This window comes from Streptomyces doebereineriae (genome assembly GCF_031845645.1).
In the GTDB taxonomy this organism is placed as follows: domain Bacteria; phylum Actinomycetota; class Actinomycetes; order Streptomycetales; family Streptomycetaceae; genus Streptomyces; species Streptomyces canus.
In genome coordinates, this window is record NZ_JAVREZ010000001.1 from 561,044 (window position 1) to 617,483 (window position 56,440).

Sequence of the window (56,440 nt, forward strand, 5' to 3'; positions counted from 1 at the left end):
CCGTTGGCGTACTGGGAGTTGCGTACGTCCGCCATCCAGTGGGACAGGAACGCGCGGGTGTCGACCAGGTAGTTGGCCGTCGGTGCGAACAGGCTGATGTCTCCCGTCCATCCCAGACGTTCGTCGCGGGCCGGCGTGTCGGTGGGGATGGAGAGGAAGTTGCCGCGCTGGCTCCAGGAGATGTTGCTCACCAGTTGGTTGAGCATGCTGTCCGAGGTCTTCAGCGTGCCGGTGGTGGGGAGGTCGGATCCCCATACGACGCCCTTGACGTCCAGGAGAGCGGGGGGTTCGTTCACCCCGGTGATCTCGATGTAGCGGAACCCGTGCTGGGTGAAGGTGGGTTCGTAGGTGACCGTTCCGGTCTCGGCGAACGTGTAGCGGTCGGTGACCTTGGCACTGCGGAAGTTGTCGGTGTAGAGGGTGCCGTTCTTGTTGAGCACTTCCGCGTAGCGGATCTTGACCGTCTGGCCGGCGGAGCCGGTCAGCTTCAGCCGTGACACGCCGACCATGTTCTGACCGAGGTCGTAGACGTACGTCCCGGGGGTGGGCTCGGTCATCTTCCGGGCCTGGAGCATCTGGGTCTGGCGCACCGGCTCGTCGCTCTGCGGGACCAGTAGTGCGGTCCGTGAGTCCAGGCTCGCCGCGGGCTCCCACGTCGCGTCGTCGAAGCCCGCTCGGCTCCAGCCCGATGGCTCCAGACGAGCGTCATACGTCTCACCGTCCTGCAGGTCGGCCTTGGCGTAGGGGCCCTCCGACGCCTTCCACGAACCGTCCGTGGCGATCCACTGGACGGAGCCGTCGGTGTAGGTGATGCGCATCTTCGCCACGAGTGCGGGGGTGTCCCCGTACTCGTGGGTCCAGCCGAGCCCGACCTTGCCGGCCCACCAACCGTCCGCGAGGGATGCGCCGATGGCGTTGTCGCCGCTGTCGAGCAGCTTTGTCACGTCGTAGGTCTGGGACTGGATGCGCTTGTTGTAGTTCGTCCAGCCCGGTGCGAGCACCTGGTCGCCCACCGGCTTGCCGTTGAGCTTCAGCTCGTAGAGGCCGAGTGCCGACGCGTAGACGCGCGCGGAGGCGATCTTCTTGCCGGCCTTGGTCGCGAAGTCCTTGCGCAGCAGTGGCAGCGGCCGGGACGCGGGTGCGTAGAGGGCGTCCGTGGTGCCGGACACGACGAGGGAGGAGTCGACGATCTCACCGCCGGTGAACGGGTTGCGGCCGGACGTGAAGTCGGTGTCCAGCAGCGTGCCACCGTCGGCGCCGGTCACAACGGCGTCGTAGACGGTTCCGCGTTCGCCGCAGCATGCGTGGGTGCGGAAACCTATGTAGCCCTTCGTGAACGTGGAGTCAGTGAAGGTGTTGACCAGCTTGCCGTCGAGGGTCGTCGTGATGGTGGTGCCCGACACGTCGTAGCGGACTGTGTGTCGGCCGGCGAGGAGACTCGCGTCGGTGAAGCCGTAGGGCGCGAGGTCCACGTCCTGAACCACGGTGTAGTTGCCCTTGACCTGCTTGTGCAGCCTCAGCATCGGAGTGGAGCCCGTGACGTTGAACTGCCACATGTATCCGTTGCTCACATCCGGGGCACGCAGGAACATGCCGAAAGCGGCGCTGTCGAGCTTGAACTCGACCGTGGCGGTGTAGTCGGTCCACTTGTCCAGCTCGCTCGGAGCCGCAGGGCGAGTGATCCACTGGGCGCCGTCCCAGTCTTCGGGGTCCAGCAGACCGGTCTCGAAGTACGCGGTCGCGCTCCACGGGCTCGCGACTCCCTTGTCATCCCAGGCCCGAACGCGCCAGTGGTAACGGGTGCCCGCCTCCAGGTCGGGCCCGCCGTACCGCACGCCGACCTGGCGGTCGGACGCCACCTTGCCGGACGACCACACATCGGTCGAGCCCGGCTTGCGTCCCACCTGGATCTCGTAGGCCGTCTGCGATGTCGCCCGCCGGGCCGACGCCAACTGCCAGCCGAGGACCGGGTCGTCACCGCCGATGCCCAGCGGGTTCACCCGGCCGTTGGCAGTCAGAGCCTTCACTTCGAACGGCGCGTCCGAAACCGACGCCGCAGAGGACACGGGCGCCGGCAGGATCACCGCGCCTGCGACCACGGCACACATGACAAGGCCTCTCAGGAGTACGAGCAATAGTGGGCGTTTACGGAGCATGGCATCTCCTGCTGGTCCGTTTGGCGGAGTGCGTGTTCTCGGCTGAGGACACCGCGAAGTCATGTGCGTTGGAGAGGCCGGTCCGCTGTCCCACTCGGCAGGGCCGCCTCGAGTTCGGCAGCGGCGTCGGCGCCGCCGTCATCGAACAGGACCCTGTTGGTTCCAACCGGTTCTCGACGGTCCTGACGGCCGCCGGCTGGATGAGGTCCCAGACGCCGAGGTTTTCTGGCCTGCGAGGAGCTGCACGCCGCAGCAGGCGCTCAGTAGCAGGCTTGTGGTGGTAGCAGGGGAGCCAGGAGGGCGACACGGGCGGTTCTGAGGATGTTGTGCACATGTGCTCCTCGGCGCGGTGTATTGAAACGCTTCAATGGAGGGATGTCGGGAACCTATGGCCCGCTTCGGCGTGTGTCAAGGAGCTGTCGCGGACGTTTCCGAACCGCGCTGAGGGCCGCCGGGGCGGTCGGCTGGAGGGGCTGCCCTAGGCATGGAGCGGGGCACGACGCGGCCGCCGGGTCGGAGAGGCAAGTGGAGCCGGACGGCCGGCGTGGACCTTGGCGCGGGCTGACGACCAGGCATCGGGGCGGGCGATGCGAGCCGTGCGTCGGCCCGGACGATCAGTTCAGCGCGCCGCGCGAACGATCACTCGACGTGCCGGTGCCGGGCCCTCAGCGCGGCGCGCTGGCGCGGACGATGAGCTCGGGCTCCAGCACGACGGTGGCATGACGGTGCTGCTTGCCCGAGGCCACCTCGTCCATCAGTAGCCGGATCGCTTCCCGTCCCATCATCCGGCCCGGCATGTCCACCGCGGTCAGCGGAACCGCCGCGCCGCCGGCCGCTCGGTTGTTCTCGCACCCCACGACGGCGACCTCGTCGGGCACGCGGATTCCTGCCACGGTGTGCAGTTCGTGGATGATGGCATTGGCCAGTTCATCGGTGACGACAACGAGGCCGTCCGGCAGATCGCCGGGCGCTCTCCGTGCGAGATCCTGCCCGACCACATGGCCATGGGGTGTCGTCAGGCCGACACTGTCGATCTCCTCCAGGGTGACGCCGGGGCCCGCCTCCTCGACCGCCGCACGTACGCCCCTGCGTCTGTCGCGCACCGGCTGGTAGTGGTCGTGCGCGACCACATAGGCCAGTCGTGTGCGCCCCGTGTCGATGAGATGGCGGGCTGCCAGATATCCGACGTGCTCGTTGTTGACCAGCACCGAACAGCATGTGCCCGGCTTGGGGGAGTAGTTGAGGAGCACGACCTGGCGCCCGTGCGAACGGATGCGCGCGATGCCGGCAGTGGAGTCCTCCATCGGAGCCAGCAGTACGCCGGTCACGCGGGACTCGTCGAACAGGTCCAGGTAGTCGTCCTGAAGCGCCATGTCGCACGCCGTGTTCGCGAGCAGGAGGTTCTGGCCGACCGCCCGGGCGGCGTCCTGGGCGCCGTGCGCCATGTCGATGAACAGGGAGTTCTCGATGTCGGCGAGCACCATGCCGACGCTGTTGGTCGAGCCCGACACCAGCGACCGTGCCGCGTCGTTGCGCACGAAACCCAGACGGCTGATGGCTTCGCGGACCCGCTCGGCCGTCGCGGGGCTCACCTTCGCCGGATGGTTCAGCACGTTGGAGACGGTGCCCACCGAGACGCCTGCGGCGTCGGCGACGTCCTGCATGCTCGGACTGGCATGCCCCTGCACTGCTCGCGGACGGGCGGTTGCCACAGCGCTCCTCGACCTCCGGTCTCGTTCATCTCGCGACCGCCAGGCACTCGCAGAGACCAGGCTGTCGCGGACAAGCCGCAGAATACATGACCCGTGTTGAAGCGCTCCAATGTGTGCGTCCGGGGCACCTCTCACCAACGCGAGAACGGTCCGATATGTGCTGGTCACACGACACGGCCCGGTCGATGGACCTCCCCGGCGAGGCGCTTAGCACCTGCCGCCCGGCCGGTAGAAGAGCGCTTGCCGGTGCCGGGACGGCTGACCGCTGATGTGGGAAATCGCTGTTATCGATCTTGACGGTCCGAGGACAGCATGCGACCCTCCCGCCCTCGACCTGATTGAAGCGTATCAATCGAATGGGCGACGGTGGGCGAGGCCCAGGGGTTGCAGCAACACCGAACTCGGCTCCAGCCTCGTTTACCGAAGGCGGCGAAGCCCCGCGTCCCCACGCCGTCGCAGCGACCTGAACATCGGTCCCTGTCGCAAGGCCCAGAGCTGGGATCGGTATCTGAAAGTGCCGGGCGGGGTGGCGGCTCATGTGGCTGTGGGTGCAACTTCCGGTTCCGGCTCGGGGTTTGCGGCAGGGGACGTTCCGTCACTGCTCGACATCGAACAGCGGGATGGACGGTGATGGCGGGGCGGGCTGTGCGAAGGCGGTTGAGGTTGGCTCGCCACTGCCTGCAGCCACGTACGGCTCGAAGAGGCCTGGCTGTCACTCGGAGTGGCCGCGTCGCAGCCGCAGGCCTTTCCCCGGGCGTGTCCGTCACTTCCCGGTGCGGTTGGTGAGGGGCAGTTGAGAGGCGGCCGGTGGTGTGAACAGTGCCTGGACGGTTTCGGTGGCCAGGTCTCGTAGCCAGGTGTGGGCGCGGTCGTTGTCGTAGCGCTGGTGCCACAGCAGGTACAGGGGTACGTCGGGCAGCGGGAGTGGCGGCGGCAGTGTGGCCAGGCCGAGTTGTTCCCGGGCCGTGCGGGTGACCGCGTCGGGCAGGGTGACGATCAGGTCGGTGTCGAGGGCGAGTTGCAGTGCGAAGGCGGCGGTGGGTCCGACGGCGACGACGCGTCGATGGAGGCCGCGTGTGGTCAGGGCGTCATCGATCGGGTCGCGCAGGCTTCCGCGCCGCGAAACGGTGAGGTGTTCGGCGGCCGCGTAACGCTCAAGGGTCAGCGGGCCTGCGGTGAGCGGGTGACCTGGCCTGGTGGCGACGATCAGCCGGTCCTTGCCGACGAGGCGGTGGCGGATGTCGGGGAGCGTCGGAGCGCTGGAGCTTGATTCGAGGTCGACCTCACCCCGGCGCAACTCGGCGTCGTCCGACCCTGGTTCGGCGGACAGGCGTAGCCGAACGCCAGGGGCCTGATGGTGGACGGCCGTGGTCAAGGCGGTGCCGCATGCGGCGGTCAGGGCGTCGTGCCAGCGCACGGTGAATACCCGGTCCAGAGCCGCCAGGTCGAGTTCCTGCTGCGCGGACAGAAGGTGGTGGGCCTGCTGCACGAGGGCGTGGACCTCGGCGCGCATGGCCAGCGCGCGGGTGGTGGGGACCATGCTGCGGCCGGTGCGGACCAGGATCTGGTCACCGGTGACCTTGCGGATGCGGCCCAGGGAGCGGCTCATCGCGGGTGCGGTGACGTGGAGGCGTGCTGCCGCGCCGGCGACGCTGCCCTCTTCCAGAAGGGCATCCAGGGCGGTGAGCAGGTTCAGATCCAGTTGCATGCGAGTAACTCTACAAGTGACAAGCGTGCACTTGTTGTTAATGACCGGGCGGCCTACTTTCGAAGTGCGGGGCGAGCCAACTGCCCCGCTTCGACCGATCCCAGGGAGCCCACCATGAGCACAGCCATGCCTTTCGACGCCGGTACGACCCTCCTGTCCGAGGTGACAGCCGCGGTGAGGACCGCAGGCGTCACGCTGCGCGACCGCTTCACCTCGCACGCCCGGGGCGTGAGTCTGGACGAGGTCGTGGGCGAGATCCACGCCAACGACGACGCGGTGCTGGAGGTGCTGCGGGAACCGCTGCTGCGGGCCCGGCCGGGGTCGCAGTGGGCCGAGGACGAGCTGGCCGGCGGCGCGCTTCCGCCCGGGGAGTGGTGGGTCGTCGACCCCGCCGAGGGCAACATCAACCACGTCCACGGCATGGAGGACTGGGCCGTCACCGCCACCCTGGTCCGCGACAACCAGCCGGTTCTCACTGTCGTCCACCTGCCGCTGACCGGCGACACCTACACCGCGGTCGCCGGCGGCGGTGCCCGCCTCAACGACCGGCCCCTGAAGGTGTCCGCCAAGACCGACCTGGGCGCGGCGCTCATCGGCACCGGCCAGGCCAAGCCCGGCGAGGACGAGCGCACCTTCCGGCGGATCGGTGACTCCGTCACCGCGATGCTCATCAACGGCCTGGTCGTGCGGGTGTCCGTGCCCGCCACGATGCAGCTCATCCACGTCGCGGCCGGACGCATGGACGCGTTCTGGCAGTTCTCCGACGTCCGCTCCGGCCTGGTGGCCGGCGCCCTGCTGGTCTCCGAGGCCGGAGGCACCGTCACCGACCTGACGGGCGCCCCCTGGAACACCGGCAGCCGCGACTTCCTGGCCGCCGCCCCCGGCCTCCACGGCGCCGCCCTCAAGGTCCTCTCGTCGACCGCCTGACCGCAAGTCCCTCCTCCTCACCCCGAAACCGCAAGGAGCATCACCGCATGACCAGCATCGGCATCCTGGGCGCCGGCCGCGTCGGCGCCAACCTCGCCGGCAAGCTCTCCGCAGCCGGACACCATGTCACCCTCGGTGGCCGGAGTCCCGAAGACACCGCCGCCCGCACCGCCGGGCTCGCCCCGCGGATCGCCTTCGCCGACCAGCGCACCACTGCCCGCACCGCGGACATCGTGATCAACGCGACGCCCGGCGACAGCTCCCTGGACCGCCTCACCGAACTGCGCACCGACCTCGCCGGCAAGATCCTCGTCGACGTCTCCAACGCCACCCGCGACGACGATGACGGTCTGCCCGGCGACCTGTGCTATCCCGGCAGCAGCCTCGCCGAGAAGCTCCAGGCAGCGCTCCCCGACACCCATGTGGTCAAGACCCTCAACACCATGCTTTTCACGGTCATGACCGCTCCCGAGGCCCTGGCCACCCCACCGACCGCCTATCTCTCGGGCGACGACGAACACGCGAAGAGGACCGTCACCGGCCTGCTCGGCGACCTGGGCTGGCAGCCCGAACGGATCGAGGACCTAGGCGACATCACCACGGCCCGCGCCACCGAGGCCATGATCCTGGTCGTGCCCCACATTCTTCGCCGACACGGCTTCAAGCCCTTCGCCGTCTCCCTCGCCCGCTGACCCACCAAGACCGGGTTCAGACCAAAACCAGGTCGAGTGTGATGTGCGGGGCGAGCGCGTGCAGGAAGTCGGGGGCATCGAAGATCTCGCCGGCGGAGACGACGCCGACGGCCTTGGTACGGCCGGTAAGGACGCGCTCGAGGGCCTCGCTGACGAGAGGCGCCGTGACGGCGTAGATGTCCTGGCCGCGGGCCGTGGCCCGGCGTTCGGCTCCGCCGGAGCGGACGACGACGTCGACGAGGAAGGTCTGGTTCGAGCGCCCGCTCTCGTCGGTGGCCGTCGGGGCCGGCGTGTGGGGGGCGGTGACGTCTCGGGCCGCCTCGGCGGTCATGTAGGTGGTCACGTCGGGGATGGAGAGGTGCTGGGGGACGGTGACGACGTCCGCCATCGTGAACTCCCCGATCACCGGCCTGCGGCCCATCGGTTCCGGGAAGGTCCATTCCAGGACGGGCGCGGCGTCGGTGCGGTGTTCCCACTGTCCGCCGCTGTAGCGCAGGCGGTGGGCGCCGCGTCTCTCGCGGGAGACCGCGCCCGAGAGCCGGGTACCGGCGGTGGGGTGCCAGTTGCTGAGCGCGTAGGCGATGTGCGCCTCGTCGGCCTCGGTCCAGTCGCCCATCGCAGCGGTGGCCAGGAGGTCGCCGAGGCCGCCGAAGAAGGCCATGGCCGGGACGATCACCGCTCCCGCGTCCCGGGCCCGTTCGCGGTAATGGGCGAAGGTGTCGAGGTTGGCCTCGAGTTCGGCGGCCACGTCCAGGTAGGGGATCTTCGCGCGGAGCGCGGCCTCGATCACGGGGCCGACGGTCGAGGCGAAGGGGCCGGCGCAGTTGATGACCGCCGCCGTTCCCGCCAGGGCCCGGTCCAGCGAGGCCGGGTCGTCGACCGACGCCACCCGGGCCTCCAGCCCGTGCTCGTGGGCAAGTTCCTCCAAGGTCTGCACATTGCGCCCGGACAGCACCGGGACAAACCCACGCGCGGCCAGCTCCGCGACCACGAACCGCCCGGTGTGACCGTATGCGCCGAACACCGTCACCAGCTGACCTGACGCCATGAGACTGCTCCCCGTGTACTCGAACGCCCGCTGCGAGGTCGATCCGCTGCGGCCTGACACCCACATCCTGTCCCTCCGGCAGCGCCCCGCACGAGTGTCGGAAACGACATGCCGCGTACAGTTTCGGACATGACCGCTGTTGCACTGGCCATCACCGACGGCATGCTCCACTACGAACTGTCCGTGGCCGTCGAGGTCTTCGGAACCGACCTGACCCACATCGTGGACCCGTGGTACGACTTCTCCCTCTGCGGGAGCGGTCCGGTGCACGTGGGCCGCTTCCGCCTGGAACCCGACCACGGATTCGAGCACCTCGCGCACGCGGACACAGTGATCGTCCCTGGCTGGGCCGACACCGACCGCGACCCGCCCGCCGAGCTGGTCGAGGCGGTGCGTGCGGCCCACGCGGCCGGTGCTCGCGTGGCCTCACTGTGCACGGGCGCCTTCGTCCTGGGCGCGGCAGGACTGCTCGACGGCAGGCGCGCCACCACACACTGGGCCCACACGCGGGAACTGGCCCGGCGCCACCCGGTGGCCACCGTCGATCCGGACGTCCTCTACGTCGACAACGGCGACGTCCTCACCTCCGCGGGCAAGGCCGCCGCCATGGACCTGTGCCTGCACCTGGTCCGCCTCGACCACGGCTCGGCCAACGCCAACAAGATCGCCCGACGCCTGGTCATCCCACCCCACCGCGACGGCGGCCAGGCCCAGTTCATCGCCACCCCCCTCCCCGCCCCAGGCAACCACCCCCTGGGCGAGCTCTTCCCCTGGGCGCTGGAGCGGCTGGACCAGCCGCTGACCGTGGAGGACCTGGCCCGCCAGGCCCGCATGAGCTCACGCCACCTCGGCCGCCACTTCAAGCACCTCACCGGCACCACGCCACTGCAATGGCTCCACACCCAGCGCATTCGCCACGCCCAGGAACTGCTGGAGACCACCGACGCCACCGTGGACACCATCGCAACGGCCACCGGCATGGGCACCGCAACCACCCTGCGCCGCCACTTCCACCGCAGCGTCGGCGTCCCACCCGACACCTACCGCCGCACCTTCCGGCCCTGACCAGCGTGGTCTACAACGATGAACTGGCGGTGTCAGCCAGCGGAGCGGAAGTTACTTGTCGACCAGCGACATGTGGTGCTCGTTGTAGCGGTCTCCCTGCACCCCGACCCGGCCGGCCAGTTCGTTGAGGTCCGCCAGTTCGTCGGCGGAGAGCGGCAGCTCGGTGGCGCCGATGTTCTCCTCGATACGCGCGATGCGCCGCGTTCCGGGAATCGGGACGATCGACGGATGCCGCGCGAGCAGCCAGGCGAGCGCGACCTGCCCCGGTGTGGCGTCCTTGGCCCGCGCGAGCGCTGAGATGTGCTCGACGAGAGCCTGGTTCGCCGCTCGGTTCTCGGCTGTGAACCGCGGAATCGTCGAGCGGACGTCGCCGTCCGCGAAAGACGTCGACGCGTCCACTGCTCCGGTCAGGAACCCCTTGCCGAGCGGGCTGAAGGGTACGAAGCCGATCCCGAGCGCCGCGCACGTCGGCAGGACCTGCGGCTCGGGATCCCGGGTCCACAGCGAGTACTCGCTCTGCACCGCCGTCACCGGGTGGACCGAGTGAGCACGGCGGATGGTCTCCGCACTGGCCTCCGAGAGCCCGAAGGAGCGAACCTTGCCCTCCTGCACGAGCTCGGCCACCGTGCCGGCGACGTCTTCGATCGGTACCTCGGGATCCACGCGGTGCTGGTAGAACAGGTCGATCCTCTCGACCCCGAGCCGTTCGAGGGAGGCCGTGGCGACGGCACGGATCCGCTCGGGCCGGCTGTCGAGTCCGACTGAGGCACCGTTCTCGATGCGGAATCCGAACTTCGTGGCGATCACCACTTGGTCACGGACCGGACCGAGGGCCTCGCCGACGAGCTCCTCGTTGACGTAGGGGCCGTACACCTCAGCGGTGTCGAAGAACGTGACGCCGCGGTCGACGGCGCCGCGGAGCACGGCGATCATGTCGGTCCGATCACCGGGGTTGGGGCCGTAGCTCTGGGACATTCCCATGGCGCCGAGGCCGATGGCGGATACCCGGAGGTCCTGCCCGAGCGTTCGCGTGTGCATTTTTCCTCCTTGTTGATGTGAATACCGGTCGACGCTGGCCTTACCGCGCCGTTCCCGGGAACAGGCGCTGGGCGTTGGCCGTCGTCAGGGACCGCCATGTGGTTCCCTCCACCGGTGACTCGGCCGCGTCGATCGCCGCGATGTGGGCGTCGGCCAGTGGGGGAGGCGTCCAGCAGTAGTCGCTGCCGAACAGCACGCGGTCCGGATCGACGAGCTTCAGCAGCGCTGGGACCTGGCGTGGGAAGGCTGTGCCCGCCATGTCGTAATACAGGCCTCGTAGTTGCTGCACCGCGTCCTTGGCGGGTGTGTCCTCCGAGGGCAGGAAGAGTCTCATGAACTCGTTGATGCGGTCGGCCAGGACGGGTACCGCGCCACCGCAGTGCGGAACGATCACCTGGATGCGGGGATACCGCGTCACGACGCCCGCCATCACCAGGTCCGTGACGGTGCGGGCCGTGTCGAAGATGTACTCGACCATCGGCCGCGGTCGACCGAGTGCGGACTGTTCCCAGCCCACCGGCGAGGTGGGGTGCAGGAAGACCACGGCCCGGCGGCGGTCGAGTTCCGCGAAGACCGGTTCGAGGCGCTGGTCGCCCAGGTACACACCGTGCGTGTGGGTCAGCAGGGCCACGCCGTCGGCGTCGAGTTCGTCGTAGGCGAAGGCGATCTCCTCCAACGAGGCGTCCACGTCCGGAAGGGGGAGGGACACGAAGTTGCCGAAGCGGCCGGGGTGGTCTCGGGTCAGTTCGGCGGTGTACTCGTTGACGCGCCGCGCGAGGAGTCGGGCCGCCTTGTCGTCGCCGAAGTGCACGCCGGGGGAGGACATGGACAGCATCGCGGTCTCGATGCCGTTGCGATCCATCAGGTCCAGGTGCGCTTTCACGGACCACGACGGCCAGCCGCCCATGCCATCGGGGTGGGCGTGGCCCGCCGCTGCCGCCTGCTGGACGTAGAAGTCGGGCAGGAGGTGGGCGTGGACGTCGATGAGGCCGGAGGACATGACGGGGATCCGTTCTGGTGGGGCTCGGGGGGACTGGATGGCGAACTCGGCTTACTCCACCTGCTCACGTCCGGCCAGCCGCACCTCTTCGTTGTCCAGGGTGGCCTGGAGCCGGCGCAGCACGGTGTCGTCGATCTCTCGCTCGTCGCGCAGGCGTACGACGGTTGCGCGTCTGTGGGCGATCAGGGCGAGGCGGAGGTCGGTGTAGTGGCGGTTGTGGAGCAGGGCGGGATCGCCGTCGGTGCCCGTGCCTTTGGCCCGTACGGTCGCCAGGTGGGCCTCGTACTCCTGGCGCAGCCACTCCGTGACCTTCGGGGTGGTGCCCTGTTCGGCAGCGAGTCGGGGCAGTGCCTCGATGGCTTCCTCGGTCGCCTTGGTCTCGGCGAGCACCTCTTCCTCGTCGACGGAGGTGTCGCGCGGCAGCCGGGCCCAGCGCACGACTCCGGGCAGCAGCAGTCCCTGCACCACGAGGGTCACCACGATGACGCCGGAGGTGACGAAGACGATGAAGGCACGGTCGGGGAAGGGGGCGCCGGAGTCGAGGGTCTCCGGTACCGAGAGCGCCACGGCGAGCGACACCGCGCCCCGGAAGCCGGCCAACCCGCTGACGACACGCGCCCGGTGACTCATTCTCCGCAGCCGCTGCTCGGGACGCCGGTCGACGGCGCGGATCAGGTAGGCGGAGGAGAAGAGGAACACGAACCGGACCGCGACCAGCACCACGCTGACCACGCCGATCGCGATCAGGGCGTCTCGGAGGTCGGGCCGGCTCAGGTGCCGGAGCGCGTATTGGAGTTCCACTCCGACCAGGACGAACAGCGCGCCGTTGATGATGAACGTGGCCAGCGGCCAGAAGGCCAGTGCCTGGCGCCGGTGCTCGGCCCGGATGAGGCTCGGTGCCACCTGAGCCATGATCAACCCGCTCACGACGACCGCCAGGACACCGGAGGCGTGAATCAGCTCCGCGAGCAGATACGCCGTGAACGGCGCCAGGATCATGACGAGATTGCCGAGCAGGGGATCGTCCAGGCGGCGGCGCAGGTTCATGTTGATCCAGGCGACCGCCACGCCGACCGCGGCCCCACCGCCGTATGCCAGCAGGAACAGTGCTCCGACGTGCGGCAGGGTGAGGTGTTCCTCGCCGACGGTGATGCCGACCGCCAGGCCGTAGATGACCAGCGCGGTGCCGTCGTTGACGAGGCTCTCCGCTCGGAGCACGGTGATCTGACGCCGCGGCAGGGAGCCGGCCAGGGCGCTGACCGCTGTGGCGTCGGTGGGAGCGACGGCCGCGCCCAGCGCCCACGCCGGTCCCCATGGCAGTCCGAGCACGTGGCCGGCTACCGCCACAGCCCCCGCGGTGAGGATCACCAGGACCGTGCTGAGCAGGACGATGCCGCGCAGGTTCGTACGGATCTCCCGCATGGACGTGGTCAGGCTCTCCCAGTACAACAGCACGGGAAGGAAGAGCAACAGCACTACTTCGGGCGGGAGTTGGGCCTGGCGGACGGCCGGGACGAGACCGAGCAGCGCGCCCACGACGAGCAGCACGATGGGCGGCGCGACGTGGAAGCGCCGGCCCAGGACGTTGCCCAGCAGTACGGCCGCGCCCAGGGCGACGACGAGTTCGAGACCGAGCATGGCGCTTACTCCTGGGAGGGGACGGATGCCGATGGGGGAGCAGCTGCTGCCACCGGGATCGTCGTGTTCATCGGGGGAGCAGCCGCAGGGTTGTCGAGCGTGCGGCGACCATGGGGTTGATGTACGCGTCGCCGAAGCGGCCGTACTTGGTGCGGTACGCGGTGTCGATGCGGTCGTTGGTCTCGGAGTCCGTCACCTCGACGAAGGTGACGTCCTTGTCCACGCCGCCGGAGCGGATGTGCCCTTCGTGGGTGGTGCGCGCCGTGCGCCACCAGCCGCCGCTCGTACCTCGGAAGGAGCGGACGTACAGCTCCTCACCGTCGAGGACGACCCAGATCGGCACCGGCCTTCGCAGGGTGCCGTTACCGCGGCGCGGCGCCATCTCCAACTCGTCGGCCTTTGCGATGAGGTTGAGCTCGCCGCTCGTCCATGTCGGCATCGGTGATTCTCCAATCTCTCTGGATCCGGTGAGGGCGGATGAATCTCGCGGCGGTGGTTGGGGACGCGGAGAGCGGAGCGGGTCGCTCTTGCGAGGCGTACGGGCCCGCCCGGTGCCAAGTCCCGCCCAGGGCGTCAGCGCCGGGTCGCCCGGGATCGTCCAGGTCGCGTCGGGTGTGAAGTGGGAGAGGGCCCGCTCCAGGCCGCGGGTGCCGACGGCCTTGAAGCATGCCTCGACGGTGGCGATCGCCTCGCTGGTCATGACGGTCGGGTCTGCACTGCTCGGTGGTTGCGACGGTCCAAGGGCCGCTGCTGCTCGGTGGCTTCAGGTCACGGACGCAGCAGCGTCTTGATGGCGCGGCGCTCGTCCATGGCCTTGTAGGCTTCGGCGACCTCGTCCAGCGTCAGGGTGAGGTCGAAGACCCTGCCCGGGTTGATACGGCCGCTGAGGACGCGGTCGATCAGGTCGGGAAGGTAGGCGCGCACGGGGGCGGGGCCACCGCGCAGGCCGACGTGGGAGAAGAAGAGCTCTTGGCCGTCGATCTGCGAACCGTGCGGGAAGCCGACGAAGCCGACGTTGCCGCCCGGGCGGGCGGACTGCAGGGCCTGGTGCAGCGACTCCTGGGTGCCGACGCACTCGAGGACGGAGTCGGCGCCGATGCCGTTCGTCAGTTCCTTGACGCGGGCGACGCCTTCCTCGCCCCGCTCGGTGACGATGTCGGTGGCGCCGAACTCCAGGGCCAGCTTCTGCCGGGAATCGTGTCGGCTCATGGCGATGATGCGCTCGGCGCCCAGTTCCTTCGCGGCGATGACGCCGGACAGGCCCACCGCGCCGTCACCGACGACCACGGCCGTCGAACCGGGCTTGACCTCGGCTGCCTCGGCGGCGTACCAGCCGGTGCCCATGACGTCGGACAGAGCCAGCAGGTCCGGGATCAGCGCCTCGGCCGGCTGCTCCGGAACGGCGACCAGGGTGCCGTCGGCGAGGGGGACGCGAACGTACTCGGCCTGGGCGCCGTTCACCCACTGCGCGTGCTGGCAGGAGGTGTGGTAGCCGGCCTGGCAGATCGGACAGGTGTTGTCGGAGGCGACGAAGGAACCGATGACGAACTGGCCCGGCCTGACGCTCGAGACGTCGCCGCCTACCTCCTCGACGATGCCGACGTACTCGTGGCCGATCGGCTGCGCCTCGGCGACCGGCAGGACACCGCGGTAACTCCACAGATCGGAGCCGCACACACAGGTGGCGACGGTACGGATCACCGCGTCCGTCGATGCCGTGATCTTCGGTTCCGGGGCGTTCTCCACCCGGATGTCCCCCGGCGCGTGAAGGATGGTCGCTCTCATGTGCCTTCCCAACTCTTGGCGTCTGTCGTGGTGTCAGGGACGCGTACCGGTCCTGAAGCGCGGACCGAGTGGATCATGAACCGGTCGGGTCCGGCGCCGTGCCAGTGCTCCTCACCCGGGGGCGTCTGGATGACGTCGCCGGGTTGAGCCTCGATGAGGTCGCCGCCACGCGTGTGACGCTGCCGCGGGGGCGGGCGGAGGTGCATCAGCCGGACTGGTCGGCCTTGTCCACGATCTCCTTGAGCTGGGTCATCGCGGTCATGGCATTGGGCCATCCGGCGTAGAAGGCCAGATGGGTGATGGCCTCGATCAGCTCGTCCTTGGTCACGCCGTTCTCCAGCGCCTTGCCGAGGTGGAAGGTGAGCTGGTCGCCCCGGTACAGGGCGGCGAGAGCGGTGACCGTGACCAGGCTGCGATCGCGAGGGGACAGGCCCGGCCGCTCCCAGATGTCGCCGAACAGGACCGTGTCGGTCACCTCCGCGAGCTTCGGGGCGAATTCCTGGATCGCCGGCGGCGCGAACTTCTTCCGTTCGGACATGGGGTGATGCTCCTAGCGTGTGTTTCAGCCTCCGCCTGCCGCAGGGAAATACCAACTTCGGTGACGTGCGGAAAGCAATTACTACCTGGGGGTCGCGCATCGACCCTGCCATCCTCGTGCGAGCCCGCAAAGGGGAGAATTCCATCCTGGGAATGGCTTATCCAGGGGAGGAATCCATACCCCCCTCGGGCGGACCGAGCGGTGCGCGCCTCGGATCAGAACGTCAGGATCAGCCGACCCCGCACACCGCCCGCGGCGAGGAGCCGGTGCGCTTCGGCGGCCTGTTCCGCCGGGAACGTCTTCGCAATCCGGAGGGTGATGCGGCCTTCCTCCGCTTGCTGCCGGAGCTGGTCGAGCTTGGCGTGCTCCATGGCGTAGCTGAACACGACGATCGGCTCGTAGGCGACGTCTCGCTCGCCGGGGCCGTCGTAGCCGCGCAGTGTCACCACCCGGCCGCCGTCGCGGACCGCCCGAGCGCAGAGGGCGCCGAGCGACGCGGCGTCGACGAGTCCGTCGACGCCCTCCGGGACCTCCGCGCGTATCCGGTCCGGGTACTCGGCGCCGCGACGGAGTACGACGTCGGCACCGAGTTCCTTGATCAGGGTCTCGTCCTGGTCCGAGGCGTCGGCCACCACGTGCAGCCCGTCCGCCTTGGCCAGCTGGACGGCGTAGCCGCCGACCGCGCCGGCCGCTCCGGTGATCGCGAGGGTCTGGCCGGGTTCCAGGCCGAGCGTGTCCAGGGCCAGGCGCGCGGTGAGGCCGTTCATCGGCAGCGACGCGGCCTGTGCGTCGGTCGCGCCGTGGGGGGCGCGGACGACCGAGTTCACCGGGACCACGACCCGCTCGGCGTAGGCGCCGTGCACGCCGTCGGGGAGCACGATCGCCATCACGCGGTCGCCGAGGCTCAGATCCGTGCCCGTACCCGGGCCGATCTGATCCACGACCCCTGCGGCTTCCATGCCGGGAACGAACGGTGGCTGGGCGTCCGGCGACCGGGCGGGTCCGCTGCGCTGGAGGGCGTCGACCGCGTTGACGGTAGCGGCGTGCACCCGGATGCGCACCTCGCCCGGACCGGCCTCGGGCGTGGGCAGCTCCAGGATCTGAAGCACCTCCGGCCCGCCGAATTCCGTGAAACCTACAGCCTTCATCGAATTACCTCATTGCTCGGCATGCGGTCGTTGAGGTGTCCGACATTTCCGCCCCGCGCGCGCCGGGAAAAGGGGAAGGATCTTGGCCGGGATGCAGTTATTGGGGGGACGAATCCCTCCCTCCATGACACGGGCACCGGTGAGAGACGCGATGCTTCTGTTGGCCGCGCTGTGGTATGCCGTTGAGAGTAAGAGGGCAGTCTGAGGCAGGCTCATCCCGAGCGCGGATGGCCGCGGGGAGGGATTTCTCCCCCTGCGGACGCCCGCGGGCGGGGGCTCAGGTGACGGTGTCGGACGCCGCCCGTTTCTGGTCCGCGGCCCAGGAGGCCAGGAGGCGCAGTCCGTCGTGGGACGGGGATCCGGGTTCGGCGTTCCACACGATGATGTGCTGGTCCGGGTCCGTGCCGCAGGTGAGCGTGTTCCAGTCGAGGGTCAGCTCGCCCACCACCGGGTGACGAAGCTTCTTGGTGCCCTTTCCCCGCGCCGCGACGTCGTGTTCGGTCCACCATTGCCGGAACTGTGCGTCGCGGGCGGAGAGTTCCTCGACCAGTGCGGTGAGGCGCTGGTCGTCGGGATAGCGTGCGCTCTCCATACGCAGCTGGGCGATGGCCAGCCGGGTGACCTCCTCCCAGTCCGCGTACAACTCGCGCATCCAGGGTTCGATGAACAGCAGCCGGACGAACACGCGCTCCTGTTCCGGATAGTGTCCGAAATCGGTCCACAAGGCGGCGGCGAGCTGGTTCCAGCCCAGGATGTCGGTGCGTCGGCCGATGACGAAGGCGGGGGAGGCGGTGAGGTCGTCCAGCATGCGCTGCAGCTGTGTGTCCACCTGCTGGCGCTCGTGCGACGCGGACGGGCGCCCCCGATCTTTCGCCGCGAGGTCGAAGAGGTAGGTGCGCTGGTCGTCGTTCAGGCGGAGCACCTGTGCGATCTCGTCGAGCAGCGGGGCCGATGCCTGCAGGCGGCCCTGCTCGATGCGCGTGTAGTACTCGGTGCTGATCGCGGCGAGCAGGGCCACTTCCTCACGACGTAGACCGCTCACGCGCCGCCGTTGCCCTCCGCGAAGTCCGACCTGGGAGGGGCTGAGCTCGGCACGGCGGGCCTTGAGGAACTCACCCAGCTCGTTCAGATGGGGATTGCGGTTCATGATGTGCAGCCTTGCACAGAAGCCCGGCGCTGTGAGGAGGAGAGATCAGTTGTCAGCTCAGTGCCTTGACCAGTTCCTGAGCCAGGGGGACGGCCGAGCCCGGGTTCTGGCCGGTGTACAGGGTGCGGTCAACCTCCACGTGCGGGGCGAACGGTTCGGTCTCGCGGTAGTCCGCGCCGAGTTCGCCCACGAGGCGGTCCTGCAACAGCCACTTCGCGCGATCAGCGAGACCGTTGAGCTTCTCCTCGGCGTTGGAGAGGCCGGTCAGGCGGTAGCCGGCGAACGGGGACGTCCCGTCCGGGCCGATGGTGGCCAGCAGCGCCGCGGGGCCGTGGCACACCAGCGACACCAACTTGCCCGAGGTGAGCCAATCGGTGAGCAGCTTGCCGGAGGCGGCGTTGTCCGGCAGGTCCTCCATCGGGCCCCAGCCGCCGGGGTAGAAAACGGCCACGTAGTCGTCGATGGTCACGTCCTCGATGCGCATCGGGTTGGCCAGCTCGGTCGCCTCGCGCAGGGCGGTCCGCATGCGCTGGGCGCCTTCCTCGCCGCCGTTGAACTCCGCGGTGAGGCTGAGCGCATCGGCGGTGGGCGGCACGCCGCCGGGGGTCGCGGCCGCGATCTCGTATCCGGCCTCCTTGAAGACCTGGTACGGGCCGATTGCTTCCTCGGCCCAGAAGCCGGCCGGCTGCCGGGTTCCGTCGGCCAGCGTCCAGTGGTCGGACGCGGTGATCACGAAGAGGATCTTCGCCATGAGTGACTCCTAACGGGTAGGGGGGCTCAGCCCTTGAGGGCTTCCTGGAGGACATGGCTGTCGGCGGCCTGCCGCATGCTCACGGCCTTGCCGTCGCGGACGGTCCACAGGTGGATGAACCGGACGTCGGCCTTGATCCCGGTCTTCGTCTCGGCGTGGTAGTGCCCGAACACGAAGACGTGGCCTTCGTCGTCCGCGTAGAACTCCTCGGGCACCGCGCCGAACGACTCGTAGTTCGGCATCGTCCTGCCGAAGAAGTCCTGCGCCGCGCTGGCCCAACCGTGGTACACGCCGCTGTTCGGGAAGCCGGGGGTGATGTCCCACACGAGGTCGGAGGCCATGACCTCGCTGGTGACCTCCGGGGACATTCCGGACTCGTACAGCCGGCGGATGAGGGCGAGGCTCGGGGAGTCGGACATGGTTGCTCCTTGCGGGGGGTGGTGGCTCGAATACGGAAAGAAGGCCTGGTGATCAGGCGGCGAGAGCGGCCCGTCCGGCGCGGAAGACCGCTGCCTGGCGCGCGACGCGCGCACCCAGGTGCTCGGCGGTGGCGATGTCCGACTTGTGGACCGCTTCCGGACCGGCGTCGGTCGGGCTCTGGTCGCCGGCACCCATGAAGAACCCCAGCCGGTTGATGTCGTCCTCGCTGCCCGTGGTGGAATCCCAGCCCGGCATCAGACCCAGGCTGATCCAGTGCATGCCGTGCTGGGCGGCCAAGGTGGCGAAGTAGCCCAGGGTGGACGACTTGTCGCCGCTCTTGGCCCCGGAATTGGTGAAGCCTGCGGCAAGCTTGTCCCCCCAGGCATGGGAGAACCAGCGCTTGCTGCTGGCCTCGGCGAACTCGTGGAAGGCCGCGGAGGCGGTACCCATGTACGTGGCGGCACCGAAGATGATCGCGTCCGCGGCGTCCAACTGCGCCCACTGCTCGTCGGTGATGGTGTCCACGGGGATCGAGACCACCTCGGCGCCGGTTCCCGCCGCGCCACGCGCCACGGCTTCGGCGACGACAGCTGTGTGGCCGTAGCCCGAATGAAAGGCAATGGCGATATTGGTGCGGTTCGGATGGGGCATGGCGATCGGTCTCCTCGAAAATCTGTGGACCCCTAGAGGATGGTGAAGAACTCCGCCATCTTGGGGATCGCCTGATCCACGTACTCAGGCACGTCGTACAGTGCGATATGAGTCGCGCCGTCGACGACGAACAACTCCTTCGGTCCCTTGGAAAGCTCGTAGGCCTGGTCGCTGAACACCTTGGTGTCCGCCTTGCTCCCTGCGATGAGGAGCAACGGCTGTGTGAGCAGTTCCGGGATCTGGTCGAACGCCGAGAAGGCGAACATCTTGTCCATGCTGGTCAGCAGGAAACGGCCCTTCGAATTGGGGTGCTGACCTCGTGGCGTCCGGTAGTAGTCGTAGCCTTCGCGCAGGAGGTCCGGCGTGCTTTCGTTGATCTCCTCCAGCGTTTCCGGGACGAACGGGGCGTAGAGAGGCTGTGCTCCCGCTGCTTCCGCCGTGCGCTGCTGGGCGACCATTTCCAGCGTGCCGATCTGCTCGGCTACCGGGGACAGATGCCCCAGGAAGCCCCTGGAACCCTCACCCATCGGAGCCGCGCTGACGGTAGCCACTGCCTTGAAGCGACGTTCGGTCTGGGCCACGCTGATCGCGTAGCCGCCGCCGGCGCAAATGCCGAAGACCCCCATGCGGTCGGAGTCGACGAACGGAAGAGCGGTGAGGAAGTCGGCTGCACAGCGAGCGTCTTCCACCCGGGTCGTGGGGTCTTCCAGGAGGCGGGGTTCGCCACCGCTCGCTCCTTGGTAGGAGGAGTCGTAGACGACGGTGACGAATCCTTGCTCAGCGAGCCTCTTGGCGTAGTGGCCGATGGTCTGTTCCTTTACGCCGCCGGCCGGATGAATTCCGACGAGTGCCGGATATTTCTTGTCTTCGCTGAAGTTTTCTGGCAGATGGAGGTGTCCCGCAATCTCTACTTCCTTGTTTCTGAAGGAAACAGTTTCGACCATGGCGTGCCCCTTTCGTGGCCTCGGTTCGCAAATGCGTGGTTCGGTAAGGGGATCTGGACGATTTCGCCTCGGGTGTGCCGATGCTCCAGCTCCGCGAAGGCGTCGGCGACGCGGTCGAGTGAGTATGTGGCTGCGATGGGCGGCTGACGGCTTGTTCGCCTGCCGCGTGGTCGACCCTGCCATCCTCGTGCGAGCCTGCACAGGGGAGAATTCCACTGTGGGAATGGCTTATCCAGGGGAGCAATCCTTACCCCCTTGGCGCAGGCCAAATTCCTCAAGGTGCGGAGGGCCGAGTTGAGTCACCGATCCGTCCATGCGGACGCTGTACGCGGACTGGTCGCCCGAGGCTGGTCCGGTCGGCGAACGCCCCATGCCGGACAAGGACTTCGGGCAATGGTCGGGAAGCCGTCAGATGCCGTCGCGCAGGCTGGGCATGAAAAGGTTCCAGCACCGCGTCGCCGGCGAACTCGCCCCACCTCGCCTCACGGCCTCGCTCACTCGAGAAAAGCAAAGGCGACTGTCCAGACCCTGGGAGAAAACTCTCCCCCTCACTGTTCCGTTGAGCGCTGCGACACTAGCTGCTATGTACAGCAAGGCGCGTTTGCCTGAACTGGGAGAATTCCTCAAGGTGTGCCGGGCGCAACTCAGCCCGCGCACCGTGGGTCTGCCCGAGTCCCGGGCGCCCCGGCGAGTGCCGGGGCTTCGCAGGGAGGAGGTCGCCCAGCTCGCGGGGATCAGCACCGACCGCTACACGCGGTTGGAACAGGGGCGCGCGCCCGTGCCGACCTCGGTGCTCGCCACCCTCGTTCGGGTCCTGCATCTCGACGATGACCAGCGTGACCACCTGTTCGCCCTGGCAGCGAAGGATGAGTGCGCGCCGCGCCGCCTGCCGGCGCAGAAGGTCCAGCCGCAACTCAGACGTCTCCTGGACGAACTGACCGGGACCCCCGCGCTCGTCCTGGGTCGGCACATGGACATCCTGGCCTGGAATGCCCTGACCGCCGCTCTGCTCACAGACTTCGAGCAAATACCTGAGAAGAAGCGCAACTACGCCCGGCTGCTCTTCACCGACCCCCGCTTCCGGGAGCTCTACCCCGACTGGAGGACGATCGCCCGGAGCTGCGTCGCCCAACTGCGCGTGGAGGCCGCACAGAGCCTTGGCGACCCCGAGTTGACCGCACTGGTCGGCGAGCTGTCGGTGATCGACGCCGACTTTCGGCAGTGGTGGGCAGGCCGCCAGGTGCCCTTCCTGCAAGTCGGCTCAAAGAGGCTGAGCCATCCGGTCGCCGGTGACCTCACTCTCGACTGGGACAGCCTGACCTCGACAGCCGACCCGGCACAGCAGCTGGTGATCATGACGGCTGAGCCCGGGACCCCGTCCCATGACGGACTGCGCTTCCTTGCGTCGTGGACTGCTGCCCCGTATCGGCGGGCGGGGGATACGACAGCGTGACCGAAACGGCCGAGATCTGGCGACGCTCCCGCGAGGAGGGACGCGCCGGTCAGGATGCCGGACGGGTCCACCGGCGCGTGGCGGAAAGCCGGCCTATGTGCCCGTGCTTGCCATGGATCGCGGGGTCGGGTGTCACGACGGACTGCTTGAGCTCGGTTCTGCCGTGTGACCGGTCGTCCGTCGCCGGCGGACCCGCGACCAACCCGGGTTCGGCCTACGGCGCATGGACCCCGTCGGTGTCGATGTGGGCCTGCTGGCACGCGGCGTCGGCGCCGGCTCCCTCGCTCGGAGCTTCACGCATCAGGCCGCGGCCCGGCTGCCGCACCTGTCGCCGCGAGCCAGTCTCTGGAACTCTGATGACGCAGGAGCCTCCACTCGCCGGTCGTATCGCTGATCGCCCGCGACTGGGTCAGCGTGTTCCAAGACACCGCAGGATCTGACAGCGCCCCATCAAGCCAGGTCGCACTCCGCCGGAGGTTCACTTCTTGGGCGCGTTCCACAGCTCGCTCAGTTCCGCCCAGTCCGGAGCCGGGCTCCGCAACGCGGTGGGCCCGTCGGTGGTCGACGTGTGCAGTCCGGCGAGGATCAGATCCAGGTACCGCAGGTGGAGCGTGGTGGCGCGTTCGTCGGTGACGGGGATCCGCGCGGTGAGGTGTTCCAGCAGCAAGGGCACGTCGGCGGAGGTGAAGTCGGTGCGCAGCACGCCTGCGCGGTGGGCGCCGTCCACCAGGTCGTCGAGGGCGGCCCGAAGCAGACCGGCTGCGGCCACGATGTCGTCGGTGGCCGGCAGTCGGCCGCCCACCAGCGGGAGCAGCGGGCCGCCCGCACCCTGGGCCGAGAGCGCGTCCCGCAGGAAGCGGGCGAAGGCCGCCCATGGATCGGGTTCCTCGGCGAGGGCGGTGCGGGCCTGGGTGACGAGCTGTTCCATCCCCACGATCCGCATCCGCTGAGCCAGCAGTTCCTTGCTGGGGTAACGGCGGTAGAGGCTCCCCATGCCGATGCCTGCCCGGCGGGCGATCTCCGAGACGGGGGCGTCCCAGCCGAGCTCGGCGAAGACTTCGCGCGCAGCCCGCATGAGGCGGGCGTCGTTGCGGTCCGCCTCCCGCCGGCGGCCGCGCGGTCCACCGGTCTGTGTGTCACCCATGGACAGGTATTTTCCTCTACCGGCGAGCCAGGCCGTACCCACCGTCGACGGTGAGCACCTCGCCGGTGACGAAGGCGGCTTCCTCGCCGAGGAGCATCACGATCGCCCGGGCCACGTCCTCCGGTTCCGCGACCCGCCCCAGGGGCGTGTTCTCCGCCAGCCGCCGCTGGAACTCCTGCGGGACGCGCGCGCTGCTCTCCGTGCGGACGTAACCCGGTGCCACGACATTGACGTTGACGCCGAGCGGACCGGCCTCATGGGCGACGAAGCGGGCGAAGGTGTTCAGAGCGGCCTTGGCGGTGCCATGGGCGGCCATGCCCGGGGCGGGCGGACCATCGGCCACGGCGCTGGAGACATACACGATCCGGCCCTGCCCTTGGGCGCCCATGAGCTCCAGTGCCCGCTGGGTGAGCGTGTAGACGGATGTGAGTTCGTCCGTCACCTTCGTCCTGAAGTCGTCCCAGGCGAGGGTCTGCACAGAAGTGGGGGTGAAGCGAGCGCCGGCGTTGCAGACAAGGACGTCCAAGCGCCCGCCGACTGCGGAGTGCTCCAGCAGTTCGGCCGCCTGGATGGGGTCGTACACGTCGGCCTGCACGGCGAAGGCTTCGCCGCCGTCGGCCTCGATGAGCTTGACCACCTGGTCGGCCGCTTCGCGGTGAGAGAAGTAGTTGACGGCTACGCGGTAGCCGCGAGCTGCCAATGCACGCGACGTGGCAGCACCGATTCCCCGGCTGCCGCCGGTCACCAGGGCCGTGGGCTTGGTCGTGGCGTTCATGTGTCCTTCCATGTCGGGTGATCGGTCGCCGCCCAAGCTATCGGAGCGGAGCGCTCCGCTCAAAAAATTACCCGCGAAGGGGAATCGGCCCTTCCAGCACCGTGTTGTCGTCTGACATGAGCGAAGCAGTAGTAGCGCGTGCCTACGGTGGTCCCGAGGTGCTGTCGGTGATCGATGTCGCCGTAGCGGAGCCCGGGCCGGGTCAGGTGCGCATCGAGGTTCGCGCCGCCGGCGTCAACCCCTTCGACCACAAGACGTACAGCGGCGCCTTCGGAACCGATCCGGCGAACCTGCCGATGCGGCTCGGCGCCGAAGCGGCCGGTGTGGTGACCGCTGTCGGTGCCGACGCGACCGGCCCCGCGGGCCCGATCCGGATCGGCGACGAGGTGATCGCGTACCGAGCGTCCGGCGCGTATGCCGCCGAACTCATCGTCCCGGCATCCTCGGTGGTGCCCAAGCCCGCCGCTCTCTCCTGGGAGCAGGCGGGAGGACTGATGGTCACGGGCGTCACCGCTGTGCACGTCCTCGAAGCGATCGGCCTGCATGAGAACGACTCGGTGCTGATCCACGGTGCCGCGGGTGGCGTCGGCCTGATGGCCGTGCAGCTGGCCGTCGAGCGGGGCGCGACGGTACTGGGAACGGCGAGCCCGGCCAAGCACGACGTACTGCGCGACCTGGGGGCGATTCCGATCGCGTACGGGCCGGGTCTGGCGGACCGGGTGCGTGCGGCAGCGCCGCAGGGCGTCCACGCGGCGGCCGACCTGGTGGGCACCGACGAGGCGGTGGACGTCTCGGTGGAGTTGGTGGCGGACCGGTCCCGCATCGCGAGCGTTGCGGGGTTCGAACGAGGGGCCCGAGCCGGCATCAAGCTCCTGGGCGGCGGGCCCGGCGCGGACCCGGGCACAGAAGTCCGCGCCGCCGCGCGCCTGCAGCTCACCGAAGCCGCGGGGGCCGGGCGACTGCGGGTCCTGGTCGCCGCCAGCCATCCGTTGCGCGAGGTCGCGGCGGCGCACCGGCAGATCATGACCGGACATACGACGGGGAAGATCGTCCTCGTCCCGTGACCCGTCCCCCCGGCTGCACCGGCGGCGGCGCTGTGAGAAGAGACGGGGGAGTGTCCGAGGGGGAAGCGAAGGGGGGCAGAGAAGCTCTGCCCCCTTGCTCGCGGTGGTGGGGGCCCCTGGGATCTTCGGCACGCACCTGCTTCAGGAGGCGGGGCAGTCCTTCGAGCGAGTGGTCGCCGCTGTCGCCGCGGGGCGAGCCCCCGGGCAGCCGGCGAGACCGCGATGGAGGAGTCGGCGTGCGCCGGGCCGTGCCCCGACGCACATGCGTGGCCTGTCGACCGACGGGCTCAGGCGTTGCGCACCGCCTTGCTCACATGGCCGAGCAACGTCCGCAGCTGCGCGCTCTCTTCCGGCCCCAGCCCCTCGGTGATGTGGCGCTCGATGTCGGCGATCACCGCGTCGGCCGCGCGCAGCGCTTCCCGTCCGGCGTCGGTGAGGTGCAGTTCCTGCACGTGCCGGTGGCGCGGGTGCTCGCGCCTCTCCAACTGCCCGCGGCCCTCCAGGCGTGCCACGAGAGAGGCGACGGCCTGGGGAGTGACGTTGAGGCGGCGGGCCAACTCGGCGCCGGCCAGCCCTGGTTCGCTGTGCACCGACATCAGCAGGGTGTAGTGGGCGGCGGCCATGCCCAGCGGGCGTAGCCGCTGTTCCTTGAGTGTCAGCACCGCCAGGTCCGCGCGGCGCAATGCCCAGGTCACCCGGTCAAGCGCGCCGAGCCCCACAGGCTCCTCGTCATCACGTATCACCTGCCAAGTGTACGACACTTCATAACCATCAAGCGTTTGACACTAGGCTAACGCTTGAGGCATGCTCGATGTATGACTCGCACGATTGCTCTCATCACCGGCGCCTCCTCCGGCATTGGCGCCGAATACGCCCGTCTGCTGGCGGACGACCACGACCTCGTCCTGGTGGCGCGCCGCGCGGACCGGCTCGGCGACTTCGCAGAGGAGCTCCGCGCCCGGGGTGCAGCCGTGGAGGTGCTGCCCGCTGATCTCGGCACCCACGAGGGCATCGCCGCTGTCGCCGGTCGCCTCGCCGCAGGGGACGTGCGCCTGCTGGTCAGCAACGCGGGCGCCGGCGGCTACGCCCCGCTCGTCGATGTCGACCCCGCCGACGTCGACCGCCTGCTCACCCTCAACGCCGTGGCCCCCGTTCAGCTGGTCCGCGCCGCGCTTCCCGGAATGCTCGCCGCCGGAGAAGGCGCGATCATCACGGTGGCCTCACTGCTGGCCTTCAGCGGGGGCCTCACTGATTCACGCGCACCCCGACGCACTCTCTACGCGGCAGCGAAGGCGGCCACGGTCGCCTTCACCCGGACCCTTGCAAGTGAGCTGGCAGACACCCCCATCCGTACGCAAGTGCTGCTGCCCGGCGTCGTGGCCACGGAGTGGAACCAAGGCGTCGGCCGCGACATCCCCTGGGCGATGACCCCGCAGGATGTCGCCTCGGCCAGCCTTGCCGGGCTGCGCCTGGGGGAGACCGTGTGTGCCCCTGGTCTCGAGGACCAGGCCGCAGCCCTTGACGCCCTCCTGGCCGCGGAGGCCGCTCTGCTCACCGGCGGCAATCAGCCCGCCCCCGCGGCTCGCTACCGCAACCCGCAGGCGTAGCAGCGGGCGCCACCTCGGCGCTGCCCCCGACCCGGCCGCGGGTCGCCCTCCGACGGCCGCGCTACGCCCGTCCGCCGAGGGCGGTTCCGGATGTGCGGCTGCCGGGTGCCCAACTGCCAAACCTCCGTCACGTCGGCCCACGCCGACTGCAGTCCAGCGGCCACCAGTGCCGAAGACCATGTCCGCCACCTGCCCTCACTCAAGGTGCGCCTCACGCGGGCGGACGTAAGAAAGACAGGGGAAGACCCATGACCGACACCATCCCGACGACCACACGTGACGGCGTCATCGGATACGACGCGACCGAGATCGTCACCATCGACCAGGCCACCGGAGCCGAGTTCGCGCGATACCCCGTGGCCGGCAAGGAAGAGGCTCTCGCAGCCGTCTCCGCCGCACGCTCGGTCTCGGGGGCCTGGTGGGACCTCGGCTTCGAGGGCCGCGCGGAGCGACTGCGCGCGTGGCGGCGGCAGATAGCTTCGAGCGGTGAGGAGGGCGCCGCACTCATTCACGCCGAGAACGGCAAGCCCCTCGACGACGCCCGCGTGGAGGTGCTCGGCACGCTCGAGCATGTGCAGTACGCCGCTGACAACGCCGCGCGTGTCCTGGAGCGCCGGGAGGTTCCGGGCAGCCCCACCACGCCCAACCAGCGTGCGTGGGTCGAATACCAGCCCTACGGCGTGGTCGGCGTCATCGGCCCGTGGAACTTCCCCCTGCTCACTCCCGCGGCCATCCTCGTCGACGCGCTCGCAGCCGGGAACGCCGTCGTCCTCAAGCCCAGCCAGATCACGCCCGGCGTCGCTGAATGGCTCGTCCGAACCTGGCAGCGTGCGGTTCCGGAGCTGCCGGCCGTCCTGCAGAGCCTGAACGGATACGGGGCCACAGGTCAGGCGCTCATCGAGGCCGGCCTCGACAAGCTCGCGTTCACGGGCAGCGTCGCCACGGGTAAGACGGTGGCCGCCCAATGCGCTCAGACCTTGACCCCCGTTCTGCTGGAACTCGGCGGCAAGGACGGCGTCATCGTCGCCGAGGACGCCGACCTGGACGAAGCCGCCGCTCACGTCGTGTGGGGCGCCATGCAGAACACCGGGCACGGTTGCATCAGTCTCGAAGTGGCCTACGTCGTCGAGTCGGTGCACGACGAGTTCGTCCGGAAGATCAGCGAGCTTGCCGGGCAGGTACGCGTCGGCAGCGACGAGGATGCGGAGATCGGACCGGTTCCGCTGCCGAGCCAGACCTCGATCATCCGCGAACACATTAAGGACGCTCTGGAGCGCGGCGCGACAGCCACCGTCGGCGGCCTCGACGCGGTGGGTGACCGCTATGTCGCGCCCACCGTCCTGGTCGGAGTGGCCCCCGACGCCCTCGCGGCGACGGAGGAGACGTTCGGGCCGACGCTGGCGGTCATCAAGGTCGCCGACGCCGATGAGGCCGTCGCTCACATCAACGCCGGCCGGTACGGACTGGGCAGCGCCGTCTTCAGCCGCGACCGCGGTGAAGCCATCGCCCGTCGCCTCCGCGTGGGAATGACCAGCATCAACGATGCACTGGTGTTCTCCATGAACCCCGCGGTGCCTTTCGGCGGTCGCGGCGACAGCGGCTACGGGCGCAAGCAGGGGGAGGAGGGGCTGCGGGAATTCGCCTACGCGCACTCCTTCACTGCCAAGACCGGCCCCGCGCGGTTCTCCGCCTCGACCTTCGGCAGGCCACAGGGGGCCATGGCGGGAGCCCTCGCCGGCGCCCGTGACAGGATCCTGGCCGAGAGCGGCGAGAAGTCGGACTGATTCACCTCACGGGCTGCGACGGACGTTCCGGGCCGAGCGCAGTCCGCCGTGGGTTCCCTCACGAGGCAGGCCGTCGACCGGCCTGGCACCCGGGTCCGAGACGCCGCACGGTCTTGGAACCCGGGTGTGGGTCTGCTCACCCGCGGGCCAGGCCCCACTCGCCCGCGCGCACCCCGGCCTGGAAGCGGGAGTCCGCGCCCAGGGCGACGAGCAGTTCGGCGACCCTGCGGCGGTAGGTGCGCAGCGACATGCCCAGTTCGCGTGAGGCTGTCACGTCGGTCATTCCGGTGCCAAGTGCGTGCAGCACCTCGCGGGCTTGCGCGTCGATCCGGGGCCGGTCGGTATCGAAGAAGGACGCCAGGTCGGTGGCCGTCTCCCACGCGGCTTCGAACAGCGCGTACGCCCCGCTGACCAGGGCGGGTTCGGCACTCATCGTGTACGTACGATGCCGGGGACGGTGAGTGGACGAGGCCGAGGACGCGGGATCGGTCAGGAACATGGTTCGCCGGTCGATGAAGACCGTTCCCTGAAGCAACGGGGTGGTGGTGATCCGCACCTGCATGCCGTGGGCGGCCATCTCGCGCAGCACCTCCCGGTCGTGCTCGTCGGCGAGCGCGGCGGGACTGAACAGTTTGCGGGCCTGACGTGTTCCGTCGCGGCGTATCCGCAGACGCGCGGATTCGCGGGCACCGGGCCAGGTGTCGAGGTCGCGGGCGGCGCTGACCCATTCCGCGTCGTGCAACTCCACCAAGGGCGTGATCCGCGCGTGGAGTTCAAGATCACTCCTGAGGGCCATGTGCTGTGGCATGCGCTCATTGTGCCTGTGGCAGCAAGGTGCCACAGGCTCGTCGGCAGGTTGCACGCCGTACAGGCTGGGCCCATGAGCAATGAATTCCGCATCGGCGGCGACCTTGCCGTCAACCGGCTCGGCTTCGGTGCCATGCGACTGCCGTCCAAGGAGGGCATGGGTGGTCCGGCCCGTGACCCCGAGACCGGCCGAGCCGTACTGCGCCGCGCCGTCGAACTGGGTGTCAACCACATCGACACCGCCGACTTCTACGTCAGCGCCGGTGGTGCGGTGCGCGCGAACACCCTGATCCGCGAGGCCCTCCATCCCTACGCGTCCGACCTGGTCATCGCCACCAAGGTGGGTCCCGTCCGCCGCCCCGACGGCTTCCGCCAGGCCGCCACCCCGGCCGACCTGCGCGGCTTGGTGGAAGCCAACCTCGAGGGTCTGGGCGTGGACCGCCTCGATCTGGTCTACCTGCGCATCGGTCGGATGGAACCCCCGCACGGAGAGTCGCTCGCCGAGCGCTTCGAGGCCCTCGCCGCGCTGCGGGAGGAGGGCCTGATCCGTCACCTCGGCATCAGCAACGTCGACCTCGACCATCTCGAGGAGGCCCGCGGGATCGCCCCCGTCGTGGCGGTGCAGAACCAGTTCCACGCCGCCAAGCGAGACGACGTGGAGCTGCTTTCCGCCTGCGAGGAGGCCGGCATCGCGTTCGTGCCCTTCTTCCCGCTCGGTGGCGGGCGGGAACTCGACGACGAGCGGCTGGCCAAGGTCGCGGCCCGGCACGGCGTCGCCGTGTCGCAGATCGGCCTGGCCTGGCTGCTGGCGTCCTCGCCGGTGACCCTGGCCATTCCTGGCACGGGCTCTGTGTCGCACCTGGAGGACAACATGGCCGTCGCCGGGATCACCCTCAGTGAAGAAGACCTCGCCGGCCTCTCCTGACGTCCGCGGGCTGTCGAAGCGCCTCGCGGTCCGTCATCTCGCCGGCCGCCCCGAGGGTCCCGAACACTGACCGGCGCAGTACCGGTGGCCGCGGACAGCTTCTTGTCGGATGCCTGCCGCGACCACGGCGGAGCCGACGAACTCGGAAAGCACCGCAGGTAGGCGCGTAGTACCGCGGTACCACTCGTACGGCGCAGATCAGCCTCCCGGTACCACCGGATCGGGGTGATTCGGCACCTAGCGTTGCCGGTGCGGCGTCGAAGTGACGGACGCCGGAGCCAGACAGAAAGTACGCGGATGATCGACGCACGGCAGTTGACCAAGAAATACGGCGAGAAGACAGCCGTCGACGGACTGGACTTCGTCGTGAAGCCGGGCACGGTGACGGGTTTTCTGGGGCCCAACGGCGCGGGCAAGTCCACGACCATGCGCATGATCGTCGGCCTTGATGCCCCGACGAGCGGCTCCGTCACCGTGAACGGCAGCCACTATGCCCGCCACCGGGCGCCACTCCAGGAGGTCGGCGCGCTCCTGGAGGCGAAGTCGATCCACCCCGGCCGCTCGGCGTACAACCACCTCAGGGCCCTCGCGCTGACCCATGGCATTCCGGGCCGCCGGGTCGACGAGGTCATCGACCTCGCCGGACTGGGCAGCGTGGCGAAGAAGCGGGCCGGTGCCTTCTCCCTCGGCATGGGCCAGCGGCTGGGCATCGCCGCGGCGCTGCTGGGCGATCCGCAGACGGTGATGCTGGACGAGCCGGTCAACGGGCTGGACCCGGAGGGGGTGCTCTGGATCCGCAACCTGCTCAAGGGGCTCGCCGACGAGGGGCGGACGGTGTTCGTGTCGTCGCACCTGATGAGCGAGATGGCCTTGGTGGCGGACCACCTGATCGTCGTGGGGCGGGGCCGGCTGCTGGCCGACACCACCGTCGCGGACCTGATCCGCGAGGCGGGCGGGGACACGGTGAAGGTGGTGACGCAGGACCCGGCGCGGCTTCGGGACGTCCTGGCCGGGCCGGGGGTCGACGTCACCGGCCGGATCGGCTCCGAGGAACTGCAGGTGACCGGGCTGTCGGCCCGCGAGATCGGGTTGAAGGCGGCCGAGCACGGGATCGCCCTGTTCGAGTTGAGCGCGCGGACCGTGTCGCTGGAGGAGGCGTTCATGGAGCTGACCAGGGATGCCGTGGAGTACCACGGCTCCACGACCGGCATCGAGACCCTCGGAAGGTCCGCATGAGCACCCTCACCGCAACCGCCGAGGAACCCCGGACCACCCCTGCCCGCCCGGCCTACCGGGTGACCGGACGGCGCGTGCTGGCCTCCGAGTGGGCCAAGCTGTGGTCCCTGCGCTCGACCTGGATCACCCTGGGCCTGGGCCTGCTGTTCGTGGTGGCCTTCGGCGTGATCGCCGCGAGCCGCTACAAGTCGGGGATCGACTCCGGCAACCTGGACCGGGACTTCGCCGATTCGACGACCGTGAGCCTGTCCCTGTTCGGTACGAACTTCGCCCAGCTGGCCCTGGGCGTGCTCGGCGTGCTGGTCACGGCGGGGGAGTACTCGACCGGCATGATCCGCTCGACGCTGGCGGCGGTGCCCCGCCGACTGCCCGTGCTGTGGTCCAAGGCGGCCGTGTTCGGGCTGGTCGCGCTGGTGGTGGGGACGCTGGGCGCGTTCGTCACCTTCCTGATCGGGAGCGGCATCGTCTCGGGTACGCCCGCGGCCGTGAGCCTCTCGCACGCGGGTGTCCTGCGGAGTCTGCTGGGCGCGGGGCTCTACCTCGGCCTGGTCGGGGTGATCGGCGCCGCCCTGGGCGCACTGCTGCGGTCGGTGGCCGGCGGGATCTCGGTCCTGGTGGCCGCCCTGATGCTGATCCCCGGACTGATCTCCCTGCTGCCGAGCTCCTGGCAGGACGACATCAGCCCCTACCTGCCGTCCAATGCGGGGCAGGCGATGTTCGCTCTGACCCACGACTCCACGACCCTGTCGCCGGGCGCCGGACTGCTGGTGTTCCTGTGCTGGACGGCGCTGGCGCTGGGCGGCGCGGCGTACCGGCTCGTGCGCAGCGACGTCTGACGCCCGCACCATGGACAGGTGACGTCTGTGACCACCGATGACATCAGCGGAATGGGACCGCTGGTCGCCCGATTGTCCCGGGGCGGCCAGCGGCTGCGGCATGCCGACCGGACACATCCCTGGGTGCTGGACACCGCAGTCGTAGTGCTGGTCTTTCTGATGTTCTGCCTGCCCGACCTGATCCACGGCGGTGCCGACGACGGCGACGGTCCGCGCCGGTTCCGGCTCGCCTTCACCCAGCTGCCCGTAGCGGGAATGCTGGCCCTGCAGGTCGGCCTGGTACTGCCCCTGCTGTGGCGGCGGCGCAACCCCGTGGTGGCCTTCGGTGTCATCGCCGCGGTGTTCGTCCTCCAATGGTCCCTGGGCGCGGCACTGCGTGCGGATGTCGCCCTCTTCGTCGCCCTGTACAGCCTGGCCCTGCACGGGCGACTGCGGCAGCTGCCGTGGGCCTGTGCGGCCACGGCGGGCGCCATGGCTCTGGTCGCGGTCCGCGCGTCCTCGGCCGTGTCCGTCGGGGACGCGTTGTTCTTCCTGCTGAGCACGGCGACCGCGGCCGTCGCGCTCGGCCTCATGGTACGAATCCGCCGGGCCCAGCTCGCCGGACTGCGGGAGCGGGCAGCCCGGCTGGAAATCGAGCGAGACCAGCGCAGCAGGCTGGCCACGGCCACCGAACGCACCCGTGTCGCCCGCGAGATGCACGACATCGTCGGCCACAACCTGTCCGTCATCATCACGCTCGCCGACGCCGGCGCCTACGCCACGGACATCGCACCCGCACGAGGCAAGGAGGCCCTGCAGCTCATCGGCGACACCGGCCGACAGGCCCTCGGTGAGCTGCGACGCGTGCTCGGCGTGCTGCGCGAGGCCGCCGATGGTCCGCCGGACAGGCCCGAACTCAGCCCGCAGCCCGGCATCGCGGACATCGAAGCGTTGTGCGCCAAGGTGCGCGCAGCAGGACTGGAGGTCCTCTACCGGACCTCCGGCGACGTGGACGCTCTGGACAGCGGGGTGCAGCTGACGGTGTACCGCATCGTCCAGGAAGCCCTCACCAACACCCTGAAGCACGCCGACCCCGGCGCCCGGGTACACCTGGCGATCCTCGTCGAGGACAGCCGGCTGACCATCCGGGTCCTGGACACCGGCCCGGCCACATCATCCGGACCGCCGAACGAGGAAGGACATGGCCTGGTGGGCATGCGGGAGAGAGCGGCCTTGTACGGCGGCACCGTCAGCGCCGGACCGGCGGGCGGCGGAGGATGGAGCGTCGAGGCCGTCCTCGACCTCACGCCGGGAAGCGGTGGTGACCGATGACCACCGTGCTCATCGTGGACGACCAGCCGCTGCAACGTTACGGCTTCCACCTGCTCCTCGACTCCGTCCCCGAGACCGACGTCGTCGGCGAGGCCGCCCACGGCGCCGAGGCCGTCCGCAAGGCCGCCGAACTGCGCCCCGACGTCGTCCTCATGGACGTCCGCATGCCCGGCATGGACGGCATCGAGGCCACCCGCCGCATCGTCGCCGCCGGTGACCGCTCACGCGTCCTCGTGCTCACCACCTTCGACCTCGACGAATACGTCCACGCCGCCCTCCGCGCCGGTGCCAGCGGCTTCCTCCTCAAGGACGCCCGCCCCGAAGAACTCCTCGCGGGCATCCGCGCCGTCGCCATCGGCGACGCCGTCATCGCGCCCGCTCTCACCCGCCGCCTTCTTGACGAGTTCGCCCAGTACGTCCCCTCCCACAGAACCCACCCCTCCGAGGACCCGAGGCTCACCTCCCTGACCGACCGTGAGCGCGAGATCCTCGTGGCCGTCGGCAAGGGCTGGACCAACGGGGAGATCGCCGCGCGGTTCGTTCTGTCCGAATCCACGGTCAAGACGCATGTCGGCCGTGTCCTGACCAAGATCGGAGCCCGCGACCGCATCCAGGCCGTGATCTTCGCCTACGACCACGGCCTCGCCCGGCCCACCGTGGACTGACCCCAGTCACAGCACTCCTTCCTCCTGAGCAGGGCGTGACCGGCCGGGTGTCTAGACTCACGTGAGATGTGGTGAACTCACAGGAGGAGTCAGGATGCCGCGCAATCGCCAACAGATCCCCCGCGAGGAGCGCACGGGTGATCTGCTAGCCGCGGCCACCGAGCTCTTTCTGGCGAAGGGCTACGTCAAGACCACGATGGCGGACATCAGTTCCGCCGCCGGCGTGGCCCGGGGCAACGTCTATTGGTACTTCGACTCCAAGGACCACATCTTCGCCGCCGTCATGAACCGCATGCTCAGTCGAGAGATCCGCATCCTCAACGAGGAGCAGGCCGGTGCCGACCCACTGAGCCGCCTGGTGCGCGGGCTGTCCGACATGCGCTATTCCCGGCCGCTGCACCAGGCCATGCACGACCGGCTTCCTCATTCGGAGGAAGTCCGCGAGGCCCACAACACCTTCCTGAACTGGATCGTGGGACTGGTCGACGAGCTCATGGCCGAGCGCGGCCTCGATCACGCTCCCGGCATCGATGCCGCGCTCGTCCGCGATGTCGCGATCGCCGTGTTCGAAGGGGCGAACGTGCCCAACGACCAGAACAGACCGGCCCACGAGATGATCCGTTTTCTGATGGAGTCCGTCCTGGCCAGGTGTGCGGGGCCCCAGGGGCGGAAGCGCTGAGAGCGGTACCTCAGACGAGGTGAGTCCCGACTCCCGCTGACACCGCCCGCCCCGCACCGGCCGCTTTCCCGTCCGGAGGCGGGAGCGTCGCCCCGCGCAGCTTGTCGAGTACGGCGACGGGATCCGCGGGACTCTGCCGACCCCGCCAGCCGACGTGGCCGTCCGGGCGGACGAGTACGAGCGGCCGCTCGTACAGCTCGGCGGCGGCCGGGTCGGTGAGGCGCAGCACCGTCAACGGCACACCACACCGGCGGGCGGCCCGCACCAGCGGCGTCGGGTCCGCGAAACCCGAGACCACGAGCGTGAACCCGCGCCCGAAGCGGTCGAGCACCGAGCTGCCGTCGGGCAGCCAGACGTGCGGTGCGCGGCAGCCGGGCCACGTCGACGGCACGTACTCGTCCGGCTCGTCGGGCGGCTCCGGACTGCCGTCCGGCACGCAGATCGGGGAGCTGCTGTAGCGGTAGCCGAGCTGTACGCCCGTGCAGCGGAACTCCTTGCCCCTCGACCGGCGGATCTCCTCGCCCATCTCATGTCGGCGCCGTTCGCCTTCCGCGTCCATGCGGTCGAGCACTGGATCGGGGACGAGCCGCGCGTCGGCCCTCCAGTTGCTGGAGGCTTCCGTGACGTTGCGGACGGCGATCGGCCGCCGCTCCTGTTCGTAGCTGTCCAGGAGCGCCGGGCCTCCCCATCCCTGGAGTGTTGCGGCGAGCTTCCAGCCGAGGTCCACGGCGTCACCGATCCCGGTGTTGGCGCCGAAGCCCCCCTTGGGCCACAGCAGATGCGCCGCGTCGCCCGCGAGGAACACCCGCCTGTCACGGTAGGTGCGGGCCACGACGCAGTGTCCGCTCCAGGGCTGCGCTGCGAGGATCTCCACGTCGATCGGCGCACCGGCGGCCTCGCGTATCCAGGCGACCGCGTCGTCGGGGTCGGGCTCCTCGTCCAGGTAGACCGAGAGCCGCCACTCGTCCACGCCGTTGACGACCGTGATGTACGGCCTGCGCGCCGACGACAGGGTGTGGATCTGCACCGCGGGGCCGCCCAGCCGCTCCCGCAGCAAGTCCAGTAGCTGCGGCGCACGGAAGTGCACAGCGAAGTTGTGCCCCTGGGCGAACATGCCCTCGAACTCGATGCCGAGTGCCCGGCGTATGCCGCTGCGGCCGCCGTCACAGGCCACCAGATACGTGCCGGCGAGCGTCTCGGTGGCACCGCTCGCCACGTCGCGCACCACGGCCAGGACACCATCGGAGTCCTGCTCCATCGTCTCCAGGCGGGTGCCGTACCTGATCTCGACTCCTGGCAGTTCACCGGCCGTTCGGGCGAGCAACGGCACGAAGGAGAACTTGGACAGGAACGCGGGACCCTCCGGCGTCAGGGGGGTATACACACCTGCAGACCGGTTGGTGACCCCGTAGTCGAAATCAGTCAGGACGCGCCCCGTGGCGGAGGTGGCGAACACCGTGCGGTGCGGGTAGTCGGGGGCGGGTGCCGACTCGGTGCGTGCCTCTTTCGCGCAACCCCAGCGGCGCAGGTGTTCCATGGTGCGGGAAAAGATCGCCTCGCCTGCTGGAAAGGGCACGCGGCCGTCACCCTGGTCGATCACGGTGACCGGTACGCCCCGCCACCCCAACTCGGTCGCGAGGGCGAGGCCCACAGGCCCCGCTCCCACGACCAGGACGCGCCGAGATCCGGCTCTCTCGTGCTGGTCAGACATAGAAGATCTGCCTTCCTGAGCAAGGGTCGGACCGCTCATGGCCGACCTCTTGAACCGGGGTCAGAATTACACGCGCACGCCGTTGCATGGAAGAGCTGGCAAAACACAAGACTTTTGACGGGTCATGTGCGGTGCTACGCTCGTCTCGGGTTCAAGAGGCGGGGATGGTCATGGCGACTCCCGCTGATCAAGACGATGCCGGGAGCCACTGCCTGGCCCTGGTTGTCGGACACCACCGAGACATCACCACCCACCCGTTGCGCCGTACCGGCGGCAACTGGCACATCGCGCGCCGCGCCTGAAGCCGCTGCACCTCACCGTTCGACGGGCAAGGAGGCCCTCACGATGACGACGACTCCCCAGACCGAGGCCGGGACAGGGGCCGCCGGGACGCAAGCCGTCGCGCTGCAGCTCTCCGAGCTCGTGCTCAAGACCGCGCGCTACGACGACATGGCCGTCTTCTACGCCCACGTCCTCGGGCACGGCCCGTTCTACGAGCGGACGCCCGACCCGGACGCCCCGCCGCGCCCCGTCGGCATGCCCGAGCGGGCGGTCGACGTCCGACTGGGCTTCTTCCGCATCACGGACGCCCCGCACAGCCAGGTGTTCGCCCTGTTCGGCGTCGAAAGCCTGAGCGAGACGGAGTCCTCCGGACCCGGTCTGCACCACTTCCAGTTCGGCGTCAGCACCCTGGGCGACCTCATCTCCCAGCACGAACACATGGCCTCGATCGGAGTGCGCCCGCACCGTGCGGCGAACCACGGACAGGCCACCAGCTTCTATTACCGCGACCCGGACCGGAACATCGTCGAGTTCTCCTGCCCCAACTTCGCCACGTTCGAGGAGGAGATGGCCTTCATGTCCGGGCCCGTCTTCGCCGCGAATCCCTCCGGGCTGGAACTGGACCCCGACCGCTTCGCCGCCCACTACCGTGCCGGTGACCCCGAGGGCGAGCTGCTACGCCTCGACAACCGGGCGGTGGCCCTGTGACCAGGCTCGTCAGCACGGTCAAGGGCATCGGCAGGCTGGAGGACGACGGCGGGAGCATCGCCTTCCTCGACGTCGACACGACCGACCTCGGTACGGCTCTGCAGGGCAGCCTCGACCTCGGCGCCCTGGCCATGGCCCCCGTCCGCGACCGTATGCCTACGAAGCAGATCCAGCTCCTCGCTCCCGTCCCCCGGCCCTCGAAGATCTGGGCAGTGGGCTACGCGTACGCCGACCACCGCACCGAGGTGGACTACAACGGTGTGGCGGAGGAGCCGGTCGTCTTCCTGAAGGCGCCGTCCTCGGTCATCGGCACGGGCGAGCGGATCCGCTTCCCGAAGGCAGCCCCGGACGAGGTCGACTGCGAAGGCGAGCTCGCGGTCGTCATCGGCCGACGCGCTACCGACGTGTCCGAGGCGGAGGCATACGCGTTCGTCGCCGGCTTCACGATCGTCAACGACGTCAGCGCCCGTGACGTGCAGAAGGGCCGCATCCCCGGCCGGGCGGCCGATGTCACCGCAGCCAAGAGCTTCGACACCTTCACCCCCATGGGGCCCGCCCTGGTCACGCTCGACGAATTCACCGACCCCGACGACCTGCGCCTGCGCACCTGGGTCGATGGCGAGCTGCGCCAGGACGCGCGCACCTCGCAGCTCATCCACCCTGTTCCAGCGCTGGTCTCCTATCTGTCCCGGCAGACGACCCTTGAACCCGGCGACGTGATCAGCACCGGAACTCCTTCCGGTGTCGGCCACAAGCAGGGACTCTTCCTGCGGTCCGGCACCGAGGTGCGCATCGAGATCGAAGGGATCGGCGCCCTTGTCAACATCTGCGCTTGATGGACCGGGCGCTTCGGGGGCGGCATTTCAGCCGGAGAACGGCGCCCTCACCACACAATTCCGGCAGGCTAAGGAGGACATGACGACATGAGTACACAAGCCAAGGACACCTTCGGCGGCGGAGACCCCTGGAAATACATCCAGCCGTGGGACGAGGAGCGTTTCGGCCCGGAGATCCACGACGTCAACCAGCGGGTGAAATGGGAGATGGCCATGGCCATCGCCGGTGGCCTGCCGTACATCTGGCAGGAGCTGGCCCGGCCTATCTCTGAAATCGTCTACGGTCTCCTCGAACTCCGTGCCGGAGACCGGGTTCTGCTCATCGGTGAGGGCATCGCGCCCGCCGGATGGGTCGAGGACATGCAGGCCATTGCGGGGCCGGACGGCGTCATCGACACCGTGGAGATCATCAAGGACGGACGGAACGCCGTCCTGGGCAAGATCCCCGGCCGGAACGGCCAGATCGGCTGCTGGCGTTGGTCGTACACGGACGGCGTGGAGGACGAGGCATACGACTGCGTAGCCGTGTTGCAGGCGACACAGCACTGTGACGACTGGCACGAGACGGCTGCGGACCTGCTGCGGGTGATGAAGCCCGGCCGGCGCATCGTGCTGGCCGAAGCGGTCCTGAAGGGAGAGACGTTCTTCTCCCGTATCAACTCCGACGTCCACCTTCGGCAGTGGTTCGACAAACTCTTCGCGCACGTCCCCGTGGACGACATTCCCTACTACTCCGGAGAGCAGATCCGCGAGGCGTTCGGGGACAAGGTCGACAACCCTCAGTTGATGGAATGGAAGGGCATCGAGATGTACTGGGGCCGAAAGAGGTGACCACCCAAGGACAAGTACCCGAAGACAAGGAGGCCCCCGTGAGTGTCGTAGAAGACGTCATGGTTCTGGGCTCCGACCATCCGTTGCGCAGTATCGTCCGCGACGAGCACCTGCTGCTCTCGCCGCCGCATCCCCCGAAGGTGCCCGTCAAGCTGTGGGGGGAGCACCCGCCACTGACCGTGGTGCACTACCCGCAGCAGTACGAGCCGGAGGCATTCGCCCCGCCGCGCGGCGTCTACGAGAACGACGAGATCCGCGTCGAGTGGCAGAAACTCGACGGTCGGCAGCCGTTCTACCACCGCAACTGCGACGTCGACGAGATCTCCTACCAGATCGGTGGCGAGCGGACCCTGATGTCCGAACTCGGCGTGATCGAGTTCCAGTCCGGCGAGTTCTCCCGTATCCCGCGCGGCGTCGCCCACGACAACTACGGCCGTGAGGACAGCCACCTGCTGTTCTACATCCCCGCACCGGTCACCGAACTGGCACCGGCCCAGCGGGAGTCGGGGGCCATGATCCCGCCGTTCCCCGGCTGGCAGCCCGGCGAGGCAAACGAGGCGATCACTCAGTGCATGGCCGCGGCCGGCCACGACATCACCGTCTTCGCGGTCGACGAACAACTCCTGCTCGAGCAGGTGCACCAAGAGGACCGGCGGATGGCGGTACTGCGGGCCGATCCCGCCCAGGACGTCACCTGGCTGTACACCACCGATCGCATCCGCCTCGGTATGGTCACCACCATTCCTGGCGGGCAACGCCGCTACCGGCGCACCCTCGACGCCGACGAGATCCAGTACCAGGCCCATGGTCACCGCACGCTGATCACCCAGCGGGGCATCGTCGACCTCGGGCCGGGCGACTTCGTGCGCATCCCGCTCGGCATCTCCCACACCAGCGTCGTGACCGAGCCCGGTGACTACGTCAGTCTCCTCTCGCACCAGGAACTGCCCCAGGTCGCCGAGACCGCGCGCACGGCGGATGCCTACACCCCCGAACAACTCCCGAGCCTCACCGTGGAGGTCCGCTGATGGCCACGATGCTTGCCCTGCGAGCGCACCAGGGAGCCGAAGCACTCGTCCTGGAGGACGTGCCCGTCCCCGAGCCGGGCCCGCTCGACGTGGTCGTGAAGGTCGCCTCCGCCGGCCTGGCGCCGGGCATCATGCGTCTGCTGCGGATGGGGGCGCTCAAGCATCTGCCCACCACACTCGGCCACGAGGCCGCAGGCGTCATCTCCGCCGTCGGCCGCGACGTCACGGGCCACGCGGTCGGCGACCGGGTGCGGGTGCACCCCCTGCTGAACTGCCGTGAGTGCGACTACTGCCGTACCGACCGGGACATGATGTGCGCCCAGCAGGCCATGATCGGCCACGCCGCCTTCGGCGATGCCCCGATGCCCCTGTACGAGGAGTACCACGACGGGGGACTCGCGGAGTACGTCCGTGTCCCGCACTGGCTGATCGACTCCCTGCCGGACTCCGTCGGCTTCGACGTCGCGGCCAAGGTCCAGGACCTCGCCAACGCCGTGCGCGCACTCAAGTGCGCCGACCTTCCGGAACGGGCCACCCTCGTGGTCACCGCCGCGACCGGCACCATGGGAACCGCGACGGTCAAACTGGCGGAGCACTTCGGAGTCGCCCGTCTGATCCTCGTCGGCCGCGACACCGAGCGTCTCCACCGCGTCGCCGGGCTCGCCGGCGGCATACCGGCGAGTGTCGTCGCACTGGGCGAACTCCCTGAGAACTGGTCGACCGAGGGCACTCTCACCCGTCGGCTGCGCGAGCTGGCACCCGAGGGAGCCCATGCCGTCATCGACTTCATCCCGGAGGGCCCCGCCCTCGGCCAGACCATGGCCGGCATGGCCACCGGCGGCACACTCGTGCACATGGGCGGCAACTCCACCCCGCTGGCGCTGCCCCCCATCGCCCTGATGATGCACTGCTGGCGCCTCGTCACCACGCGCGCCTACACCCGCCAGGACGCAACGGATGTCCTGCGTCTGCTCGAGACGGGCGCCCTCACGGCCGACGAGCTCATCACCCATCGGTTCCCGCTCACCGAAGCGCTCAAGGCCGTGGACGCGATACAGCAACGCGTCGACGACCCCATGTGGATGACCGTGATCAACCCCTGACCCGACGCACAAGAACAGCGAGAGGAAGCCGGAAGTGTCCGAATCAGAATCCGTACACAGCCAGGGGCCGCCCCTGATCGCCGTGATCGGGGCGGCCGGGCTGTGCGGTACGTACGTGCTGGAGGCCGTGCTGCGAGCTCCATTCCGGGTCCGGGCCGTGGTGCACGGCCCGGCAGGGCGGGAACGAGTGGCTGCCCTGGGCGTGGACGACATCGTCGAGGCCGACCTGGAGAAGCCGGACACCGTCCGTCAGGCGCTGGAGAACGCCGACTTCGTGTTCATGATTCCGCCGGCGTTCCACCCGGCGGAAGACGTGCTCGCGATCAGGGCACTCGAGGCGGCTGAGCAGGCGGGCGCGCGCCGGTTCGTGTACCTGTCGGTCCTCCATCCGCACACCCCCGGGCTGCGCCACCACCTGCGCAAGGCGAACGCCGAGGCCGCCGTGCGGGCCTCGCGGCTGAACTGGGCGATCCTCCAGCCCTCGATGTTCGCGCAGATCGTCCTGTCGACGTGGGGGAGGGCTCCGGCCGGCCCCGTCGAGGTGCCGTTCAACGTCGACAACGAGTTCTCGTTCATCGACTTGCGTGACCTCGGGGAAGCCGGCGTCAAGGTGCTCTCCGAGCAAGGCCACGATTCGGCGACCTACGAACTCGCAGGGCCCGCCCTGACGTTGGCCGAGGCGGTGCGCTTCGCCGGGCGGGCACGAGGAGTGGATCTGGAGGCTAGGACGGTGGACTGGGCGGACGCACCGCTCCCGCCGGGAGTGGCCGACTCCGCGTCCCGGGCCTCGGACATGCGCGCCATGTGGCAGGACTACGACCGGCACGGCCTGCGCGGCAACAGCAACGTCCTGCGGATGCTGCTCGGCCGTGCACCCGCGTCCTTCGAGGAAGCAGCCACCGCGTTCGCCGCGCGAGGCTGAGCGCTTCAGCGGCCGCGCCCCCGTGCCTACGTGTTCAACTGCGCGGCGAGCTGACAGGCCGTAGACCATGGAGGACGGTGTCGACGATCTGTTCGGGCAGTCCATCCGGGAGGTCGGAGTCGTGGCGTACGAACGTGCGGATGAGCAGGGGGCCGACGAACATGTCGATGGTCAGTTCCAGGTCGATGTCCGTACGGAGTTCCCCGTTCAGCTGGCCTCGCCGGAGGATCTCCACTCCGAGGTCGCGCCGGGGAGCGATCACGCCGGAGTGGTAGGCGGCCCATATCTTCGGGCTGCTTCTCATCTGGGCGTGTGCGGTGTGCAGGACCGCCGACGAGCGGCCGGCCAGGCTGCGTTGGCGCAGTGACTCCAGCAGAACGACGAGGTCGTCCCGCATCGACGTACCGGGGAGTTCTCGCTCGGCGGGCTCGGCGGCGCGGATGACGTCGACGAAGAGGTCCTCCTTGTCGCTCCAACGGCGGTAGATGGCCGCCTTGCCGACGCCGGCGGTGCGGGCGATGCTCTCGACGGAGAGATCGGCCAGTGGGACGCCGTCCTCGAGAAGCATCAGCACCGCTTCCAGGATGGCCTGTTCCACGGCCTTGCTGCGGGGACGACCGCGGGCGGAACCGTACGACGGCGGACGGCTCTCGGCACGGCTCATGGCTTTGCGTCCTCTCGCCCCCGGAAGTGGCGGCCGCTGGACAGTCAGGGTTGGTTCAGCGATCGCGTGTCGATGGCGAGGGCGTCGGGGTTCAATTCCTCGACCAAACGGTAGAGCAGACGGTGAATGGCGTCCTTGTCATCAGGGGAGAGCGGCGAGGTCGTCTCCCGTTCGATCCGCCTCGCGATCGTCGTGGCACGAGCGGCCGCCGCGCCTCCCTCGGCGGTCGCGAACAGTCGCATGCTGCGGCGGCTGGTCGGATGGGGCTCCCGTCGCAGCAGCCCTCGCTCGACGAGCTGGCTCACCGCGGCTCCCATGGACTGAGCCGTGATGCCGGAGCGGCGCGCGATCTCCGCGGCGGACACCCCTGGCGTCCAGAGGACCTGCTGCAGAGCGTTGTGCTGCGCCAAGGTGAGGTCCTCCGCGCGCAGTGCCCGCTCCAGTCGTCCGGCGATGATCTGGGAGAACTGCCAGGCGAGGTATCCGGTGGTGGGAAACGCGGCGTCGGTCACGGCCGCAGTCTACGAGAGCGAGGTGCGCTGCTCGCGAGCGTGTCACCGGTCCATGGTGCTGGGACTCCGCCGCGTGGCGCGCAGGCTGACGGTCAGTCGACGGCTGCCCGACGGGGTCCGCGGGCATCAAGCACGAAGAGCACCACGGCGGCGACGAGGATCCACGCCACCAGGACGACGACGCCCGCGGTGAGACCGTCGTTGTTGAAGTGGGACAGGCCTTGGACGGCTCGTACGCCGACTCCCACCGGGAGGATCTCCGAGAGAGGATGCAGCCAGCCCGGCAGGTAGGCGGTGGGCAGCGTGCCACCGCTCGTGCTGTTGCCGAAGGTCAGCAGGACCACGGCGGCCAGTGACATCCCGGCGCGGCCGAAGAGACGCATGAACATCATGGTCGCGCTGCCGATGGCCGCGGCCATCAGTGTGATGACCCCCGCGATGCCCAGGAAGGGACCCGGCAGTGCCGAGAAGCCCAGGCTGCCGGCCATCGCCGCCACGAGGACGCCTGCGAGGATGCTGAAGGAGGCCAGGCTGACCAACCTCCACCGGTACTCCAGTCGCGGAGCCATCTGATAGGTCATCATGCCGAACAGGAATCCGGCCAGCACGACACCGAACCCGGCGTAGAACACCGACATACCGCGGGTGTCGCCCGCCGAGGCCGGCACGATGTCCTGCACTGCCAGACGGTCTCCGCTCGCCTTGGCGACCCCGGAGAAGGCACCGGTGACCGTCGAGGTCACCGAAGGGCCGTTGGCTCCGGCATACAGCAGCTCGGCGGACTTCCCGGGGCCGGTGACATAGGCGGCGTACACCTTTCGGTCCTGCAGTGCGTGGCGGGCCGCGTCCGCGTCGGGGTAGCGCTTGACCTCGAACCCGCCGGGCAGTCCGAGTTCCAGCCCTCCGGTGATCTGTTCGAGCCGTTGGGTCGTCCCGACCACGGCGACCGGTAGGTCGTGGGGCCGCGGTGCGTGGAATGCGGCCAGGAACACGCTGACGAAGATCGAGCCGATGGCCAGCACGATCGCGACGGGGAGCAGAACTCCTTTCATCCCCGTGGCGCCCTGCGGCGCCGGAGCGGTGTCCATCGCGTGGTGATGGGGCGCTTGGTGCGGCTCGGCGGAAGTGGTCGGTGGCGTGGACATGGGAGGGGCCCTCTCCAGCTCTGCTTGTAAGGTAGCTTCTAAGGTACCTTCTATTTGTACCATAGAAGTATCAGGCACCTTACTTTTGGAGTTGCTGATGGGGCGTCCTGCCGCACATCCCTCGACGCGCATGGGATACCTGGCGTGGCAGGTGGTGCACGTGATGGGAACGCGCCTTGAGAGAGCGTTGCGCTCGCTCAACCTCACTGCCGCCCAGCACAACGCGTTGCAGCATGTCGTCTGGACCCCGGGCATCTCCGCGGCGGAGATCGCGCGTCGGACCGGCTTCACTCCCCAGTCCATGGGCGCCGCTGTCAACGCACTGGTCGACCGCGGCCTTCTGGCTCGCCGTGAACACCCTTCGAGCCGCAGAACCGTACAGCTGACGATCACCGACAGCGGGGCGAAGCTCGCCGAGCGGGCGCGGGGTCTCGTGGAACGTCTCGACGATGAAGCGCTTGCGGTCCTTGCTCCCGCCGAGCGGGCAGTCGTACATACCCTGCTGCTCCGGATGCTTGCCGAGCTCAATCCCGATGCGTTGTCGACGATGGACCTGCGCGGCACGAGCTGAGCTTTCCTGATGCGGAGGGGCAGTCCGGCTCCCGCAGTAGGCGCGTACGAATGCCCCTGCGTCAGCCCGTTGGAGGCCCGTCCACTTTCTTGACTGCGAGTCATGAGGTCGAGTCGCGCGTGCATGGCTTCCTTACTGGTCTTGACTGGAAAGTGCCCTAGAACTAGCTTGGCTCACGTTCAAGAGACGGAACTGGCGGTGGCCCCACGTCACCCAGAAGCGCTCTGTAGCGGCATGAGCCATGGGCGTCGGCGAATTGCCCAGAGCTGACTGACGCCATCCCGTAGTGGCCGCGGCTCGAAGGGCCATCGGACCACTCCCGAACGACGCGCACCCTCGCGGAGCGCAACAGCCATTGGCAGGACCCCGGCAATCAACCGCGCGCCCTCGAGGGAGAGTGGACATGCCCGACGACCGTCCCGTCCAAGCCGTGACTCCGCCCGCCGAGCCTCGCCCCAAGCCTCCTACCGAGGCCACCCGGCGAAGATTCATCGCCGCGACCGCCGCTGCTTCAGGAGCCGCCGTGGTCGGCGGTCTGGTCGCGGGCTCGCCCGCGCGGGCAGCCGAGGCCGCGCCCGGCCGTCATGTCTCCACGGCGGTCGCCGGCGTCCAGGGAGCCGACCCCCGGCACCCGACGCCAGTTCCGCCGCCCCGGCCCGCAGGCGGCCGCTCGAAGGACCACCGGAACACTTCGGAGGAAAAGATGCGCATTGTGGCCGTGGAAGAGGCGTTCTCCGTTCCCGGAGCCATCCGGCAGGAGGCAGCGATCCGTCAGCACATGGCGGCGCCGGAGGCGATCAAGCAGGAGTGGTTCCGGCGCCTGGACGATCTGACCGAGCTGCGGCTGGCGGACATGGACGCCAACGGCGTCGACGTCCAGGTCCTCTCGTATTCCACGCCGGGCGTGGAAGTGATAGAGGATCCCGCGGAGGCGGTGGCTGCCGCGCGGCGGATCAACGACTATCTCGCCAAGGCGATCGCCGCCCATCCCAGTCGCTTCGCGGGCTTTGCCACCCTTCCGTTGCAGGACCCCAAGGCCGCGGTCGTGGAGCTGCGTCGGGCGGTGACGGAGCTCGGTTTCAAGGGCGTCCTCCACAACGACCATGTGCGGGGGCACTACCTCGACGAGCCGCAGTTCAGGCCGGTATGGGCCGAACTGGAGCGCCTCGGTGTCACGTTGTATCTGCATCCGGCCGTCGTTCCGGCCGACAACTGGCATGTCTTCGACGGGTATCCCGTGCTGGTCGGGCCGTCCTGGGGGTGGACCGCGACGACGGGTGCCCATGCGCTCCGGCTGATCTACGGCGGAGTGTTCGACGAGTTCCCGCGCGCGTCGCTGATGTTGGGCCACATGGGCGAGCTGCTGCCGTTCCAGATGGCCCGGCTCGACAGCCGCTACGACCAGGTGCACGCCGAGCACAGGGTGCAACACCTGCCCTCGTACTACCTGCGGAACAACGTGTACGTCACCACCAGCGGAGTCATGTCGCATGCCGCGCTGCTGGGAGCCGTCCATGCCGTGGGCGTCGACCGGGTGCTGTTCTCCATCGACTACCCGTTCGAGTCCAGTGCGGAGGCGGTGGGATTCCTGCGCTCCGCACCGTACGCGCCGGCCGATCTCGCGAGCATCGCGCACGGCAACGCCGAGCGCGTTCTGGGACTGTGACGAGCCACGATGCCGAAAGGGTGCGATGCGCGGAGCACGGGGGCATCGACGTACTGAACGTGGTGTGACGTTCTGGGAATCCCATCACCCGTCTCCACCGGCTCGACGACGTGCGCGAAGCAGGTCGTAGACATGCCCCGAAGATCCTACGGCGCACGCCACCACGCGGCTTGACGGTGGCGTGCGCCGCCGCCGTTCACAGACCCTGACCGATGTCCCGCGCGGTCGCGAGCAGAGGCTCCGACAGCTCAGCGAGCCTTGCGCGGGTGCAGCGGACGGACGGAGCCGCCACGACCACGGCAGCTACGGCGGCGTCTGCGCGGTCGCGCACACACGCGCCGACGGCGTGCACTCCGCGCTCGCTCTCCTGGAGATTGAGGGCGTAGCCGTGGCGGCGCACGGACACCAGCTCGTTCATCAGGCTCTCGAAGTCCTTGGGGGCCTTGGCCTGGTCCTCGGGAAGTCCGTTGGGGTAGAGGGCCCGGAGCCGGTCGGCCGGCAGTGCCGCGAGCAAGGCCTTGCCGCCCGAGGTCACGTGGGCGGGCAGGAGAGTGCCCGTGCGGAAGCTGACGCGCAGCGCCTGGGGCCCCTCCACGCCGTCGAGAAAGCGGCTGCCGTTGCCCTCGAGCACCATCAGGTGGGTCGTCTCCCGGACGGCCTCCGCCAGTCGTTGCAGGTGCGGGTGGGCGATGGTGATCAGGTCCGGGGGAGGGGCGGCCTGGCTTCCCCGGATTGCCTGCAGAGCCTGCCCCGGCCGGTACACCTTGTGGCGGTCCTGCACGGCGAAGCCCTCGAAGACGAGCATCGCGAGGATCCGGTGCGCGGTCGAGCGCGCGACGCCGAGCCGGTCGGCGACGTCCATCACCCGCAGCTCGTCGAGCTCGTGCAGCAGCCGGACGACGCGCAGGGCGTTGCCGGCGGCGCTCACCGGATACGAGGGGCCGACGGCACGAGCCGCAGAATTCTCCATAGCGGAATCCTATCCCTCGGTGATTCCGGTGAGAGGAAACATCGGCGTAGCGTCAGGAAACAGCGCCGAAAGACGCGCGCTTCTTCCGGCGGTCGCCGAACACACGACGTGGAGGTTTCCGTGACCGACACCACCAGCGAACAGACCGAGCGCAAGCTGCTCGACGAGCTGTACGCGGACTTCGAGGACGCGGGCCTGATCCCGCTGTGGACCCAGGTGGACGGCCTCATGCCGATGTCGCCGCAGCCCACAGCGGTTCCGCACCTGTGGCGGTGGGCGGAGCTGCTGCCCATCGCACAGCGCTCCGGAGAGCTCGTGCCGGTGGGGCGTGGCGGCGAGCGCCGTGCCATGGCCCTGTCCAACCCCGGCTTCCCCGGCCTCCCTTACGCCACTCCGACCCTGTGGACCGCGATCCAGTACCTGGGCCCGCGCGAGGTCGCCCCCTCTCACCGGCACAGCCAGGGAGCCTTCCGATTCGTCGTCGAAGGCGAGGGCGTGTGGACCAACGTCGACGGGGACGCGGTGGCGATGCGGCGGGGTGACCTGCTGCTCACACCGAGCTGGGCCTTCCACGAGCACCAGAACGTCACCGACCAGCCGATGGCCTGGCTCGACGGTCTCGACATCCCCCTCGTCTCCAAGCTGGACGCCGGCTTCTTCGAGTTCGGCCCCGACGAGCTCTCCACCCGCGAAACCCCCGAGCGCTCGCGCGGCGAGCGACTGTGGGGCCACCCCGGGCTGCGTCCGATCGGCCGGCCCGACCAGCCCAACTCCCCGCTGAACGCGTACCGCTGGGAGCACACCGACGCCGCCCTGACCGCCCAGCTGGAGTTGGAGCAGGAGGGCGTACCCGGCGTGCTCGAACCCGGGCACGCCGGAGTCCGCTTCTCCAACCCCACCACCGGCAGGGACGCCCTGGTCACGATGCGCACCGAGATGCGCCGACTGCGGGCCGGCACCCGGACCGCCCCGGTGCGCACCGTCGGCTCCGCGATCTGGCAGGTGTTCGAGGGCGAGGCGGTCGCCCACGTCGGTGACAAGGTCTTCGAGATCGCCAAGGGCGACCTGTTCGTCGTCCCGTCCTGGTGCGAGGTCTCGCTGTCCGCCCGCACCCAGGTCGATCTGTTCCGTTTCAGCGACGAGCCCGTCTACGAGGCCCTCGGCCTCGCCCGTACCTCCCGAGGAGAACTCAAGTGAAGCTCGCCACCATTCGGGTCAACGGCACGACTCGCGCCGTCCGTATCGACGACGACAAGGCGGTGGATCTGGGCGAGAGCGACCTGGTGACCTTCCTGCGCCACAGCGACTGGGCGGCGCGTGCCGCGGACGCCGACGGTGAGACGTACGAAGGCGCCCTGGACTACGCCCCTGTCGTCGTCGCGCCGGAGAAGGTCGTGTGCGTCGGTCTCAACTACCGCACCCACATCCTGGAGATGGGCCGCGAACTCCCCTCGCACCCCACGCTGTTCTCCAAGTTCGCGCGAGCGCTGGTCGGTGCGTACGACGAGGTGACCCTGCCCGCCGCGTCCACACAGATGGACTGGGAAGCCGAACTCGGCGTCGTCATCGGGGCCGAGGTCCGGCACGCCGACACGGAGCAGGCGCGGGCCGCGATCGCCGGGTACACCGTGCTCAACGATGTCACCGCCCGCGACTGGCAGTACCGCACCACCCAGTGGGACCAGGGCAAGACCTTCGAGGCCACCACCCCCATCGGACCCTGGCTGGTGACCGCCGACGACCCCGCGGTTTCCGCCCAGGGCCTGAGCCTGAGCTGTGAGGTCGACGGCGACACGGTCCAGAAAGCCGACACCGGTGACCTCGTCTTCGACCCGGTCGCACTGGTCGCGTACCTGTCCGAGATCGTCACGCTGGTGCCCGGTGACGTGATCGCCACCGGCACTCCGGGCGGGGTCGGCCACGCCCGCAAGCCCGCCCGCTATCTGCGGGACGGATCACTCCTCGTCACCCGGATCGAGGGGATCGGCGAGACCCGCAACACCTGCCGCCTGGAGACACGGTGAGCGCACATCCGGCCGCGATGCTGGAGCGTGCGGCCAAGGGCACGGCGGCCTTCGAAGCCGCCGTGCACCGGCTGACCGACCCGGGATTCACCAGGGCCTCGTACCTGCCGGGCTGGAGCCGGGCCCACGTCGTCGCCCACGTCGCCCGCAACGCCGACGCTCTCGTCAACCTGCTGACTTGGGCGCGGACAGGTGTCGAGACGCCCATGTACGCAAGTGGCGACCAGCGTGCGCGTGAGATAGAGGAGGGCGCCCGGCGGCCGGCCGAAGAGCTGCGTGCGGAGCTGCTCGCGGCCGACAGCCGCCTCGCCGAGGAACTCGCCGCACTGCCCGACGAGTGCTGGGCGGCGACCGTCCGCACCGCGCGAGGGCGAGAGGTGCCCGCCTCTCAGGTCCCCTGGATGCGGGCGCGCGAGGTATGGATCCACGCCGTCGACCTGGACATCGACACCAGCTTCGACGACGTACCGCACGACATGTGCGCGGCCCTCGTCGACGACGTGGCCGCCTCCTTCCGGGCGCGACCGGACTGTCCCTCCCTCCGGCTGCGGTCCGAGGACGGTGCCCACACCTGGCTCCTGGGCGACTCGGCCGGCGTCGAGCCGGTCGTGGTGAGCGGTGACCTGCCCAGCCTGGCCGCCTATGCGACCGGACGCCCCGTTCCCGGCCCCCTGTACCCGACCGGCGGGGCATCCCTGCCGACACTGCCCGCGTGGCTGTGAGCGCGAAGGAATAGCCATGAAAGTTGCCTGCATCGGCGCAGGTCCCGGAGGACTCTTCTTCGCCACCCTGCTCAAGCGCAGCCGACCCGACGCCGAGGTCGTGGTCTTCGAACGCAACCGGCCCGACGACACGTTCGGCTTCGGAGTGGTCTTCTCGGACGCCACCCTCGACGCCATCGACGCCGCCGACCCCGTCCTCAGCGAGGCACTGGAGAAGCACGGCCGGCACTGGAACGACATCGAGGTCCGGGTGCACGGCGCCCGGGAGCGCGTCGGCGGCATGGGCATGGCGGCCGTCGTACGCAAGACACTGCTGAGCCTGCTGCAGGAACGGGCCCGTGCCGAGGGCGTTCAGATGCGCTTCCGGCACGAGGTCCGCGACCCCGCCGAACTGGACGACTTCGACCTGGTCGTGGTGTGCGACGGCGCCAACAGCCGCTTCCGCACCCTGTTCGCCGACGACTTCGGACCGACCGCCGAGATGGCCAGCGCGAAGTTCATCTGGTTCGGCACCACCTACATGTTCGACGGGCTCACCTTCGTCCACCAGGACGGACCCCACGGTGTCTTCGCCGCCCACGCCTACCCGATCAGCGACTCGCTGAGCACCTTCATCGTCGAGACCGACGCCGACTCCTGGGCCAGGGCCGGACTCGACACCTTCGACCCCTCGACACCGCCGGGCACGAGCGACGAGAAGACCAAAAGCTACCTGGAAGACCTCTTCCGCGAGCAGATCGACGGGCACCCGCTGGTCGGCAACAACTCCCGCTGGGCCAACTTCGCCACCCGCAGGGCCAGTTCGTGGCGACGAGGCAAGTGGGTGCTGCTGGGCGACGCGGCACACACGGCGCACTTCTCTGTCGGGTCCGGCACCAAGATGGCCATGGAGGACGCGGTCGCGCTGGCCGAGGCCCTGGGGGAGGCACCGGACAGCGTGCCGGCGGCACTCGACCTCTACGAGGAGCGCCGCCGCCCCAAGGTCGAGAGGATCCAGAACTCGGCACGGCCCAGCCTGTCGTGGTGGGAGCACTTCGGCCGCTACGTCCGTGACCTCGACGACCCGACACAGTTCGCCTTCCACTTCCTCACCCGCAGCATCCCGCGCGGCAAACTCGCCGTGCGCGACGCGTCCTACGTGGACTGCGTCGACGGATGGTGGCTGCGACACCACGAGACGGAGCCCTTGAAGACGCCTTTCCGGGTCGGGCCGTACCGTCTTCCCTCGCGCCGGGTGACGGTCGGCGACGACCTCCTGACCGGGACCGACGGCACCGGCGTCCCGATGGTCCCCTTCAGCGGTCAGTCGTTCGGAGCGGGCGTGTGGATCGATGCCCCGGACACCGAGGAGGGGCTGCCGCTCGCCCTTGATCAGGTGCGTGAGACGGCAGAGGCGGGCGTCCTGCTCGTCGGCGTACGCGGCGGTACGGCACTGACCCGCGTACTGGTCGCGGAGGAGGCCCGGCTCGTGCACAGCCTGCCCGCCGCGATCACCGGCGCGTACGACGACGACACCGCGACCACGCTCGTGCTTTCCGGCCGGGCCGACCTCGTCGGAGGCAGCAAGTGAGCGCCCTGGACGAGCTGTTCGCACCCCGAGCCATCGCCGTGCTCGGTGCATCGGCCACGCCCGGGAAACTCGGCGCGGCGATGGCCGACTCCCTGGCGTCCTTCCCGGGCCCGGTGATGAAGGTCAACTCCGGCCGCCCGGACCCCGATCGGGGCTTCTTCCCCACCATTGGCGAGGCCGCCGCAGCCCACGGCATCGCACCCGACTTGGTCGTCTCCTGCATTCCGGCCGCGGTGACCGCCGACGCCCTGCGCGAGGCGGCAGCCGCCGGTGCCCGCGCCGCGCTCGTGTGCGCCGGCGGGTTCGCGGAAGCCGGCGGTGACGGTGCGCTGCACCAGCAGGCGTTGACCGAGGTGGTGCGGGACACCGGCATCCGGGTCCTCGGACCGAACACCTCGGGCTTCCTCGCCCCCCACCGACGGCTCACGGCCAGTTTCGTCCCAGGCGCACCCGACCTGGAACCGGGTCCGGTGGCGGTCGTGGCGGCAAGCGGGGGAGTGAACCACGCGCTGGCGTTCGCCCTGGCCGAGGCCGGCGTCGGCCTGCGCCTCGGGGTCGGTCTGGGCAACAGCCTGGACGTCACCCAGGCCGACGTCCTGCGCCACCTCGCCGACGACGACGGCGTACGGGCCGTCGCCCTGCACGTGGAGACCGCCGCGGAAGGCCGCCGCCTCACTGAAGCGGTACGACGCCTGACCGATCGTGTCCCCGTGGTGGCCCTGGTCGTGGGCCGCAGCGACATCGGCGACTTCGCCCGCTCCCACACCGGAGCCCTGGCCACCTCCTGGCGCGTGACCAGGACAGCCCTGCGCCAGGCCGGAGCCGTCCTCGTCGACGACGAACGCGACCTTGTCGACGCCGTCACCGCGCTCAGCCGTGTACGGCTCCCGGCCAACCCCCGCCCGGGCATCGGCCTGGTCACCGCACAGGCCGGACCCGGACTGCTGCTCACGGACGACCTGCGCTCCCACGGCATCCCGGTTCCGCCGCTGGTCGAACGGACGGTGAAGGAGCTGCGCGAGCTGCTCCCGGCCCTCACCTATCTCAACAACCCCGTCGACACCGGCCGCCCTTCGCCCGCGCTCACGCAGGTGGTGGAGCGGGTCTCGGAAGACCCCGGCATCGACGTCACCGCCGTGTACGGGCTGCTGGAACCCACGGCGGTGGACCTCCCGGCCGCGCTGATCGCCGCCCGTACGGCCACCCCGCTCGTCGCCGTCGTCGGCGGACCCGTGGAGCAGGCGCGGCGGACCCGCCGTGAACTCGGCGAAGCCGGCATTCCCTGCGCGGCCACGCCGGCCTCCGGCTCGGCGATGGTGCGCGCCCTCGTCGAGGACGCGGCTGCCCGCACCCGGCTGGGGGCGATCGTCACCGCCTCCGACGCCCCCACCCTGCCCCCGCTGGGCCCGGTCGACGAGCACACCGCCAAGGGCGTCCTCGCGGACCTGGGCATCCGTACGCCCGTACGGCGCGTGTGCGCCAACCCCGGCGGGGCGCACGCGGCTCTCGATGAGCTCGTCGGGCCGGTCGTCGTGAAGATCCTCGACGCGGAGATCCTGCACAAGACGGAGGTCGGCGGGGTCCAGGTCGGGATCCGCACGCACGAGGAACTCGACGACGCCCTCGCCCGCATGCCCGCGAGTCCCGCGCTGCTGGTCGAACAGATGGCCCCCGCAGGACCCGAACTCATCGTCGGCGTACGCCGCGACCCGGTCTTCGGCCCCGTGTTGGCCCTGGGCGCCGGGGGAACCGCTGCCGAAATCCTCGGCGACGTCTCCCTGCGCCTCGCGCCCCTGCCCGCGCACGAGGCCCACGCGATGCTCGACGAGCTCGCCACCCGCCAGATGTTCCTCGGCGCGCGCGGCGCCACTCCGGTCGACCGCGCGCGACTCACCCACGTGCTGCTCGCCCTCGCCTCCCTGGCCGCCGACAACGCAGTGGCCGAGTGCGAGATCAACCCCCTGCGCGTCCTGCCCGACGGCGACGTCGTCGCGCTCGACGCCGTACTGCTGCTGCGTGACCCCCGGGATCAAGGAGGATCCGATGACGCGTGAGGGATTCGTGCCCTGGCCCAAGGAGGCGGCCGACCGCTTCCGCGAGGCCGGGTACTGGCGTGGCAGGCCGCTCGGCTCGTACCTTCACGAGTGGGCCGAAACCTACGACGACACGGTGGCCGTCGTGGACGGCGAGATGTGCCTGACGTACCGTCAACTCGTCGACAGGGCCGATGGATTGGCGTGTCGCCTGCTGGACAGTGGTCTCAACCCCGGTGACGCGATGCTCGTCCAGCTGCCCAACGGCTGGGAGTTCGTCACACTCACCCTTGCCTGTCTGCGGGCCGGAATCGCTCCCGTGATGGCGATGCCCGCGCACCGCGGTCACGAACTGCGCTACCTGGCCGCGCATGCCGAGGTCACCTCGATCGCCGTACCGGACCGACTCGGCGACTTCGACCACCAGGCCCTGGGGCGAGAGGTCGCCGAAGCCACCCCGAGCGTACGGCTGTTGCTCGTCGCGGGAAGCACGGCCGGCACCGACGCCACGGATCTGCGCGCCCTGGCCGAACCGGCCGACGACCCGGCCGCCGCACGGGCCCGGCTCGACCGGATCGCTCCGGACAGCGGCGACATCGCCGTCTTCCTGCTCTCCGGCGGCACGACCGGACTGCCGAAGCTCATCACCCGCACCCATGACGACTACGAGTACAACGCGCGGCGCAGCGCCGAGGTCTGCGGCCTCGACTCCGACTCCGTCTACCTGGTGGCGCTGCCCGCCGGACACAACTTTCCCCTGGCCTGCCCCGGCATCCTGGGCACCCTCATGAACGGCGGCCGGGTCGTCCTGGCCCGCACCCCGGACCCTGACAAGGTCCTGCCGCTGATGGCCGCCGAGGGCGTGACGGCCACCGCCGCCGTACCCGCCGTCGTCCAGCGCTGGATCGACGCGGTGGCCTCCGGCCGCCACCCCGCCCCGCCCGCACTACGGCTGTTGCAGGTGGGGGGCGCCCGCCTCGCGCCGGAGGTCGCCCGCCGCGCCGAACCCGTGCTCGGTGGCACGCTCCAGCAGGTGTTCGGCATGGCGGAAGGGCTGCTGAACTACACGCGCCCCGACGACCCCGACGACATCAAGATCGAGACACAGGGGCGCCCCATGTGTCCGGACGACGAGATCCTCGTCGTCGACGCATCCGACAACCCGGTCCCACCCGGCGAGATGGGCGCCCTGCTCACCCGCGGCCCGTACACCCCACGCGGCTACTACCGGGCCGCCGAGCACAACGCCCGTGCGTTCACCCCCGACGGCTGGTACCGCACCGGTGACGTCGTCCGGGTGCACCCGTCGGGCAATCTCGTCGTCGAAGGACGGGACAAGGACCTCATCAACCGGGGCGGCGAGAAGATCTCCGCAGAGGAGGTCGAGAACCTCATCTACCGCCTGCCCGGTGTCGCCCGCGTCGCGGCCGTAGCGAAGGCCGATCCCGACCTGGGGGAGCGGGTGTGCGCGGTCGTGGTCGTCGAGCCGGGGGCTCGGTTGAGCCTCGAATCGGTCCGTGCCGCCCTCACCGCCATGCAGGTGGCCCGCTACAAACTCCCCGAAGACCTGCTGGTCGTGGACGAGTTGCCACTGACGAAGGTCGGCAAGATCGACAAGAAGCGCCTGCGGGATGTCGTCCGTGGCAAGACCGACTCCGTCGGGACGGTGTGACGGCGCTCGCCGCCGCCATCACCGTCCGTACTTCGAGCAACCGGCCGGTCGGTCAGCGGTCGTCATTCACCTTCGCAGATGCCCTCGACAGCGAACTTCTGGTACAGGTGCGGGTAGGCGACCGTGCCGGCCGGGTAGCCCGCCAGGTGCGAGGCGAACTCCGGCGTGCCGAGCGCGGCACGGAGGTGCTCGGTGGATCGCCAGACTGCGACGTTGGTGAAAAGCCGACTGCCGCCGATACCCCGGTACAGCTGCACCGAGAGGAGGCTCCCCGACTTCTTCATGTACTCCGCGTCGCCCGTCCAGGCGGCGACCACCTCATCCTCCTTGCCTTCCGGGGCGACAAAGGTGTTGATGATGGTGACCGGGCCGGCCTTCTCCTTCTGCTGGTCGTGGAAGTGGGTGGACTCGTCGAGGTGGCCGAAGCTGAGCATGATTCCTCCATGGACTCGCGTGTGGTGAGTGGTGATCGGTCGTGGTGAGGGGCCAGGTCATGTGCCCCCGCCCGCGGTGTGCGTTCAGGCGTGGTGCTTGTCGAGGAAGTCGGTGATGAGCTGCAGCCACTCGTCCGTCCGCTCCAGCATCGGCAGGTGGCCGGTGGCGATTTCCGCGAGCTGGGCGCCGGGGATGGTCTCGGCGAGCCGGCGGTGCAGGGCGCTGGAGACCAGCCGGTCGTCGGTGGTCGAGACGACCAGAGTGGGGACCGTGATGCCGGCGAGGTCGTCCCGGACGTCGACCTGGCCGACGAGGTCGGTCTGCTCGGAGCTGCCGTCGGCGATGGAGACGGCGGTGTAGCCGAGGGTCTGCTGCAGTTGC

Annotated in this window: 54 protein-coding genes (2 of these 54 cut by a window edge); 27 read left to right on the top strand and 27 right to left on the bottom strand. The window is 69.4% G+C overall.

The window, feature by feature from the left end; translation table 11 throughout:
- From RNB18_RS02655 to RNB18_RS02665, 3 genes are all read right to left on the bottom strand, one after another.
- A protein-coding gene (locus RNB18_RS02655; protein WP_311712489.1) for a family 78 glycoside hydrolase catalytic domain crosses the window boundary here: on the bottom strand, positions 1-2,027 show its 5' portion. Its footprint begins 1,138 nt before the window's first position; only the first 2,027 of its 3,165 coding nucleotides appear in the window; the start codon lies at positions 2,025-2,027; its stop codon lies off the left edge, out of view.
- Positions 2,028-2,821: 794 nt separating this feature from the next.
- On the bottom strand, positions 2,822-3,820 hold the full coding sequence (locus RNB18_RS02660; RefSeq protein WP_311712490.1) for a LacI family DNA-binding transcriptional regulator: 999 nt from the start codon (positions 3,818-3,820) through the stop codon (positions 2,822-2,824).
- Between the two features lie 811 nt (positions 3,821-4,631).
- Positions 4,632-5,576 (bottom strand): LysR family transcriptional regulator, encoded by a 945-nt coding sequence (locus tag RNB18_RS02665; protein ID WP_311712491.1) that lies wholly within the window; start codon positions 5,574-5,576, stop codon positions 4,632-4,634.
- Positions 5,577-5,690: 114 nt separating this feature from the next.
- Between RNB18_RS02665 and RNB18_RS02670 the strand changes: the two genes are divergently transcribed.
- Both RNB18_RS02670 and RNB18_RS02675 read left to right on the top strand, forming a co-directional pair.
- Positions 5,691-6,503 (top strand): inositol monophosphatase family protein, encoded by an 813-nt coding sequence (locus RNB18_RS02670; RefSeq protein WP_311712492.1) that lies wholly within the window; start codon positions 5,691-5,693, stop codon positions 6,501-6,503.
- 47 nt (positions 6,504-6,550) lie between these two features.
- Positions 6,551-7,195, top strand: a complete 645-nt coding sequence (locus RNB18_RS02675; RefSeq protein ID WP_311712493.1) for an NADPH-dependent F420 reductase — start codon at positions 6,551-6,553, stop codon at positions 7,193-7,195.
- A gap of 16 nt (positions 7,196-7,211) precedes the next feature.
- On the opposite strand, the gene RNB18_RS02680 is transcribed toward RNB18_RS02675, so the two are convergent.
- The gene (locus tag RNB18_RS02680; RefSeq protein ID WP_311712494.1) at positions 7,212-8,243 is read right to left on the bottom strand and encodes a saccharopine dehydrogenase family protein; all 1,032 of its coding nucleotides are present in this window, start codon (positions 8,241-8,243) and stop codon (positions 7,212-7,214) included.
- Positions 8,244-8,372: 129 nt separating this feature from the next.
- Here RNB18_RS02680 and RNB18_RS02685 point away from each other — a divergent pair, with 129 nt between their 5' ends.
- Positions 8,373-9,308, top strand: a complete 936-nt coding sequence (locus RNB18_RS02685) for a helix-turn-helix domain-containing protein (protein ID WP_311712495.1) — start codon at positions 8,373-8,375, stop codon at positions 9,306-9,308.
- Positions 9,309-9,359: 51 nt separating this feature from the next.
- Here the strand turns inward: RNB18_RS02685 and RNB18_RS02690 are convergent, their stop codons facing one another.
- From RNB18_RS02690 to RNB18_RS02750, 12 genes are all read right to left on the bottom strand, one after another.
- A complete protein-coding gene (locus RNB18_RS02690; protein WP_311712496.1) occupies positions 9,360-10,346 on the bottom strand; it encodes an aldo/keto reductase in 987 nt (328 codons plus the stop codon).
- 40 nt (positions 10,347-10,386) lie between these two features.
- Positions 10,387-11,346, bottom strand: coding sequence for an amidohydrolase family protein (locus tag RNB18_RS02695; RefSeq protein ID WP_311712497.1), 960 nt, complete (start codon positions 11,344-11,346; stop codon positions 10,387-10,389).
- A gap of 51 nt (positions 11,347-11,397) precedes the next feature.
- Positions 11,398-12,984 carry a Na+/H+ antiporter gene (locus RNB18_RS02700; RefSeq protein ID WP_311712498.1) on the bottom strand — a complete coding sequence of 529 codons (1,587 nt, stop codon included), beginning with the start codon at positions 12,982-12,984 and terminating at the stop codon, positions 11,398-11,400.
- Between the two features lie 67 nt (positions 12,985-13,051).
- On the bottom strand, positions 13,052-13,684 hold the full coding sequence (locus RNB18_RS02705; RefSeq protein WP_311712499.1) for a DUF2255 family protein: 633 nt from the start codon (positions 13,682-13,684) through the stop codon (positions 13,052-13,054).
- Between the two features lie 68 nt (positions 13,685-13,752).
- Positions 13,753-14,769 (bottom strand): zinc-dependent alcohol dehydrogenase family protein, encoded by a 1,017-nt coding sequence (locus RNB18_RS02710; RefSeq protein ID WP_311712500.1) that lies wholly within the window; start codon positions 14,767-14,769, stop codon positions 13,753-13,755.
- A gap of 205 nt (positions 14,770-14,974) precedes the next feature.
- On the bottom strand, positions 14,975-15,307 hold the full coding sequence (locus RNB18_RS02720) for a carboxymuconolactone decarboxylase family protein (protein WP_280860463.1): 333 nt from the start codon (positions 15,305-15,307) through the stop codon (positions 14,975-14,977).
- Between the two features lie 215 nt (positions 15,308-15,522).
- Positions 15,523-16,455 carry an NADP-dependent oxidoreductase gene (locus RNB18_RS02725; RefSeq protein WP_311712501.1) on the bottom strand — a complete coding sequence of 311 codons (933 nt, stop codon included), beginning with the start codon at positions 16,453-16,455 and terminating at the stop codon, positions 15,523-15,525.
- 277 nt (positions 16,456-16,732) lie between these two features.
- Positions 16,733-17,602, bottom strand: coding sequence for a helix-turn-helix domain-containing protein (locus RNB18_RS02730; RefSeq protein ID WP_311712502.1), 870 nt, complete (start codon positions 17,600-17,602; stop codon positions 16,733-16,735).
- Between the two features lie 52 nt (positions 17,603-17,654).
- Entirely contained in the window at positions 17,655-18,353 is a 699-nt protein-coding gene (locus RNB18_RS02735; RefSeq protein WP_311712503.1) for a type 1 glutamine amidotransferase domain-containing protein, read from the bottom strand.
- Between the two features lie 26 nt (positions 18,354-18,379).
- Complete coding sequence (locus tag RNB18_RS02740) at positions 18,380-18,772, bottom strand: nuclear transport factor 2 family protein (RefSeq protein WP_311712504.1); 393 nt, start codon at positions 18,770-18,772, stop codon at positions 18,380-18,382.
- Between the two features lie 52 nt (positions 18,773-18,824).
- A complete protein-coding gene (locus tag RNB18_RS02745) occupies positions 18,825-19,424 on the bottom strand; it encodes a flavodoxin family protein (RefSeq protein WP_311712505.1) in 600 nt (199 codons plus the stop codon).
- A gap of 32 nt (positions 19,425-19,456) precedes the next feature.
- Positions 19,457-20,368 (bottom strand): alpha/beta hydrolase, encoded by a 912-nt coding sequence (locus RNB18_RS02750; protein WP_311712506.1) that lies wholly within the window; start codon positions 20,366-20,368, stop codon positions 19,457-19,459.
- Between the two features lie 583 nt (positions 20,369-20,951).
- On the opposite strand from RNB18_RS02750, the gene RNB18_RS02755 reads away from it, so the two are divergent.
- Positions 20,952-21,821: a helix-turn-helix transcriptional regulator gene (locus RNB18_RS02755; protein WP_311712507.1), complete on the top strand. Its 870-nt coding sequence runs from the start codon at positions 20,952-20,954 to the stop codon at positions 21,819-21,821.
- A gap of 478 nt (positions 21,822-22,299) precedes the next feature.
- On the opposite strand, the gene RNB18_RS02760 is transcribed toward RNB18_RS02755, so the two are convergent.
- Positions 22,300-22,965 carry a TetR/AcrR family transcriptional regulator gene (locus tag RNB18_RS02760; RefSeq protein ID WP_311712508.1) on the bottom strand — a complete coding sequence of 222 codons (666 nt, stop codon included), beginning with the start codon at positions 22,963-22,965 and terminating at the stop codon, positions 22,300-22,302.
- 16 nt (positions 22,966-22,981) lie between these two features.
- Entirely contained in the window at positions 22,982-23,740 is a 759-nt protein-coding gene (locus RNB18_RS02765; RefSeq protein ID WP_311712509.1) for an SDR family NAD(P)-dependent oxidoreductase, read from the bottom strand.
- Positions 23,741-23,856: 116 nt separating this feature from the next.
- Between RNB18_RS02765 and RNB18_RS02770 the strand changes: the two genes are divergently transcribed.
- A complete protein-coding gene (locus tag RNB18_RS02770) occupies positions 23,857-24,804 on the top strand; it encodes a quinone oxidoreductase family protein (RefSeq protein WP_311712511.1) in 948 nt (315 codons plus the stop codon).
- Positions 24,805-25,091: 287 nt separating this feature from the next.
- On the opposite strand, the gene RNB18_RS02775 is transcribed toward RNB18_RS02770, so the two are convergent.
- Positions 25,092-25,547 (bottom strand): MarR family winged helix-turn-helix transcriptional regulator, encoded by a 456-nt coding sequence (locus tag RNB18_RS02775; protein WP_311712512.1) that lies wholly within the window; start codon positions 25,545-25,547, stop codon positions 25,092-25,094.
- 72 nt (positions 25,548-25,619) lie between these two features.
- On the opposite strand from RNB18_RS02775, the gene RNB18_RS02780 reads away from it, so the two are divergent.
- Positions 25,620-26,411, top strand: a complete 792-nt coding sequence (locus tag RNB18_RS02780; RefSeq protein WP_311712513.1) for an SDR family NAD(P)-dependent oxidoreductase — start codon at positions 25,620-25,622, stop codon at positions 26,409-26,411.
- Between the two features lie 248 nt (positions 26,412-26,659).
- A complete protein-coding gene (locus tag RNB18_RS02785; RefSeq protein WP_311712514.1) occupies positions 26,660-28,195 on the top strand; it encodes an aldehyde dehydrogenase family protein in 1,536 nt (511 codons plus the stop codon).
- 136 nt (positions 28,196-28,331) lie between these two features.
- On the opposite strand, the gene RNB18_RS02790 is transcribed toward RNB18_RS02785, so the two are convergent.
- Entirely contained in the window at positions 28,332-29,003 is a 672-nt protein-coding gene (locus tag RNB18_RS02790) for a helix-turn-helix domain-containing protein (RefSeq protein ID WP_311712515.1), read from the bottom strand.
- A 72-nt stretch (positions 29,004-29,075) separates the two neighbouring features.
- Here RNB18_RS02790 and RNB18_RS02795 point away from each other — a divergent pair, with 72 nt between their 5' ends.
- The 6 genes from RNB18_RS02795 to RNB18_RS02820 all read left to right on the top strand — a co-directional run bounded on the left by RNB18_RS02795 (position 29,076) and on the right by RNB18_RS02820 (position 34,654).
- Complete coding sequence (locus RNB18_RS02795; protein WP_311712516.1) at positions 29,076-29,927, top strand: aldo/keto reductase; 852 nt, start codon at positions 29,076-29,078, stop codon at positions 29,925-29,927.
- A 297-nt stretch (positions 29,928-30,224) separates the two neighbouring features.
- Entirely contained in the window at positions 30,225-31,163 is a 939-nt protein-coding gene (locus RNB18_RS02800) for an ABC transporter ATP-binding protein (protein WP_311712517.1), read from the top strand.
- Positions 31,160-31,999, top strand: a complete 840-nt coding sequence (locus tag RNB18_RS02805; RefSeq protein WP_311712518.1) for an ABC transporter permease — start codon at positions 31,160-31,162, stop codon at positions 31,997-31,999. The genes RNB18_RS02800 and RNB18_RS02805 overlap by 4 nt, the downstream gene beginning before the upstream one ends.
- A 27-nt stretch (positions 32,000-32,026) precedes the next feature.
- Positions 32,027-33,310: a sensor histidine kinase gene (locus RNB18_RS02810; protein WP_311713007.1), complete on the top strand. Its 1,284-nt coding sequence runs from the start codon at positions 32,027-32,029 to the stop codon at positions 33,308-33,310.
- Entirely contained in the window at positions 33,307-33,975 is a 669-nt protein-coding gene (locus tag RNB18_RS02815; protein ID WP_311712519.1) for a response regulator transcription factor, read from the top strand. The genes RNB18_RS02810 and RNB18_RS02815 overlap by 4 nt, the downstream gene beginning before the upstream one ends.
- A gap of 94 nt (positions 33,976-34,069) precedes the next feature.
- On the top strand, positions 34,070-34,654 hold the full coding sequence (locus RNB18_RS02820; protein WP_311712520.1) for a TetR/AcrR family transcriptional regulator: 585 nt from the start codon (positions 34,070-34,072) through the stop codon (positions 34,652-34,654).
- Positions 34,655-34,664: 10 nt separating this feature from the next.
- On the opposite strand, the gene RNB18_RS02825 is transcribed toward RNB18_RS02820, so the two are convergent.
- A complete protein-coding gene (locus tag RNB18_RS02825; RefSeq protein ID WP_311712521.1) occupies positions 34,665-36,365 on the bottom strand; it encodes an FAD-dependent monooxygenase in 1,701 nt (566 codons plus the stop codon).
- A 345-nt stretch (positions 36,366-36,710) separates the two neighbouring features.
- Between RNB18_RS02825 and RNB18_RS02830 the strand changes: the two genes are divergently transcribed.
- The 6 genes from RNB18_RS02830 (at position 36,711) to RNB18_RS02855 (ending at position 42,075) form a co-directional block, all read left to right on the top strand.
- On the top strand, positions 36,711-37,355 hold the full coding sequence (locus RNB18_RS02830) for a VOC family protein (protein WP_311712522.1): 645 nt from the start codon (positions 36,711-36,713) through the stop codon (positions 37,353-37,355).
- Positions 37,352-38,191: a fumarylacetoacetate hydrolase family protein gene (locus RNB18_RS02835; protein WP_311712523.1), complete on the top strand. Its 840-nt coding sequence runs from the start codon at positions 37,352-37,354 to the stop codon at positions 38,189-38,191. Before RNB18_RS02830 ends, RNB18_RS02835 begins: the two co-directional genes overlap by 4 nt.
- A gap of 87 nt (positions 38,192-38,278) precedes the next feature.
- Entirely contained in the window at positions 38,279-39,022 is a 744-nt protein-coding gene (locus tag RNB18_RS02840; protein ID WP_311712524.1) for a class I SAM-dependent methyltransferase, read from the top strand.
- 38 nt (positions 39,023-39,060) lie between these two features.
- Entirely contained in the window at positions 39,061-40,050 is a 990-nt protein-coding gene (locus RNB18_RS02845; protein ID WP_311712525.1) for a hypothetical protein, read from the top strand.
- Positions 40,050-41,153, top strand: a complete 1,104-nt coding sequence (locus RNB18_RS02850; protein ID WP_311712526.1) for a zinc-dependent alcohol dehydrogenase — start codon at positions 40,050-40,052, stop codon at positions 41,151-41,153. The genes RNB18_RS02845 and RNB18_RS02850 overlap by 1 nt, the downstream gene beginning before the upstream one ends.
- A 34-nt stretch (positions 41,154-41,187) precedes the next feature.
- Positions 41,188-42,075 carry an SDR family oxidoreductase gene (locus RNB18_RS02855; protein WP_311712527.1) on the top strand — a complete coding sequence of 296 codons (888 nt, stop codon included), beginning with the start codon at positions 41,188-41,190 and terminating at the stop codon, positions 42,073-42,075.
- Between the two features lie 34 nt (positions 42,076-42,109).
- Here RNB18_RS02855 and RNB18_RS02860 read toward each other — a convergent pair whose 3' ends face one another.
- From RNB18_RS02860 to RNB18_RS02870, 3 genes are all read right to left on the bottom strand, one after another.
- Complete coding sequence (locus tag RNB18_RS02860) at positions 42,110-42,739, bottom strand: TetR/AcrR family transcriptional regulator (protein WP_311712528.1); 630 nt, start codon at positions 42,737-42,739, stop codon at positions 42,110-42,112.
- A 44-nt stretch (positions 42,740-42,783) separates the two neighbouring features.
- Complete coding sequence (locus RNB18_RS02865; RefSeq protein WP_311712529.1) at positions 42,784-43,251, bottom strand: MarR family winged helix-turn-helix transcriptional regulator; 468 nt, start codon at positions 43,249-43,251, stop codon at positions 42,784-42,786.
- A 92-nt stretch (positions 43,252-43,343) separates the two neighbouring features.
- Positions 43,344-44,339 (bottom strand): ABC transporter permease, encoded by a 996-nt coding sequence (locus RNB18_RS02870; RefSeq protein ID WP_311712530.1) that lies wholly within the window; start codon positions 44,337-44,339, stop codon positions 43,344-43,346.
- 187 nt (positions 44,340-44,526) lie between these two features.
- Here RNB18_RS02870 and RNB18_RS02875 point away from each other — a divergent pair, with 187 nt between their 5' ends.
- Together RNB18_RS02875 and RNB18_RS02880 are read left to right on the top strand one after the other, a co-directional pair.
- Positions 44,527-44,967 carry a MarR family winged helix-turn-helix transcriptional regulator gene (locus RNB18_RS02875; RefSeq protein ID WP_311712531.1) on the top strand — a complete coding sequence of 147 codons (441 nt, stop codon included), beginning with the start codon at positions 44,527-44,529 and terminating at the stop codon, positions 44,965-44,967.
- Positions 44,968-45,370: 403 nt separating this feature from the next.
- Positions 45,371-46,633: an amidohydrolase family protein gene (locus RNB18_RS02880; RefSeq protein WP_311712532.1), complete on the top strand. Its 1,263-nt coding sequence runs from the start codon at positions 45,371-45,373 to the stop codon at positions 46,631-46,633.
- Between the two features lie 196 nt (positions 46,634-46,829).
- Here the strand turns inward: RNB18_RS02880 and RNB18_RS02885 are convergent, their stop codons facing one another.
- Complete coding sequence (locus RNB18_RS02885; RefSeq protein WP_311712533.1) at positions 46,830-47,603, bottom strand: IclR family transcriptional regulator; 774 nt, start codon at positions 47,601-47,603, stop codon at positions 46,830-46,832.
- Between the two features lie 120 nt (positions 47,604-47,723).
- On the opposite strand from RNB18_RS02885, the gene RNB18_RS02890 reads away from it, so the two are divergent.
- Genes RNB18_RS02890 through RNB18_RS02915 form a run of 6 tightly spaced genes read left to right on the top strand, consistent with a single transcriptional unit; the run spans position 47,724 to position 55,624 of the window.
- A complete protein-coding gene (locus RNB18_RS02890; protein ID WP_311712534.1) occupies positions 47,724-48,800 on the top strand; it encodes a cupin domain-containing protein in 1,077 nt (358 codons plus the stop codon).
- Entirely contained in the window at positions 48,797-49,627 is an 831-nt protein-coding gene (locus tag RNB18_RS02895) for a fumarylacetoacetate hydrolase family protein (protein ID WP_311712535.1), read from the top strand. Before RNB18_RS02890 ends, RNB18_RS02895 begins: the two co-directional genes overlap by 4 nt.
- Positions 49,624-50,349 (top strand): maleylpyruvate isomerase family mycothiol-dependent enzyme, encoded by a 726-nt coding sequence (locus tag RNB18_RS02900; protein ID WP_311712536.1) that lies wholly within the window; start codon positions 49,624-49,626, stop codon positions 50,347-50,349. The genes RNB18_RS02895 and RNB18_RS02900 overlap by 4 nt, the downstream gene beginning before the upstream one ends.
- Positions 50,350-50,365: 16 nt before the next feature.
- Positions 50,366-51,919: an FAD-dependent monooxygenase gene (locus RNB18_RS02905; RefSeq protein ID WP_311712537.1), complete on the top strand. Its 1,554-nt coding sequence runs from the start codon at positions 50,366-50,368 to the stop codon at positions 51,917-51,919.
- Entirely contained in the window at positions 51,916-53,973 is a 2,058-nt protein-coding gene (locus RNB18_RS02910) for an acetate--CoA ligase family protein (RefSeq protein WP_311712538.1), read from the top strand. Before RNB18_RS02905 ends, RNB18_RS02910 begins: the two co-directional genes overlap by 4 nt.
- Positions 53,963-55,624 (top strand): (2,3-dihydroxybenzoyl)adenylate synthase, encoded by a 1,662-nt coding sequence (locus RNB18_RS02915; protein WP_311712539.1) that lies wholly within the window; start codon positions 53,963-53,965, stop codon positions 55,622-55,624. Before RNB18_RS02910 ends, RNB18_RS02915 begins: the two co-directional genes overlap by 11 nt.
- Before the next feature lie 62 nt (positions 55,625-55,686).
- Here RNB18_RS02915 and RNB18_RS02920 read toward each other — a convergent pair whose 3' ends face one another.
- Positions 55,687-56,058, bottom strand: coding sequence for an antibiotic biosynthesis monooxygenase family protein (locus RNB18_RS02920; RefSeq protein ID WP_311712540.1), 372 nt, complete (start codon positions 56,056-56,058; stop codon positions 55,687-55,689).
- A gap of 84 nt (positions 56,059-56,142) precedes the next feature.
- A protein-coding gene (locus tag RNB18_RS02925) for an alpha/beta fold hydrolase (protein WP_311712541.1) crosses the window boundary here: on the bottom strand, positions 56,143-56,440 show its end. Its footprint extends 497 nt past the window's final position; only the last 298 of its 795 coding nucleotides appear in the window; the start codon falls outside the window, past its right edge — the gene reads right to left on this strand; the stop codon is at positions 56,143-56,145.

Coding starts and splice junctions, on each gene's coding strand:
- RNB18_RS02660 (WP_311712490.1), bottom strand. CDS start 3,820: ATGCAGGACGTCGCCGACGCCGCAGGCGTCTCGGTGGGCACCGTCTCC.
- RNB18_RS02665 (WP_311712491.1), bottom strand. CDS start 5,576: ATGCAACTGGATCTGAACCTGCTCACCGCCCTGGATGCCCTTCTGGAA.
- RNB18_RS02670 (WP_311712492.1), top strand. CDS start 5,691: ATGAGCACAGCCATGCCTTTCGACGCCGGTACGACCCTCCTGTCCGAG.
- RNB18_RS02675 (WP_311712493.1), top strand. CDS start 6,551: ATGACCAGCATCGGCATCCTGGGCGCCGGCCGCGTCGGCGCCAACCTC.
- RNB18_RS02680 (WP_311712494.1), bottom strand. CDS start 8,243: ATGGCGTCAGGTCAGCTGGTGACGGTGTTCGGCGCATACGGTCACACC.
- RNB18_RS02685 (WP_311712495.1), top strand. CDS start 8,373: ATGACCGCTGTTGCACTGGCCATCACCGACGGCATGCTCCACTACGAA.
- RNB18_RS02690 (WP_311712496.1), bottom strand. CDS start 10,346: ATGCACACGCGAACGCTCGGGCAGGACCTCCGGGTATCCGCCATCGGC.
- RNB18_RS02695 (WP_311712497.1), bottom strand. CDS start 11,346: ATGTCCTCCGGCCTCATCGACGTCCACGCCCACCTCCTGCCCGACTTC.
- RNB18_RS02700 (WP_311712498.1), bottom strand. CDS start 12,984: ATGCTCGGTCTCGAACTCGTCGTCGCCCTGGGCGCGGCCGTACTGCTG.
- RNB18_RS02705 (WP_311712499.1), bottom strand. CDS start 13,684: ATGACCAGCGAGGCGATCGCCACCGTCGAGGCATGCTTCAAGGCCGTC.
- RNB18_RS02710 (WP_311712500.1), bottom strand. CDS start 14,769: ATGAGAGCGACCATCCTTCACGCGCCGGGGGACATCCGGGTGGAGAAC.
- RNB18_RS02720 (WP_280860463.1), bottom strand. CDS start 15,307: ATGTCCGAACGGAAGAAGTTCGCGCCGCCGGCGATCCAGGAATTCGCC.
- RNB18_RS02725 (WP_311712501.1), bottom strand. CDS start 16,455: ATGAAGGCTGTAGGTTTCACGGAATTCGGCGGGCCGGAGGTGCTTCAG.
- RNB18_RS02730 (WP_311712502.1), bottom strand. CDS start 17,602: ATGAACCGCAATCCCCATCTGAACGAGCTGGGTGAGTTCCTCAAGGCC.
- RNB18_RS02735 (WP_311712503.1), bottom strand. CDS start 18,353: ATGGCGAAGATCCTCTTCGTGATCACCGCGTCCGACCACTGGACGCTG.
- RNB18_RS02740 (WP_311712504.1), bottom strand. CDS start 18,772: ATGTCCGACTCCCCGAGCCTCGCCCTCATCCGCCGGCTGTACGAGTCC.
- RNB18_RS02745 (WP_311712505.1), bottom strand. CDS start 19,424: ATGCCCCATCCGAACCGCACCAATATCGCCATTGCCTTTCATTCGGGC.
- RNB18_RS02750 (WP_311712506.1), bottom strand. CDS start 20,368: ATGGTCGAAACTGTTTCCTTCAGAAACAAGGAAGTAGAGATTGCGGGA.
- RNB18_RS02755 (WP_311712507.1), top strand. CDS start 20,952: ATGTACAGCAAGGCGCGTTTGCCTGAACTGGGAGAATTCCTCAAGGTG.
- RNB18_RS02760 (WP_311712508.1), bottom strand. CDS start 22,965: ATGGGTGACACACAGACCGGTGGACCGCGCGGCCGCCGGCGGGAGGCG.
- RNB18_RS02765 (WP_311712509.1), bottom strand. CDS start 23,740: ATGAACGCCACGACCAAGCCCACGGCCCTGGTGACCGGCGGCAGCCGG.
- RNB18_RS02770 (WP_311712511.1), top strand. CDS start 23,857: ATGAGCGAAGCAGTAGTAGCGCGTGCCTACGGTGGTCCCGAGGTGCTG.
- RNB18_RS02780 (WP_311712513.1), top strand. CDS start 25,620: ATGACTCGCACGATTGCTCTCATCACCGGCGCCTCCTCCGGCATTGGC.
- RNB18_RS02785 (WP_311712514.1), top strand. CDS start 26,660: ATGACCGACACCATCCCGACGACCACACGTGACGGCGTCATCGGATAC.
- RNB18_RS02790 (WP_311712515.1), bottom strand. CDS start 29,003: ATGCCACAGCACATGGCCCTCAGGAGTGATCTTGAACTCCACGCGCGG.
- RNB18_RS02795 (WP_311712516.1), top strand. CDS start 29,076: ATGAGCAATGAATTCCGCATCGGCGGCGACCTTGCCGTCAACCGGCTC.
- RNB18_RS02800 (WP_311712517.1), top strand. CDS start 30,225: ATGATCGACGCACGGCAGTTGACCAAGAAATACGGCGAGAAGACAGCC.
- RNB18_RS02805 (WP_311712518.1), top strand. CDS start 31,160: ATGAGCACCCTCACCGCAACCGCCGAGGAACCCCGGACCACCCCTGCC.
- RNB18_RS02815 (WP_311712519.1), top strand. CDS start 33,307: ATGACCACCGTGCTCATCGTGGACGACCAGCCGCTGCAACGTTACGGC.
- RNB18_RS02820 (WP_311712520.1), top strand. CDS start 34,070: ATGCCGCGCAATCGCCAACAGATCCCCCGCGAGGAGCGCACGGGTGAT.
- RNB18_RS02825 (WP_311712521.1), bottom strand. CDS start 36,365: ATGTCTGACCAGCACGAGAGAGCCGGATCTCGGCGCGTCCTGGTCGTG.
- RNB18_RS02830 (WP_311712522.1), top strand. CDS start 36,711: ATGACGACGACTCCCCAGACCGAGGCCGGGACAGGGGCCGCCGGGACG.
- RNB18_RS02840 (WP_311712524.1), top strand. CDS start 38,279: ATGAGTACACAAGCCAAGGACACCTTCGGCGGCGGAGACCCCTGGAAA.
- RNB18_RS02850 (WP_311712526.1), top strand. CDS start 40,050: ATGGCCACGATGCTTGCCCTGCGAGCGCACCAGGGAGCCGAAGCACTC.
- RNB18_RS02860 (WP_311712528.1), bottom strand. CDS start 42,739: ATGAGCCGTGCCGAGAGCCGTCCGCCGTCGTACGGTTCCGCCCGCGGT.
- RNB18_RS02870 (WP_311712530.1), bottom strand. CDS start 44,339: ATGGACACCGCTCCGGCGCCGCAGGGCGCCACGGGGATGAAAGGAGTT.
- RNB18_RS02875 (WP_311712531.1), top strand. CDS start 44,527: ATGGGATACCTGGCGTGGCAGGTGGTGCACGTGATGGGAACGCGCCTT.
- RNB18_RS02880 (WP_311712532.1), top strand. CDS start 45,371: ATGCCCGACGACCGTCCCGTCCAAGCCGTGACTCCGCCCGCCGAGCCT.
- RNB18_RS02885 (WP_311712533.1), bottom strand. CDS start 47,603: ATGGAGAATTCTGCGGCTCGTGCCGTCGGCCCCTCGTATCCGGTGAGC.
- RNB18_RS02905 (WP_311712537.1), top strand. CDS start 50,366: ATGAAAGTTGCCTGCATCGGCGCAGGTCCCGGAGGACTCTTCTTCGCC.
- RNB18_RS02915 (WP_311712539.1), top strand. CDS start 53,963: ATGACGCGTGAGGGATTCGTGCCCTGGCCCAAGGAGGCGGCCGACCGC.
- RNB18_RS02920 (WP_311712540.1), bottom strand. CDS start 56,058: ATGCTCAGCTTCGGCCACCTCGACGAGTCCACCCACTTCCACGACCAG.